The sequence below is a fragment of the Spirosoma arboris genome (assembly GCF_009754945.1).
Taxonomy (GTDB): Bacteria; Bacteroidota; Bacteroidia; order Cytophagales; family Spirosomataceae; genus Spirosoma; species Spirosoma arboris.
The window spans coordinates 227,336-285,006 of sequence record NZ_WPIN01000001.1 but is presented as its reverse complement, the minus strand read 5'-3'; the positions used below and the strand labels follow the sequence as shown (position 1 = coordinate 285,006).

50 protein-coding genes (1 of these 50 cut by a window edge) are annotated in these 57,671 nt (G+C 46.6%); 30 read left to right on the top strand and 20 right to left on the bottom strand.

The window, feature by feature from the left end; all coding sequences use genetic code 11:
• Positions 1-294, top strand: partial view of a LytR/AlgR family response regulator transcription factor gene (locus GO755_RS01200; protein ID WP_157582743.1) — the end only. Its footprint begins 483 nt before the window's first position; 294 of the gene's 777 nt are visible here — the last part of the coding sequence; its start codon lies off the left edge, out of view; its stop codon occupies positions 292-294.
• 28 nt (positions 295-322) lie between these two features.
• Here GO755_RS01200 and GO755_RS01195 read toward each other — a convergent pair whose 3' ends face one another.
• Positions 323-2,899, bottom strand: a complete 2,577-nt coding sequence (locus GO755_RS01195; RefSeq protein WP_157582742.1) for a DUF5686 and carboxypeptidase-like regulatory domain-containing protein — start codon at positions 2,897-2,899, stop codon at positions 323-325.
• 208 nt (positions 2,900-3,107) lie between these two features.
• A complete protein-coding gene (gene pyrR / locus GO755_RS01190; protein WP_157582741.1) occupies positions 3,108-3,647 on the bottom strand; it encodes a bifunctional pyr operon transcriptional regulator/uracil phosphoribosyltransferase PyrR in 540 nt (179 codons plus the stop codon).
• Between the two features lie 143 nt (positions 3,648-3,790).
• Between pyrR and GO755_RS01185 the strand changes: the two genes are divergently transcribed.
• From GO755_RS01185 to GO755_RS01165, 5 genes are all read left to right on the top strand, one after another.
• Complete coding sequence (locus tag GO755_RS01185) at positions 3,791-5,653, top strand: Ig-like domain-containing protein (RefSeq protein WP_157582740.1); 1,863 nt, start codon at positions 3,791-3,793, stop codon at positions 5,651-5,653.
• A 6-nt stretch (positions 5,654-5,659) separates the two neighbouring features.
• Positions 5,660-6,220, top strand: coding sequence for an aminoacyl-tRNA hydrolase (gene pth / locus GO755_RS01180; protein WP_157582739.1), 561 nt, complete (start codon positions 5,660-5,662; stop codon positions 6,218-6,220).
• Positions 6,221-6,460: 240 nt separating this feature from the next.
• Complete coding sequence (locus GO755_RS01175) at positions 6,461-6,901, top strand: hypothetical protein (RefSeq protein ID WP_157582738.1); 441 nt, start codon at positions 6,461-6,463, stop codon at positions 6,899-6,901.
• A gap of 154 nt (positions 6,902-7,055) precedes the next feature.
• A complete protein-coding gene (locus GO755_RS01170; protein ID WP_157582737.1) occupies positions 7,056-8,126 on the top strand; it encodes a nucleotidyltransferase domain-containing protein in 1,071 nt (356 codons plus the stop codon).
• Between the two features lie 151 nt (positions 8,127-8,277).
• On the top strand, positions 8,278-10,248 hold the full coding sequence (locus GO755_RS01165) for an SBBP repeat-containing protein (protein ID WP_157582736.1): 1,971 nt from the start codon (positions 8,278-8,280) through the stop codon (positions 10,246-10,248).
• Between the two features lie 17 nt (positions 10,249-10,265).
• Here the strand turns inward: GO755_RS01165 and GO755_RS01160 are convergent, their stop codons facing one another.
• A complete protein-coding gene (locus tag GO755_RS01160) occupies positions 10,266-11,540 on the bottom strand; it encodes a M20/M25/M40 family metallo-hydrolase (RefSeq protein WP_157582735.1) in 1,275 nt (424 codons plus the stop codon).
• A 231-nt stretch (positions 11,541-11,771) separates the two neighbouring features.
• Here GO755_RS01160 and GO755_RS01155 point away from each other — a divergent pair, with 231 nt between their 5' ends.
• The gene (locus GO755_RS01155; RefSeq protein WP_157582734.1) at positions 11,772-13,319 is read left to right on the top strand and encodes a S10 family peptidase; all 1,548 of its coding nucleotides are present in this window, start codon (positions 11,772-11,774) and stop codon (positions 13,317-13,319) included.
• Between the two features lie 84 nt (positions 13,320-13,403).
• Positions 13,404-13,751 (top strand): hypothetical protein, encoded by a 348-nt coding sequence (locus GO755_RS01150; protein WP_157582733.1) that lies wholly within the window; start codon positions 13,404-13,406, stop codon positions 13,749-13,751.
• Between the two features lie 122 nt (positions 13,752-13,873).
• On the opposite strand, the gene GO755_RS01145 is transcribed toward GO755_RS01150, so the two are convergent.
• The gene (locus tag GO755_RS01145) at positions 13,874-15,145 is read right to left on the bottom strand and encodes an asparagine synthetase B (RefSeq protein WP_157582732.1); all 1,272 of its coding nucleotides are present in this window, start codon (positions 15,143-15,145) and stop codon (positions 13,874-13,876) included.
• 84 nt (positions 15,146-15,229) lie between these two features.
• Here GO755_RS01145 and GO755_RS01140 point away from each other — a divergent pair, with 84 nt between their 5' ends.
• Positions 15,230-17,821 (top strand): M1 family metallopeptidase, encoded by a 2,592-nt coding sequence (locus GO755_RS01140; RefSeq protein ID WP_157582731.1) that lies wholly within the window; start codon positions 15,230-15,232, stop codon positions 17,819-17,821.
• A 72-nt stretch (positions 17,822-17,893) separates the two neighbouring features.
• Here the strand turns inward: GO755_RS01140 and GO755_RS01135 are convergent, their stop codons facing one another.
• Positions 17,894-18,196 carry a hypothetical protein gene (locus tag GO755_RS01135; RefSeq protein WP_157582730.1) on the bottom strand — a complete coding sequence of 101 codons (303 nt, stop codon included), beginning with the start codon at positions 18,194-18,196 and terminating at the stop codon, positions 17,894-17,896.
• Between the two features lie 145 nt (positions 18,197-18,341).
• On the opposite strand from GO755_RS01135, the gene GO755_RS01130 reads away from it, so the two are divergent.
• The gene (locus tag GO755_RS01130; RefSeq protein ID WP_157583278.1) at positions 18,342-19,073 is read left to right on the top strand and encodes a lysoplasmalogenase; all 732 of its coding nucleotides are present in this window, start codon (positions 18,342-18,344) and stop codon (positions 19,071-19,073) included.
• 144 nt (positions 19,074-19,217) lie between these two features.
• On the top strand, positions 19,218-21,512 hold the full coding sequence (katG, locus tag GO755_RS01125; RefSeq protein WP_157582729.1) for a catalase/peroxidase HPI: 2,295 nt from the start codon (positions 19,218-19,220) through the stop codon (positions 21,510-21,512).
• 97 nt (positions 21,513-21,609) lie between these two features.
• Here the strand turns inward: katG and GO755_RS01120 are convergent, their stop codons facing one another.
• Both GO755_RS01120 and GO755_RS01115 read right to left on the bottom strand, forming a co-directional pair.
• Entirely contained in the window at positions 21,610-23,337 is a 1,728-nt protein-coding gene (locus tag GO755_RS01120) for a pyruvate dehydrogenase complex dihydrolipoamide acetyltransferase (protein ID WP_157582728.1), read from the bottom strand.
• A gap of 246 nt (positions 23,338-23,583) precedes the next feature.
• Positions 23,584-24,780: a class I SAM-dependent rRNA methyltransferase gene (locus GO755_RS01115; protein ID WP_157582727.1), complete on the bottom strand. Its 1,197-nt coding sequence runs from the start codon at positions 24,778-24,780 to the stop codon at positions 23,584-23,586.
• Positions 24,781-24,907: 127 nt separating this feature from the next.
• Here GO755_RS01115 and GO755_RS01110 point away from each other — a divergent pair, with 127 nt between their 5' ends.
• A complete protein-coding gene (locus GO755_RS01110; RefSeq protein WP_157582726.1) occupies positions 24,908-25,792 on the top strand; it encodes a sugar phosphate isomerase/epimerase family protein in 885 nt (294 codons plus the stop codon).
• A 123-nt stretch (positions 25,793-25,915) separates the two neighbouring features.
• On the opposite strand, the gene GO755_RS01105 is transcribed toward GO755_RS01110, so the two are convergent.
• Entirely contained in the window at positions 25,916-26,839 is a 924-nt protein-coding gene (locus GO755_RS01105) for a zinc dependent phospholipase C family protein (protein WP_394350996.1), read from the bottom strand.
• Between the two features lie 235 nt (positions 26,840-27,074).
• Between GO755_RS01105 and GO755_RS01100 the strand changes: the two genes are divergently transcribed.
• The 3 genes from GO755_RS01100 to radC all read left to right on the top strand — a co-directional run bounded on the left by GO755_RS01100 (position 27,075) and on the right by radC (position 28,713).
• Positions 27,075-27,473: a Dabb family protein gene (locus tag GO755_RS01100; protein ID WP_157582724.1), complete on the top strand. Its 399-nt coding sequence runs from the start codon at positions 27,075-27,077 to the stop codon at positions 27,471-27,473.
• A gap of 103 nt (positions 27,474-27,576) precedes the next feature.
• On the top strand, positions 27,577-27,843 hold the full coding sequence (rpsT, locus tag GO755_RS01095; protein ID WP_157582723.1) for a 30S ribosomal protein S20: 267 nt from the start codon (positions 27,577-27,579) through the stop codon (positions 27,841-27,843).
• A gap of 174 nt (positions 27,844-28,017) precedes the next feature.
• A complete protein-coding gene (gene radC, locus GO755_RS01090) occupies positions 28,018-28,713 on the top strand; it encodes a RadC family protein (RefSeq protein WP_157582722.1) in 696 nt (231 codons plus the stop codon).
• A gap of 12 nt (positions 28,714-28,725) precedes the next feature.
• Here radC and GO755_RS01085 read toward each other — a convergent pair whose 3' ends face one another.
• From GO755_RS01085 to GO755_RS01065, 5 genes are all read right to left on the bottom strand, one after another.
• The gene (locus tag GO755_RS01085; RefSeq protein WP_157582721.1) at positions 28,726-29,325 is read right to left on the bottom strand and encodes a pseudouridine synthase; all 600 of its coding nucleotides are present in this window, start codon (positions 29,323-29,325) and stop codon (positions 28,726-28,728) included.
• Positions 29,326-29,389: 64 nt separating this feature from the next.
• Positions 29,390-30,160 carry an exodeoxyribonuclease III gene (locus tag GO755_RS01080; protein ID WP_317165773.1) on the bottom strand — a complete coding sequence of 257 codons (771 nt, stop codon included), beginning with the start codon at positions 30,158-30,160 and terminating at the stop codon, positions 29,390-29,392.
• Positions 30,161-30,661, bottom strand: coding sequence for a DUF6036 family nucleotidyltransferase (locus GO755_RS01075; RefSeq protein ID WP_157582720.1), 501 nt, complete (start codon positions 30,659-30,661; stop codon positions 30,161-30,163).
• Entirely contained in the window at positions 30,652-30,849 is a 198-nt protein-coding gene (locus GO755_RS01070) for a hypothetical protein (RefSeq protein ID WP_157582719.1), read from the bottom strand. Before GO755_RS01070 ends, GO755_RS01075 begins: the two co-directional genes overlap by 10 nt.
• A gap of 62 nt (positions 30,850-30,911) precedes the next feature.
• Complete coding sequence (locus GO755_RS01065; protein WP_157582718.1) at positions 30,912-32,132, bottom strand: nucleoside permease; 1,221 nt, start codon at positions 32,130-32,132, stop codon at positions 30,912-30,914.
• Positions 32,133-32,346: 214 nt separating this feature from the next.
• Here GO755_RS01065 and GO755_RS01060 point away from each other — a divergent pair, with 214 nt between their 5' ends.
• The 3 genes from GO755_RS01060 to GO755_RS01050 all read left to right on the top strand — a co-directional run bounded on the left by GO755_RS01060 (position 32,347) and on the right by GO755_RS01050 (position 37,015).
• Entirely contained in the window at positions 32,347-33,066 is a 720-nt protein-coding gene (locus GO755_RS01060; protein WP_157582717.1) for a LolA-like protein, read from the top strand.
• 133 nt (positions 33,067-33,199) lie between these two features.
• The gene (locus GO755_RS01055) at positions 33,200-35,407 is read left to right on the top strand and encodes a M28 family peptidase (RefSeq protein ID WP_157582716.1); all 2,208 of its coding nucleotides are present in this window, start codon (positions 33,200-33,202) and stop codon (positions 35,405-35,407) included.
• A gap of 174 nt (positions 35,408-35,581) precedes the next feature.
• Positions 35,582-37,015: a vanadium-dependent haloperoxidase gene (locus tag GO755_RS01050; RefSeq protein WP_157582715.1), complete on the top strand. Its 1,434-nt coding sequence runs from the start codon at positions 35,582-35,584 to the stop codon at positions 37,013-37,015.
• Positions 37,016-37,070: 55 nt separating this feature from the next.
• On the opposite strand, the gene GO755_RS01045 is transcribed toward GO755_RS01050, so the two are convergent.
• The 5 genes from GO755_RS01045 to mutS all read right to left on the bottom strand — a co-directional run bounded on the left by GO755_RS01045 (position 37,071) and on the right by mutS (position 42,317).
• Positions 37,071-37,502 (bottom strand): HNH endonuclease, encoded by a 432-nt coding sequence (locus GO755_RS01045; RefSeq protein ID WP_157582714.1) that lies wholly within the window; start codon positions 37,500-37,502, stop codon positions 37,071-37,073.
• The gene (locus GO755_RS01040; protein ID WP_157582713.1) at positions 37,499-37,738 is read right to left on the bottom strand and encodes a hypothetical protein; all 240 of its coding nucleotides are present in this window, start codon (positions 37,736-37,738) and stop codon (positions 37,499-37,501) included. Before GO755_RS01040 ends, GO755_RS01045 begins: the two co-directional genes overlap by 4 nt.
• 54 nt (positions 37,739-37,792) lie before the next feature.
• Complete coding sequence (locus tag GO755_RS01035; protein ID WP_157582712.1) at positions 37,793-38,296, bottom strand: Rad52/Rad22 family DNA repair protein; 504 nt, start codon at positions 38,294-38,296, stop codon at positions 37,793-37,795.
• 92 nt (positions 38,297-38,388) lie between these two features.
• Positions 38,389-39,507 carry a hypothetical protein gene (locus tag GO755_RS01030; RefSeq protein WP_157582711.1) on the bottom strand — a complete coding sequence of 373 codons (1,119 nt, stop codon included), beginning with the start codon at positions 39,505-39,507 and terminating at the stop codon, positions 38,389-38,391.
• Positions 39,508-39,671: 164 nt separating this feature from the next.
• Positions 39,672-42,317, bottom strand: a complete 2,646-nt coding sequence (mutS, locus tag GO755_RS01025) for a DNA mismatch repair protein MutS (RefSeq protein ID WP_317165789.1) — start codon at positions 42,315-42,317, stop codon at positions 39,672-39,674.
• A gap of 106 nt (positions 42,318-42,423) precedes the next feature.
• Here mutS and GO755_RS01020 point away from each other — a divergent pair, with 106 nt between their 5' ends.
• From GO755_RS01020 to GO755_RS00970, 11 genes are all read left to right on the top strand, one after another.
• The gene (locus GO755_RS01020; RefSeq protein WP_157582709.1) at positions 42,424-42,978 is read left to right on the top strand and encodes a PH domain-containing protein; all 555 of its coding nucleotides are present in this window, start codon (positions 42,424-42,426) and stop codon (positions 42,976-42,978) included.
• A gap of 286 nt (positions 42,979-43,264) precedes the next feature.
• Positions 43,265-44,434 carry a tRNA 2-thiouridine(34) synthase MnmA gene (gene mnmA / locus GO755_RS01015; RefSeq protein ID WP_157582708.1) on the top strand — a complete coding sequence of 390 codons (1,170 nt, stop codon included), beginning with the start codon at positions 43,265-43,267 and terminating at the stop codon, positions 44,432-44,434.
• 119 nt (positions 44,435-44,553) lie between these two features.
• Positions 44,554-45,258 carry a 3-keto-disaccharide hydrolase gene (locus tag GO755_RS01010; protein WP_157582707.1) on the top strand — a complete coding sequence of 235 codons (705 nt, stop codon included), beginning with the start codon at positions 44,554-44,556 and terminating at the stop codon, positions 45,256-45,258.
• Between the two features lie 36 nt (positions 45,259-45,294).
• Entirely contained in the window at positions 45,295-45,546 is a 252-nt protein-coding gene (locus GO755_RS01005) for a hypothetical protein (RefSeq protein WP_157582706.1), read from the top strand.
• 13 nt (positions 45,547-45,559) lie between these two features.
• Positions 45,560-46,246, top strand: a complete 687-nt coding sequence (locus GO755_RS01000) for an HAD family hydrolase (protein ID WP_157582705.1) — start codon at positions 45,560-45,562, stop codon at positions 46,244-46,246.
• Positions 46,247-46,423: 177 nt separating this feature from the next.
• The gene (locus tag GO755_RS00995) at positions 46,424-47,467 is read left to right on the top strand and encodes an agmatine deiminase family protein (protein WP_157582704.1); all 1,044 of its coding nucleotides are present in this window, start codon (positions 46,424-46,426) and stop codon (positions 47,465-47,467) included.
• Positions 47,468-47,582: 115 nt separating this feature from the next.
• Positions 47,583-47,921, top strand: a complete 339-nt coding sequence (locus tag GO755_RS00990) for a n-acetylglutamate synthase (RefSeq protein WP_157582703.1) — start codon at positions 47,583-47,585, stop codon at positions 47,919-47,921.
• A gap of 28 nt (positions 47,922-47,949) precedes the next feature.
• Positions 47,950-48,666 (top strand): hypothetical protein, encoded by a 717-nt coding sequence (locus GO755_RS00985; RefSeq protein WP_157582702.1) that lies wholly within the window; start codon positions 47,950-47,952, stop codon positions 48,664-48,666.
• Between the two features lie 93 nt (positions 48,667-48,759).
• Positions 48,760-51,120, top strand: coding sequence for a peptidylprolyl isomerase (locus tag GO755_RS00980; protein WP_157582701.1), 2,361 nt, complete (start codon positions 48,760-48,762; stop codon positions 51,118-51,120).
• Positions 51,121-51,279: 159 nt separating this feature from the next.
• Positions 51,280-52,659, top strand: coding sequence for a peptidylprolyl isomerase (locus GO755_RS00975; protein ID WP_157582700.1), 1,380 nt, complete (start codon positions 51,280-51,282; stop codon positions 52,657-52,659).
• A 106-nt stretch (positions 52,660-52,765) separates the two neighbouring features.
• Positions 52,766-53,728, top strand: coding sequence for an AAA family ATPase (locus GO755_RS00970; RefSeq protein ID WP_317165771.1), 963 nt, complete (start codon positions 52,766-52,768; stop codon positions 53,726-53,728).
• A gap of 134 nt (positions 53,729-53,862) precedes the next feature.
• On the opposite strand, the gene GO755_RS00965 is transcribed toward GO755_RS00970, so the two are convergent.
• Positions 53,863-54,852, bottom strand: a complete 990-nt coding sequence (locus tag GO755_RS00965) for an ABC transporter ATP-binding protein (RefSeq protein WP_157582699.1) — start codon at positions 54,850-54,852, stop codon at positions 53,863-53,865.
• Between the two features lie 41 nt (positions 54,853-54,893).
• Positions 54,894-56,519 carry an NADP-dependent glyceraldehyde-3-phosphate dehydrogenase gene (locus tag GO755_RS00960; RefSeq protein WP_157582698.1) on the bottom strand — a complete coding sequence of 542 codons (1,626 nt, stop codon included), beginning with the start codon at positions 56,517-56,519 and terminating at the stop codon, positions 54,894-54,896.
• 237 nt (positions 56,520-56,756) lie between these two features.
• On the opposite strand from GO755_RS00960, the gene GO755_RS00955 reads away from it, so the two are divergent.
• Positions 56,757-57,428, top strand: a complete 672-nt coding sequence (locus GO755_RS00955) for a hypothetical protein (protein WP_157582697.1) — start codon at positions 56,757-56,759, stop codon at positions 57,426-57,428.
• The last annotated feature ends 243 nt before the right edge of the window (positions 57,429-57,671 follow it).

Genomic DNA, 57,671 nt, shown 5'->3' with positions numbered 1-57,671 from the left:
ATCGACGTAGCCGACATTGCTTATTTTTATTCTGAAGATGGCGTGAGCCTGTTCCGAACCCGTACGAATCAGAAATTTTCAGTCGATTATACGCTTGATGAACTGGAAGCGATGCTGGAACCTACCCAGTTTTTCCGGGCCAATCGGCAATTTGTGGTCGAAATCACCGCTGTCCAGCAGGTACATTCGTATTTTAATAACAAACTAAAACTAACCCTCCGCCCTACCCCCGACGACGAAGTGTTGGTGAGCCGCGAACGGGCAATGGAGTTTAAAAAATGGATGGGCAAATAAGCTGTACGTGCTGAATTAAACGATTACATCAGAAGCTGATCGTTGCCGATGCTTTCAGCGCAAACGAGTTGAATGGGATGCCATTAGGCCCATCATCCAGATAATCCAGCCGGTGAATGGCCTGAATTCGAATCAGTTTGAAGATATTATCAATCCCGTAGCCAACTTCCACGTATGGCTTGTTTCCATCCAGTGCGCCAAAGAAAATGGGTCTGGTTCCATTGGGCAATGGTTTAGCACTCGAAACGGCCTGATTCTCTTTCGACAAACTACCCCAGAGTGCGTCTACGTTGGCAATTAATCGCCAGTTTAGTTTCCTGATACCTGGTATACGATTGAACAGTAATCCTTCAAACCGATGCTGGATATGAACAGCGACAAAGCGATCACTGACAAACTCGTAAAACTGCATGCGATTGAAGGTATTGGTCGTTAGCAACGGAGTCGGATTACCAATGTGTGGGAATAACATGGGCGCAGGCATTACATCTGGCGTAAAACCAGCCGACAGCAGATAGGTCATCCGGCCAAGTGCACCAAGTCGTAGGGATTGCTGTGCCCGTAGTGTAATCCGCTGATAATTAAAATCGCTTCCGAGTGATTTCAGACCACGCGTATAGCGAATCGTGAGTACAGGAGCGCGTTTCGTTCCGAGCGTAATACGCTCATTACCATCCATCAGGTATTTTTCCTTCCGAGCTAACCGCGCTTCGATTGACCAGTAAGCATCGTTAATATCAGATTGCAAAGGCGACAGATCACCCAGTTCAGGGTTCTGTCGAAAGTGAAACGGGAAGAGCGGGTTGAATGTCCGACTACCTACCATAGCCGTTAGCAAAATTCCTTTGACTGGCTCTGTTTTGAAGAAAGCTTCCTTCTGATAGCTTTGATAGCCCCCTCGATACCGTCCAAAGCGACTGAGAGCGTAGAAAATCCGATTGCCCCCAATTAGCTCAGGCGTCAGGCCCAATCGCTCCAGGTCATTGGCAATACGAACACCGGCCACTGTCCAGTGCTGTCGCGAGAATAGGTAATCGATTTCGCCCCCATATTTAAACTCTTTGTCCAGCGTGCCATACGCGACATAGCCACGAAGTATCCAATTACGACTAAACTGCTCGTTGGTACGGAATCCGATGCGCGTCCGTAACCCTTCGACACTATTTACGGCAAATAAATAAGGATAGGGACCAAGGTCGAAACCACCGAGTTTATAATAGCCTGTCACCGCCACCTGCCCTACAGCTTCGGCCATCTTTACTGCTGGTACAGCGCGTAATTTCTCAATGATCTGACGCGTTTTCAGATCCTCTTTTCCTAGAGAATCGGACCCGGCAGCGGTTCGATAGATGGCATGCCAGTAGGCATCATTGGGGGTCGCTACCGTATCACTCGGCTCAATAGGTTGTTCATAAAACCCTACTGGTCGAGGTCGGTTCACAGTTATGTTCGTATTACGAAGGCTCACCTGAGCCCGTAGTCCGAGCGATTGTTTACCCACCCCTGTCAGGCTGGCCGAAAGCTTAATACTTACGGGCAACCACCCAGCTGTAGCCGTCGAGCCTGCCAACGAATCGATGGTTGATTCCAGTTCCTGCTCAATGGTCAGCGCACGCACGTAGTTCAGGTTAGCTCCCTTGCCAATTCTGGCCTCAATCTGGCAGAGTGCAAACGAGGTGGTGTCGATCCAGGCTTTGCCGATAAACGCCAGGTCTTCCTGCCGTTTCGGATCGAACTGTATTTCGTAACAGATATGGTCGCCAATCTGGGTTGTATCGGCCAGGAAAAATTCGTACCAGTTTCGCCAGTTGTCGCCGATGGGCGAAGCAAAATCCTTACCCAGAATTGGAATGTAGTTGTCGTAGAAATTCTGGCTAACGAGGTTCGTACCACCCAGCAACTGTGAACTAAGTCCGGCATCATCGACCGCTACCCCCTTAATGCGCGTTTTACGAATGTCTTCGCGTTTACGTTCGGGAGCCGTTCTAAAATAATAGCGTGACACTGACTCGGAGGCTAGTAGCGGTAGCAGTCTATGCCCTTCATCGTCAACAATTGAATCCTGTTTACTCATCGCTTCGTTAATTCGCTTGATGAGCGGATTCTTCCGCATTCGCTCCGTTACATGACTCAGCGCAATGTCGGTTTTAACATAGCTGTCGTATTCATACGCAGCCAGTCTTTTGCGGTCGTTGATGGATCGGTTTTTACGGACTTGCCGAAGGACCCGCCAGGCCGGGTTTTCGCCTGCTTTTACGGTTACCTCCTGTAAGGCATTACCCGCCGGTGCAAGTTTAAAATCCAGCGCCTGCGTAGTCCGTTCTGGATCGATAGCCTGACGAAGAGCCTTATAGCCCATTGAGCTAACGGCAAGGGAATCTGATAAAATTTTGACTTTGAGTGTGTAGCGACCTTTTTCGTCTGTCAACGTACCGCTCCGACGGCCTACAAGGGCAACACTGGCAAATGGTATCGGCTCGCCTGTTTGAGCATCTGTAACCAAACCAGTAACTGTATAATCAGTCTGCGCTTTTACGGTACTGCTAATACTGACAAGTGCTAAACAGAAGAAAAAGAGCAGTAATCGGTATAGAGGTGTCTTCATAAAAATTACGGTCGGCTAAATTACGAAAAACTTACCAATTCCGAATCCTATAAAGAAGCCTAATTAGTACAAATAAGTCCTTAATTGTCAAAATATTGACACCAACCGTTTCCTACTCATTGACAGTTAAATATACTCAAGAAAAATTAAGTAGTTAATTGAGTAATTTTAGCAGCAAGCCAAGCTCTATTTGCTACTTGTTTCTCTACTAACCAACTAGCCAGATACGATCAGCATCAGCACCTTGCTCGGTCCACTCAACCAGTACCTGTTGCGACTCAAGCGTATTAACACGCTTACCCGTATAGTCGGGCTTGATGGGTAAATCACGATTATATCGTCGGTCAATCAACACCAGTAACTCAACTTTTCGGGGACGACCAAAAGCGGTCATTGCATCAAGAGCCGCCCGAACCATCCGGCCCGTAGCCAGCACATCATCGATTAAGATGACCCGTTTATTTTCAATAATAAAGGGCACATGCGTTGTGTTAGGGCGCAAGGGAGAGTCGCGTCGACGGAAATCATCGCGATAAAAAGTAGCGTCTAAATACCCTAGAGGCACGGTTTTACCCAGCGCCCGATTCAGTTCACGCGCAACCCGTTCAGCGAAATAAATGCCCCGAGGCTGCATGCCCAGAATAACTGTATCGGCAAAATCCTGGTAGGTTTCAATTAACTGTTGGGCTAATCGGCTAATCACAATTTCGAGTAGCGGACTAGACAAAATCAGGCGTTGTTGGTTCATGAGGTAAAAATAGTCAGTAAGTCGTAATAGTTGACCGTTACCTAACGACTGTGGACTATTACGACCTATAAAGCCCACATATTCCCAATTGTCACTACATTAGTAGGCTATAAATTTGGCGGTCTGGTGTGAACCCCGTTTCTATGATCCGAAGCATTACCATTGGACTCTTATTGGTGCTCGGGCTGATTTTTGCCGAAAGTAAGGCACAACCCAATATAGCAGGTTTCTGGCTTGGGGTAACGTATCCTACCAACCCAAATCAGACAATCTATAATTATGCCCTGCAAATCAATCAGTCTAATTTTACATTTAGTGGTACCGCACAAACCTCCAATCCGAAAGTACCCTTCGGCGGAGTTGCCTATATAAAAGGAAACATCGCTGGTTCAGCCATTACGTTTGATGAAGCGGATAAAAATGGCAGCACAGCCGTCAAAAATATTTGCTTCTGGCACGGTGCAGTAACCTATAACCCCGTCGATGAAAGCCTGATTGGAACCTATAAGAACATTGTAAACGGCACAACCTGTACTGACACCTCGGGCGGTAAAGTCGAACTTTACCGGGTCGTTCTGAAATCAGGTAGTCCCATCTGTAAAGGTAGTCCAGCTAATTTAGTGGTTACGGGTAAAAATATTCGCTGGTATTCATCCTCCTCAGGTACTAATTTACTGGCAACCGGTAATACTTACAGTCCCAAAATCACACAGACAACTACGTTCTATATCACGCAAACGCTATATCAGAACGAAAGTCCGCCCGTTCCGATCACGGTTGAAGTTATTGAACCAGCCTTTAAGGCCACCTCTACCAATACTGGCTGCGATAAAGCCAATGGATCTATTGAGGTAGTTGCGTCGGGGTCAACGGGCTGGCAGTATAGTTTAAACGGAGGAGCGTTCCAGTCAACGCCTATATTCAGTAGTCTTAGTCCTGGCTCCTACACGGTTGTTGCCAAAGATGCCGCTGGCTGTCAGGCTGCGCAATCCGTTAGCATCACGACCGATACTGCGCCTAGCATTAGCAGCCTGAAAAGCACACCACCCCATTGCGAAACAGCCAATGGTGAAGTCACCGTCGTGGCTACCGGTGGTAAAGCGCCCCTAACATACTCGATTGATTATGGCGTTTCGTTTCAATCCAGCCCACTTTTCACGAAGCTGGCGGGTGGCACCTATACACTTCGTGCACGCGATGCGAATGGCTGTGAAACTAATAGTGCGATTAGCCTGCCAGCCTTTAAACCAATGGTTATTCTGAGCACAGCCACTGTACCTACCTCTTGTGGACAGGCAAATGGTCAGGCAAATCTGACAACTTCGGGCGGCACCAGTCCGGTTCAGTATAGTATTAACAGCACTGTATTTCAGACCAATACTATTTTTACGGGGCTAAAAGCAGGAAATTATACCCTTGTGGCCCGCGATAATGAAGGCTGTACTGTTACTCAATCGGTTAGTGTGGCCTCCAGTTCAGGTCCACAACTGGTCGATATGAGCATAACGGGCGCAGCATGCGGCCAGCAGAATGGAGCCATTTTGATTACCTCCACGCGTGCGGTCGGACTGGATGAGTATTCGCTCGATGGGCAACTATTTCAATCGTCAACCACATTTACGAGCCTGAGTGGCGGTGCATACACCCTGACGATACGCGATGATAAAAACTGCGTGATCACCCAGCCGGTTCGGGTTTCGCTCGATTGTGCTAATCTCATTCATCTGCCAGCCGCTTTCTCTCCCAATCATGACAATTACAATGATGCGCTTACGGCTTACTTTACCTTCCCATCGTTAACAATTTTGCGGTTTACGGTTTACGATCGCTGGGGTACAGTCATGTATAATCGTGCTAATTTTGCGCTATCAACTGGTGAACCACTCTGGGATGGCCTGATTAATGGCCAATCAGCCCCGACGGGTATATATATATACCGAATGGATTGTCTGTTTCCCGATGGCACCCAAACGACCTATCGTGAATCGGTAGCACTATTGAACTAATTGGTTATGAAATTTTTGATTGTTGGTCTGGGCAATATTGGCCCCGAATACGCGCTTACCCGTCATAATGCTGGCTTTATGGTTCTAGACCGACTGGCAGCACAGCATGACTTCACGTTCTCAATGACTCGCCTGGCCTACACCGCTAAATGGCAGCATAAAGGCAAGCAACTATTTTTTGTGAAGCCTACGACCTACATGAACCTTAGTGGGCGGGCTGTATCATATTATATGAAGCAGGAGAACATTCCCGTTGAAAACATCCTGATTATCACCGACGATAAAGATTTGCCTTTTGGCAAACTACGTCTGAAGCCCAAAGGCTCGCCGGGTGGCCATAATGGATTGAAGAACATTGATGAGGTGCTGAACACGCAGGAATATGCCCGGCTTCGGGTGGGAATTGGCAATAATTTCTCGAAAGGCAGGCAGATTGATTTCGTATTAGGGCAGTTTCCGGAAGACGAATTGATTCAGTTACCAGACTATTTAGACCGGGTGGGCAATGCTTCCCTCAGTTTTTGTACTATGGGCATACAGGCCACCATGAATAATTACAACCAATGATATAACTTTTTAAAGAATTTTATAATTTTACTAAGGCATATTTTATAGATATAAAGAAACGTTAATGCAATATATCGTTTGGTTTTTAGTCAAAAAAAATCATTAATATCAAAAATTTAAATCAAAACCAGCATTAAATTCGGAACAATATTCTGCAAAGGCCCTATATAGGCTTTTGCAGTTTAGGAATTTCTATAGACATTTGTGCGTTCAGTAATCAAAACCAAATAGAACAAAACAATGAAAACGCGTGTTATCTTTGCATCACTGATTCTTGGATTAGGATTAGCAACAACTCAGGCAACCGCGGCTACCACCACCAACACTGATGATAGCCCGGCAGCCAATAAGCCGGCAAGTACTATGCTTGTCAATGGTTCGGAGAAGCTTTTTGCTTCGTATGCCGAACAAAACATTGCCAAGTTTGTAAATACTACCAACTGGCAAAACTTTATGAGCGTTGTCTCGTTGTACAACCAAAACCCGGTCGCTGTGCTGGCAATTAGCCCCGCCGACCGTGCTAAGTTCAACGAAGCTGCCACTCAACTAACTAATAAACTGGCTAAGCATAAAGATGCAAACGCCAATCGCTGGATGAACCAGGCCGATCATACAAGCCGGATGATTAACTTCATTTGGAGCACAGATCAACCAACCAGCGAAGTACCTGAAATTCAGTAATTTGGAATAAATTCCGAATTAGCCAGGTATTTGGAACAGAAAAGAGTAAAAGTTAGTTTTTCATGTAGAAAAGGTTAAGGGTTTAGGAATAGTCAGTATAGGGTTCTCTGCACGTTCAGGGAACCTTATCTTTTTTATAGGGTTTTAGATCACTATGACAATCCAGGATCTCCGCGATCGTAACCTCATTATATTCGAATGCATTAGCGGCAGCCGTGCCTATGGAACTAATCTTCCTACATCTGACACCGATATTCGGGGTGTATTTATTCTGCCCCAGACCGATCTGTACGGGCTGAACTACATTGAGCAGGTAAACGACGATAAAAACGATGTGATTTTTTACGAGCTTCGTCGGTTTGTCGAACTGCTTTCGAAAAATAACCCGAATATTCTGGAACTGCTCTGTGCCCCAGCCGACTGCATCATTCAACAACATCCATTATTCAGTCAACTAGTACCCAGCGATTTTTTGTCCAAACTTTGCCGGGATACGTTTGCTGGCTATGCCATTAGTCAGATAAAAAAGGCACGGGGTCTGAACAAGAAAATCCTGAACCCAATGCCTAAAGAGCGGAAATCGCTGCTCAACTTTTGTTACGTATTCACCGGGCAAGGCTCTGTACCCGTTCTCGATTGGCTGACTAGTCGTGGTGAGCAATCCGAAAATTGCGGCCTGGTGAGCGTTCCTCACGTTCGCGATGTGTATGCCTTGTTTTATGATAAAACAGCAAATCTAGGTTTTCAGGGCATTATTGCCGGAGCAGATTCAACGGAGGTCTCACTAAGTAGCGTACCTAAAGGTGCTAAACCCGAAACGCACTTATATGTCAATCATGACGGCTATTCGAGTTATTGCAAAGACTATCGCGAGTATTGGGATTGGGTAGACAAACGCAATGATGCCCGCTATCAGAATACACTTGAGCATGGCAAAAACTACGACGCCAAAAATATGATGCATACGTTTCGATTGTTGGACATGGCCGCTGAGATTTTGGAAACAGGTCAGGTGCTGGTTCGTCGACCTAACCGCGATGAATTACTAAAAATCCGGTCAGGAGCTTTCGACTACGACAACCTAATCGAGCAGGCCGAACAGAAAATAATGCAGATTGATACCTTAGCCGCTAGCAGCCCCTTATCCGATCGACCGGATTTAGCTAAAATCAATAAGATTCTGGTGGAACTGCGAACAGAGTTATATGATACGGTGGCGGACTAATAAGCTAAAAATGAGTCTCTACTCTTGAATCTCATTGAAGAGACCAAAGAATTTATCCCTGATCCACTCACCTTTTTCAACGTTAAGCGATGAACACTCAGAACTGATCCTATAGTCATTCGTTCTGTGTATTCATTCAGCCTAACGTTTTATGAAACCATCTATCCTCATCTCCCTGCCAGCGAAAGCATCTCAATTTCTCCGAATTCAGTCTAAATGGCCCTTTGCCAATTATGCCTTTCTATTATTGTTTGTAGGCAGTGTAGCAACAATAAGCCGTGCTCAAACTCCGGCACTTCTGTTTGTCAAAAGTCTGGGCGGTACGAATGCCGGCACTTCGATTAAAACAGATGCCCAGGGCAACATCTATGTAACAGGTTATTTTACAGGCACTGTCGATTTTGATCCGTCGGCTAGTGTAGCCAATCTGACTGCTGTAGCCAGTGATATTTTTTTGGCAAAATATGATGCTGCAGGTAACTATGTTTGGGCCAACAGCGCAAGTGGAAATGAAAACGATTCAGAGGGTCGTAGCACCTCGTTAGTGCTAGATCAAACTGGTAGGCTACTGCTAACAGGCTACTTTACAGGAATCGTTGATTTTGACCCATCGACCAGTGTGGCCAACCTCACCTCAGCAGGTACTTATGATATCTTTGTAGCCAAGTATGATACCGATGGCAACTATATCTGGGCCAAACGTGCGGGTGGACCTAATTATGATTTTAGTTATTCGGTGGCGGTCGATGCCAGTAATAATGTGTTGCTAACGGGCTATTTTGAAAGTACAGCCGATTTTGATCCTTCATCAAACGTGGCCAGTCTAACGGCTGTGGGCAATGGCGACATTTTCGTGGCCAAATACGATGCCCAGGGCAATTATATATGGGCAAAAAACATGGGAGGAAGCAGTGTTGAAAGTGGTCAATCCCTGACGGTGGATGCTACTGGAAATATAGTGTTAACCGGGGCCTTTTCAGGTACCGTCGATTTCGACCCTTCGACAAATGTGGCTAGCCTTACCGCTCTATATAGTGATATCTTTCTGGCCAAGTATGATACCGATGGCAACTATATCTGGGCCAAGCGCATGGGCGGACCTGGTGCTAACATTGGCCGCTCGCTGGCGGTTGATGGCAATGGCAATATACTACTAACGGGGGCTTTTCGAGATACCACCGATTTTGACCCTTCAGTAGCCGTTGCCAACTTAGTCTCTGCTAAGGATGAGGAAATATTCATTGCTAAATACGATGCTTCTGGTAATTATATCTGGGCCAAACGTGCTGGCGGAAGTAGTGCCGACTTTGGCTATTCGTTGGCATTGGATGGTAGTGGCAATGTGCTGGTGGCGGGCAGTTTTTCGGGCACTGCCGATTTTGATCCCTCGGAAGCAGTTGCTAATCTGACCGCCGAGGGATACGATTCTGACATCTTCGTGGCCAAATACGATGCCCAGGGCAATTATATATGGGCAAAACGTGCAGGTGGAAATTATATTGATGTTGGCACCTCGCTGGCAGTAGACGGCAATAACAATGTGTCGCTAACGGGGTACTTTTCGGGTACTGCCGATTTTGATCCTTCGGCAAGTATAACTTCCATTGGGATCACGAACGGCTTCATGGCAAAGTATAGTCAAGAAGCCAATACTCTGCCCACCAGCGACCTGACTCCTACCCTGGTTTTGCCACAGGCTAATTTCGCAGCTTCGGGCACTGTAGGTAATCTGTTGGTTACCCTCTTTGAAGTAGCGGGATTACCAACGCCCTCGGGTCAGGTCGCCATTACAATCACGGCTCCCCTGGGCTATAGTCTTTCGTTTGCTCCCGACCTTACTAGTATCGAGGTATCAGGAGGTGATCAGAATCCCGTGGTAGTAGATAATGCGAACTGGTCGGTTACCAATGTACTAGACAACCGCCAGATTTCGCTGGTTATGAAGCCGGAGCAATTTATTACTGCTAACGGTAAGGCAAACCTTGGCTTTAGTATTACCCGTACAACTGCTAACTCAGGTAGTTTGGCTAGCATAACGGTGAATATAAAGGACGACGCAACCAAATCGTACGATAGTCTCCCGACCAATAATGTCTATGCCCGTATTATTAATGGGTTATAGATGTAGGGATAACACGCTTATCTTGTTAATCGATAAATGTACAGGGCGGCACGTTGAATTAGTAGCGGAAACTCTTTAGTATTCATCGTCTCTTCAATGCTATGTGTACCTTTCCCTGATGCGCCCAGACCATCCAGACAAGGCATATATTCTGCAACAAACGATACATCACCCGCTCCACGTGCGCCCGGATCAAAGGCACTTACTGGCCCTAAACCCATATCCTTGCTGAGTTCATCTACTTGTTTGCGTAGCTCGTCATTGGCGGCAGAGGGTTCCATACCTGGAATACCATCGGTAAACGAGATGGTTGCTTTCGTCAGAGGCAGGCTTTTATCAACGATTTCGCGCATTTTAGCTCGTGCCGCTTCTTTCTGTTTTTCGGTTAAAAAACGTAGGTCGCCTTTCACCAGGGCCGTACCGGCTACGATGTTCGTTTTGCCAATCGTTTCGGCTTTGGCCGTTTTTTCGTCATAATGTACTTCCGAGCCACCCACAATCAGGCCAGGGTTGAAAGTCAGGTATTGCTCTTGCCCCAATGTCCGTCGAAACTCGTTCAGAATCCGAACCGCTTCATAAATCGCCCCATAACCTAAGTCGCTGAAAATCCGTGACGAGTGGCCTGTTCGCGCTTTTACGTTGAGCGTCCAGCCACTCGCACCCCGCCGACCAGTTGTGACGCTACTGAGCCCTTGCGCAGTTTCGAAAGCCAGCGCTATATCGCATTTTTTAGCCCGCTCAATGAAATCCCGGCGGCTTTCAGGACCACCTGAACTCTCTTCGTCGCCCGTGAAATAGATCGTAATGGATGTATCATCAAGCAATTTTTGGGCGTGTAAGGCTTTAAGAGCCGCAATGACCACCACGTCTCCCCCTTTCATATCGGCAACGCCCTGCCCCGAGGCTGTCGAATCATTGATGCGAGTGAAGGGCTCCATTGGTAAGCTCTTTTCAAAGACCGTGTCCAAGTGGCCAATCAGAAAGAGCTTTTTGCCTTTTTTACCCTGCCTGGTGGCGACTAAATGCCCCGCCCGGTTAAGCGAATCAGGTAAAGTAACCCACTCGGTTTTGAAGCCCAGTTTGTCAAACTCGTCGGACATCAATTTTCCAACTTGCCGCACCCCTTCTTTATTAAGGGTACCGCTGTTGATATTAACGACTTTCTCCAGAAACGCTTCGGTTTCCGGCATTTGCTTTTTTACGGTGGCAATAACAGCCGTTTCGGGTTTCGAAAGTGACTGAGCCGATACACCATAGCTGGCGATCAACAAAAGGAGGAAAACTTGTTTCATGCGTGTGTTTGATTGGGCTAATGAGCTAAAATACGGAAAGTTAAAGGTCAATAAACGAACGGTTTGATTAAGTACAACTTTTACTTCGTTCTGACCTACTGAAACTAAAAATGAAGGGATGCCACCAATCCATCCAAATATTATTCTGCTATTCTCCTTATCTTCGATCAAAAAACAGGTCTCTCGTTGATACTTAATTCTCGGCTACACTCATCACTCACCTTCATATTCATGAAACAAGTTTTCCTCCTTTTGCTGATCTATTGTTGCGTTTTTACCGGAACGTTTGCCCAAAAGCCCGTTACTCCAGAAAAACAGCCAATTAAAGACGAAAAACCGTCCTCACTCTCCCGTACACTAAACATTGATTCACAGGCTATTACCAATGGCCAGGTGACGATTAAAGGGCAGCGGGTGCCGTATAAAGCAACTGCCGGCACCATTCCGGTCTGGGATGAAGAAGGCAAACCCCTTGCCGGTGTCTTTTTCACGTACTTTGAACGTTCCGACGTTGCCGACCGGGCGGCCCGGCCACTGGTTATTTCGTTTAACGGTGGGCCTGGCACGGCTTCTGTCTGGATGATGATTGGCTACACCGGCCCGCGTATTCTTAAAGTTGATGAAGAAGGTTATCCCATTCAGCCATATGGTATAAAAGACAATCCAAACTCGATTCTGGATGTCGCTGATATTGTGTACGTTGACCCGGTTAATACCGGTTTCTCACGACCTGTCAATAAAGATGTACCAGTAGCCAAGTTGTTCTTTGGCGTCAATGCCGACATCAAATATCTGGCCGACTGGATCAATACATTCGTGAGTCGCTACAATCGATGGGCATCCCCTAAGTACCTGATTGGTGAGAGTTATGGCACCGCTCGGGTGTCGGGGCTGGCGCTGGAGTTACAAAACGCCCACTGGATGTACCTGAATGGCGTCATTTTAGTGTCGCCAACGGGCTTGGGTATCGAGCGGGATGGTCCAGCGCAGGGCGTCTTGAAACTGCCTTATTTTGCCGCTACCGCCTGGTATCATAAAGCTTTACCTGCTGATTTACAGAAGAAAGATCTGACGGATATGCTTCCCGAAGTCGAAGCCTTTGCCATTCAGGAATACCTGCCCGCACTGGCGTTAGGCGGTTCATTGAGCGATCAGAAGCGGAAGGAAATCGCGGCCAAAGTGGCTCGCTATTCGGGCTTATCGGAAACGGCGGTGATGCAGCAAAATCTGGACATACCAACCAACTTCTTCTGGAAAGAATTGCTTCGTAGCAAAAGCCAGACAGTTGGGCGATTGGATTCGCGCTACCTGGGCATAGACAGTAAAGACGCGGGTGTTGCTCCCGATTATAACTCAGAGCTAACCTCCTGGCTCCATTCATTTACGCCCGCCATCAATATGTTTATGCGCGAAGAGCTCAATTACAAAACCGACCTGAAATACTATATGTTTGGCCCCACCTTTCCGTGGGATAACACGAACAACCATACCGGCGAAAACCTGCGTCAGGCTATGGCACAGAATCCATACCTGCATTTGCTCGTACAATCGGGTTATTATGATGGTGCCTGCGATTATTTCAATGCCAAATACAATATGTGGCAAATGGATGCCAGCGGCAAACTGAAAGATCGAATGGAGTGGGAAGGCTACCGGAGCGGCCACATGATGTACCTTCGTAAAGAAGATCTGGCCACTAGTAACGAACGGCTCCGGAAATTCATTCAGAAAAGCACGCCCAAAAACAGCGAACCAGCAAAATATTCGGGAAGTCGATAAACAGGTATCAGAATCGTCCGAACCTTATGATAGGAACAAAATGTGTTAGACAATTCAACGAACAACCTATGCGTTCATGTAGTCATGAAAGCACTCTTCGTTCTCTGTCTTAGCCTGTTCTTAGTTAATGCGAGTTTCGGGCAGGTTTATGTAGATGGTGTTGCAATTGACCCCGTCAACACACCCTTTTGTCAATTAATTTGCACCAATGCCAATGGCTTGTCCAGAGCACGCGTGCAGATTGATTATGGTCAGCATTTTGTGGACATTGGCCTTTCCCGTCAGAAAATAGCTGGTGCTGATAAACAGGTTATTACATTTAATTCCAGTATCGATGCACTGAACTTTATGGTACGGCAAGGCTGGGAACTCGTTACGTTTGCCCTGAAAGGAGATAGCTTTATTTATCTCTTACGACGGAAGACGATTTAACTCAGACCTTTCGCAAAAGTGGGTAAAAAGCCGTGCCACGGTTATTTTCATTTATCTCTTACGACGGAAGACGATTTAACTCAGACCTTTCACAAAAGTGGGTAAAAGGCCTATTCTATCTCCTACGTTTTTCGTTTCTTCTTCCGGGCCGATGGAAACAGTACGTTATTCAAAATGAGCCGGTAGCCGGGTGAGTGTGGGTGCAGGTTCAAATCGGTTGGGTTTCGAAAGCCTCCCCCACCGCGTAGACCCTCTGGATCGTGACCACCGTAAAATGTCCACTGTCCTTTGCCAACTTCCCCGTAGAGGTAGCGATCAGAGGATTTGCTTTCCCCCATCACTAAGCTGCTCGGCTTGACAGCTCCTTTGCGAAAGGCCGTTGTCTGACCGAAAAACTCTTTAATAATCGGCTCGTGATTCTGCGTCAGCATGGCCGGGATGACATCCCATTTGGCCGAAAAATTAAATAATTCAAAGAAACCCGTCGGCTGATCGAAACCGCGTCCTCCGGCAGAGTTAATGTCGGAAAATGTCGAGAAGCCCCGGTAACCGTTATCTGATTCGAGGGTAAAATTTCCAAATGCTAATGTTTTGGTGAAGTCGAGTTTCTCCTGTGCGTCGGGGTCCATACCATCACCATCGTAGCTACTGCCGACAATATCGACGCCATCGGCGGCTAACGCAATATCGAGCGTTTCGGCAGCAGAACACATGGCAAACAAATAGCCTCCTCCGGCGCAAAACGCTTTGATCGCTTTAGCAACGGCCAATTTCATCTGCGATACTTTTGCGTAGCCGTATTTTCGGGCAATGTCTTCCTGTGCTTTGATGTCGGCCAGCGATTGGCGGTGCATATTTCGGCCATATTGCCCCGTAAAATCCTCATGGTGCAAGTGTAGCCAGTCGAACTTTGCCAGATCGCCTTTGAGAATTTCCTCATCATATACAACCTCAAATGGAATTTCGGCGTAGGTGAGTACCAGCAGCACAGCATCGGTATTTTCAAACTCAGCTGGGCTGACCTTAATAGGTGAATACACAATGATTTTGGCCGCTTTCTGGAGCGTCACCACATTCATATTCACATCGGGGTCCGACAATTGCTGGCGGATGGATGCCGCCTGCGCATCTGAAATAGCATCGAATGAAACGCCCCGAACCCGACACTCGGTTTCAACGGCGGCCGTATGTTTCATCATAAAACTGCCACCCCGGTAGTTCAATAGCCAATCGACATCCTGATCGTCTTTGAGAACTTTGTAGGCAATTCCATACGCTTTCAGGTGATTTGTCTGTCGATCGTCCATCGGAATCAGGACGTAATTAGCCAGAATTGGCGTGGCCTGGCCCATAATTGCCAGCAATAGCAGCAGAAAAGATAGGCGCTGTTTCATAGAGTACCTTATTTTTGACCCAACGTTGCGAATATTTTCGGCTTATGGTATACGGTATACACAAGCCATTACTCCTACACTTCAATGATCTGGAATCTGTCAAAAATTACTCGTTACGGTAGTTCGCTACTTGTTGCGCTGTCAATTACCATGTCTGGGAACAGTCAGTCTACACCAACCAAACCACCAGCCGTCGAGACGGGTGTATCACAAACGCTGGCGAAGGCGCGCAGGCAACAAATAAGCCAACTGGCGTATGCACTAAAGTTCGACATTCCAGCGCAGAAAAACCAACTAATTCCAGCACATGAAACAATAACGTTCAACTGGGCTAAAACGGGTACACTACTCCAACTAGATTTTAAGGAAGAACGTACTCATATCCAGAAAGTTTCAGTGAATGGAAAGGATATTTCAACCGTATTTGAGAGCGAGCATTTGCTGATTTCTACTGCTTTTTTGAAGCCCGGAAAGAACACGATTTCAATTCAGTTTACGGCAGGAAATCTGTCACTGAATCGGAACGATGATTACCTCTATACACTCCTGGTTCCAGACCGCGCCCGAACCGTATTTCCCTGCTTCGACCAGCCCGATTTAAAGGCAACATTTCAGCTCTCACTTACGATTCCGAGCCTTTGGCAGGCCATGACCAATGCCGCCGTTCAGGATTCGTTTATAACGGGAGATCGTAAAACGGTTAACTTCCAGACCTCCAACATCATTCCGACGTATTTGTTCTCGTTCGTAGCGGGTAAGTTCACGCCCGTAACCCGCACGCTGGATGGTCGCCCAATGACGCTCCTGCATCGGGAGACCGACACGACCAAAATCCGATTGAGCATGGAGTCACTCTTTCAACTTCATGCCGATGCGCTTCGGTTTCTGGAAGACTACACGCAAATCCCCTACCCGTTCCAGAAATTCGATTTTGCCGCTATCCCCGATTTTCAATACGGAGGCATGGAACATGTAGGCGCCATTGACTATCGGGCATCGGCTTTGTTTCTGGATAATGGTGCCACCCGCGATCAACGACTGGCTCGCGCTAGTGTGATTTCGCACGAAACGGCGCACATGTGGTTTGGCGATATGGTTACTATGCGGTGGTTCAATGACGTCTGGTTGAAGGAGGTTTTTGCCAATTTCATGGCCGATAAAATTACGGAAGTCTCATCCGCCGACGCCAATTATGACCTCCAGTTTGTGGTTGACCATTTCCCGGCCGCTTATGCCGTTGATCGTACTGAAGGTGCCAACCCTATTGGGCAGCCATTAGCTAATTTGCAGGAAGCTGGGTCACTTTATGGAGGAATTATTTACCATAAAGCTCCGATTATGATGCGGCAATTAGAGCGGCTCATGGGTAAAACTGCCCTACGCGATGGTCTACGTGAGTACCTCAAAAAATACGCCTTTAGTAACGCTACCTGGGCCGAACTCATTGCCATTCTGGACGCCCGTACTCCCGCCGATCTAGCTGCCTGGAACCACGTATGGGTAAACGAAACGGGCCGACCAAAATTCAACTATCAACTGGATAAGCAGGCGGGCAAAATAAGTCGCTTGGTGATTTCGCAACTGGGCGAAGATGGCTCCAAGCGGTTATGGCCGCAGGGTTTTGAAATTGCTCTTGTCTATCCAGACCATGTAGAGGAATTGACGGTACAAATGAATCAGGCAAACGTAACCCTCACCGAAGTGGCCGGAAAATCGGTACCCTCTTATGTCATCTTCAATTCATCAGGGCAAGGTTACGGCATTTTCCCGGTGGATACAGCTATGATTTCACAATTGGGCAGCCTGAAAAACCCAGTGACGCGAGCCGCAGCTTACATCAATCTGTACGAGAATATGATTTCCGGGCAAATCATCAGTCCGACGAAGTTGGGAGCCATCTATCAAAATCTGTTAGGAAAAGAGACAGAGGAACTCAATCTGCGATTACTGGCGAGCCAGCTTGCGGACATTGTCTGGAATTTTACCAAACCTGAAAACCGTCTGGCGCTTGCAACACAAGTCGAACAGGTTGCCTGGCGAGCGATGGAAACCGAAACCGCCCCCGGAAAAAAGAAACTACTCTTTCGATTATATCAGAATATTGCGCTTAGTTCTGAGGCAAAAGATCGGCTATACACAATCTGGAATGAACAAAAAGCACCCACAGGTGTAACCCTAACCGAAGACGATTACACCTCGCTGGCGCTGGCCCTAGCTGTTCGCGATTATCCTGCTGATGGCATCCTGACAAAACAGTTGGCACGTATCAAAAATCCCGACCGTAAAAAACGCCTGCAATTCATGATGCCTGCTTTATCGGGTAACGTTGCCGAACGCGATCAGTTTTTTGCTTCCTTAGCCAATGAAGCTAATCGGGAACGTGAAGCCTGGGTTGTTGATGCTCTGGGGTATTTGCACCATCCATTACGGACAGGGACCTCGGCAAAGTACTTGCCTAAAAGTCTAGATCTACTGGAAGAAATTCAGAAAACGGGAGATATTTTCTTTCCCGAGCGCTGGGTAGGTTCCACGTTAGCGAGTTATCAAACGCCCGAAACAGCCAAACTGGTACGTACATTTCTGGCCAATCGGCCAACGTATAATCCGCGCCTACGAGCCAAACTCCTCCAGGCTGCCGACAGACCGTTCAGGGTAAGTCGGTTGTTATATCGTTGAGACGCCGAGACTTACTCATAAAAAACGCCGAACTAACTGTTCGGCGTTTTTTATGTATAGAAATCTAGTTCATTAACTCGCGGCTTCAATGGCAGCAGCCGCTTCAGCTGCGGCAAGGGCTGCACTGTTTTTCTGAGCGTAGTCATCACGCTTGCTCTCGAAGTGCGAAAATATCTCAATAATCGTGTCGAGGTTTTCGGCGATTTTACCATGCATCGTACCCAGATTTTTCTCTAGATATGAGTCATTTAGCCCATTCATATTATCAACTTCAATCTTACCTATTTTCTCGATTAAAGCTGTTTGGCTATTCTGAAGGTCTTCCAGTTCACGAACAATTTTGTTCATCAACTCAAACTTCTGTAATTTATCCATGATACTTATCTTTTGTTGAGTATTACTTTATAAACACGTTCGCTACCAAATGGTTTGATTTGGCCCACTAAGGGTCAGGTAGCAGTAGATATAGCATTGCTGTTTATTCTGTATGCAAACAGGCTTTAATTGCGCCTTAGCCACCATGTATACAAAACCCACCCGACTCTTCACGCTTACTTTTGTGGCTATCTCGTTGCTCGAAATGATCGGGGATACGCAATCTATTCAGTGGATCCACTATGGCTGCAAACCGCTGATTATGTTGCTACTTCTAGGCTATAGCTGGCAACAAAACCGAACAACAGGTTTTTCCGCAACTGTACGCTGGCTGATGATCGGCATGGTATTCGCCTTATTGGGTGACATCTTTCTAATGATTCGCGAAGTCGATTTATTTGCACCGGGGTTGGGCGCTTTTCTACTAATGCAGCTTTGTTACTGTCGCTCATTCTGGCTATCGATTCATGTCAGCGGTCAATCCATTTACCCACGGTCTTTTTTGCTGACTGCCATTCCGTTTATACTCTACGACAGCATTTTTCTATTTCTGCTCAAGCCTAAATTCTTTCAAAATCCGGCATTAACTCCTTTATGGTGGCCTGTTGTTGGCTATATTTTCTGTTTGAGCACTATGGGCATCCTAGCTTTCCAACGACGCGGTTTAGCCAGGTATAGCTGGGTAGCTATTGGTGCCATTCTGTTTATTCTATCCGATTCGGCCATTGCCATAGATAAGTTTTTACAACCCATCATGGGTGCAACCTGGTTCATCATGAGTACATACGCAGTTGCTCAGTATATGATTGTAACAGGCACTCTTGACCATGAACAATCAATAATCCGACTGCATAAACCTGACGGACAGCACATATAGTATTTTTCGATATGACAATAAATTAAATCAATTTGATTTATAAAACTACACTTGGTAACCTTGTACCTGTAAATCGCTTCATCCCCTTTTCGTTATTAGTTTTAAAACACATTTTCAGATAAGTCCTTAACAACAATTTGTAGAATGGAAAACTATTCAGGAGACATTAGTCAATGTCCGTTTCACAACGGGGCCTCAAAAAACGAGCCTGCTAAAAAAACTAGCACCGCTGGTGATGGAACACAAAACCGCGACTGGTGGCCAAATCAGTTAAAAGTGAACATGCTTCGGCAGCATTCTTCGCTGTCTGACCCGATGGGACAGGGTTTTAACTACGCCAAAGAGTTCAAGAGCCTTGACCTGGAAGCCCTGAAGAAGGACCTTCATGTGTTAATGACCGACTCACAGGATTGGTGGCCAGCCGACTTCGGTCACTATGGCCCTTTGTTTATCCGCATGGCATGGCATAGTGCGGGTACCTATCGCATAGGCGATGGTCGTGGTGGAGCAGGTGCTGGTCAACAGCGATTTGCCCCCCTCAACAGCTGGCCCGATAACGTCAGTCTCGACAAGGCTCGCCGGTTACTTTGGCCGATCAAACAGAAATATGGCCGAAAAATCTCCTGGGCCGACCTTATGATTCTTACAGGCAACGTAGCACTGGAATCGATGGGTTTCAAGACGTTCGGTTTTGCTGGTGGACGTGCCGATGTTTGGGAGCCAGATCTGGATATTTATTGGGGTTCTGAAAAAAAGTGGCTGGGTAGCGACTTACGTTATGCAGGTGGTTCTGAGGGCGTAGCTGATGATCATGGCGTATTGGTATCTGACGAAGATCCCGATGGCAAAATCCATTCCCGTAACCTGGAAAAACCATTGGCAGCGGCCAATATGGGGCTGATCTATGTAAATCCAGAAGGGCCAGATGGTAACCCTGATCCACTTGCGTCGGCTAAAGATATCCGCGATACGTTTGGGCGTATGGCTATGAACGACGAAGAAACAGTTGCTCTGATTGCTGGTGGCCACACGTTTGGTAAAACACACGGCGCTTCTACTTCAGAACACGTTGGCCCAGAGCCCGAAGCTGGAGACATTGAGCTACAGGGTTTTGGTTGGGCAAATAGCTATGGCTCAGGCAAAGGTGGCGATACGATCACCAGCGGTCTGGAAGTAACCTGGACGAGTACGCCAACAAAGTGGGGCAATGGCTTTTTTGAGAACCTATTCAACTACGACTGGGAATTGACCAAGAGTCCGGGCGGTGCGCACCAATGGGTAGCCAAGAATGCAGAGAACACCATTCCTGATGCCCACGATCCGTCGAAGAAGCACGTACCGACCATGCTTACCACCGACCTAACGCTGAAGCTTGATCCTGGTTTCGAAAAGATTTCAAGACGCTTCTACGAAAACCCCGACGAGTTTGCCGATGCCTTTGCCCGCGCCTGGTTTAAGTTGACACACCGCGATATGGGTCCTCGTGCTCTTTACTTAGGCCCTGATGTTCCGGCAGAAGTACTGATTTGGCAGGACCCAATCCCGGCGGTTGACCATACCTTAATTGATGAAAGCGATGTAGCTGCGTTGAAAGCAAACATACTTGCTTCTGGTTTGACCGTATCTCAGCTGGTATCTACGGCCTGGGCTTCGGCTTCTACGTTCCGTGGTTCCGATAAACGGGGTGGAGCTAATGGGGCACGCATTCGTCTGGCTCCCCAAAAAGACTGGGCTGTAAACAATCCGGCTCAGTTATCGACGGTGTTGGGAACTCTCGAAAGTATCCAGGAAGAATTCAACAGCACGCAATCCAATGGCAAAAAGGTTTCGTTGGCTGACCTAATTGTGTTGGCAGGTTGTGCAGGTGTTGAGAAAGCGGCAAAAGACGCAGGTCATGACGTAACAGTACCGTTTACGCCTGGACGCATGGATGCTTCGCCCGAACAAACCGATGTCGAATCATTTGCTGTATTAGAACCAGTTGCCGATGGTTTCCGCAACTACCTGAAAGCCAAATTCACCGTATCGACAGAAGAATTGTTGATCGATAAAGCACAATTGCTAACCTTGACGGCTCCTGAACTGACGGTTCTGATAGGCGGTATGCGTGCCTTAAATGCCAATTATGATGGCTCTAAACTTGGCATTTTCACGGAACGTCCGGGTGTGCTTACCAACGATTTCTTCGTAAACCTGCTTGACATGAGCACAGCCTGGAAGGCCGTTGCTGATCATAAAGAAGTATTTGCAGGACGAGATCGTAAAACCGGCGACGTGAAATGGACTGGAACGCGTGCTGATCTTGTTTTTGGCTCAAATTCCGAGCTTAGAGCAATTGCCGAAGTGTATGGCAGTTCGGATGCACAGGAAAAATTTGTAACGGACTTCGTAGCGGCCTGGGCCAAAGTAATGAATCTTGACCGCTTTGATCTGGCTTGATTTTTAAGGAAATCACCTATATAAAGCAATAGAAGCGCTCCGACTCCGGAGCGCTTCTATTGCTTTATATAGAAAACGGTCTGCTTTTCTCTTCCAATTACACCAACATCCGCATTGGATCTTCGAGCAATTGCTTCACCGTTTGCAGGAAGGCCGAACCTGTAGCACCATCCACTACGCGGTGGTCGCAGGATAAGGTCACTTTCATGACATTAGTAGGCAACGCCACATCTCCTTCAAACTTCACGGTTTGCTTGATAGCGCCAACGGCCAGAATACAGGAATCGGGCGGGTTGATAATAGCGGTGAATTCGTCGATACCAAACATACCCAAATTGGAGATGGAGAACGTACTTCCCTCCCAATCTTTCGGTTGTAGTTTTTTGTCTTTCGCTTTACCGGCCAGATCTTTCACTTCGCCCGAAATGGTCGACAGCGTCTTCTGATCAGCATTCCGAACGACCGGCACCAGCAAACCTTCATCGACAGCGACAGCCACACCAATATTTACATATTTGTACTTACGAATTTTATCGCCGAGCCAGGATGAGTTAACGTTCGGGTGTTGTTTCAACGCCAGTGCAGCCGCCTTAATCACGAAATCGTTAAACGAAACCTTCACGGGACTAATACCATTGACCGTACCGCGCAACGCCATCGCTTTGTCCATGTTAATTTCCATGGTCAGGTAGAAGTGAGGAGCGGTGAATAGGCTCTCGCTCAACCGGCGGGCAATTGTTTTCCGCATCTGACTAACTGGAACATCTTCGTACTCGCCAGCCGGTGTAGGTACTGGAGCCGGAGCAGATGGCTGAGCCGCTGGTGTCGAGGCTGCAATTGGTTGAGCAACAGGCGCAGCAGGTTGAGCCGCCGGTGCTACTTTACCAGGAACAAACGACTCAACATCGCTTTTCACGATACGACCTTCTGGACCGCTACCATGAACCTGAGCCAGGTTAATCCCTTTATCTTCGGCAATACGCTTTGCTAATGGTGAGGCTTTAACCCGACCATTCGACTCAGTCACATCACCAGCACCACCGGCTTGCGACAGGTCAGTATCAGCATTAGCAGGGACACCAGTCTGTGGATTTTGCTGAACAGTTGCACTACCGCCTTCGCCAGTAGCTGCCTGTTGACCAGAAGTTGGCGCACCACCATCTAATAGAACTTTAAAGTTGGCACCCTTTTCACCGACAACGGCAATGATATCGTCAACAGCTACGGATGCACCTTCTTTTACACCAATATAAAGCAGTGTACCTTCTTCGTACGCTTCGAGGTCCATCGTGGCTTTGTCGGTTTCGACTTCGGCCAGTACATCACCCGATTTTACGGTATCACCTTCTTTTTTATGCCAGGCGACAATCGTACCCTCGGTCATAGTATCGCTCATCTTCGGCATCCGAATAACCGATGCGTTGACCTTCTCAGCAGGAGCTGCCGAAACAGCTTTTGGCTCAGGCAACTTTGTAGCTACCTCATTGCTTGCGCTAGCTGCGGGCGCTGGTGCAGGTTCCGGCTTAGGTGCTGGAGCTTCCTGGCTACCACCACTTGACCCATTCAACAACGCCTTGTAGTCTTCACCGTCGGCCCCAATAATAGCCAGAACGCCATCAACCGGTACCGAAGCGCCTTTTTCAACACCGATATAAAGTAGCGTACCTTCTTCGTAGGACTCCAGGTCCATCGTTGCTTTATCGGTTTCAACTTCGGCCAGTACGTCGCCGGATTTTACTTTATCGCCCACCTTTTTGTGCCACTCCGCAATGACGCCTTCGGTCATTGTGTCGCTCATCTTGGGCATTCGGATTAATTCAGCCATAATTAGCTATGTATGTAATCGGGTTATACAAAAAGATCGGTCGGGCCCACAACGGTGAACAGTATCGGAACACCAGACCGACATTCCGCTGGTCGGCACTCCGCTGGGCCGGCATTCCGGTTGGGAGTCAAAATTAGTGTAAAGCAGTAAAGTTTGTATCGTCGGTCTCTGTTTTATCTATCAACAATTCGCACAACCATTCTGTTGCTGTCAATGCTGTTACTGAGAAGGCCAAAATTCGCCTTTCTATTCCACCCAGAGTACCAGTCCTTTCAGATAGCCTCCTTCGGGATGGAATAAACTAACAGGATGGTCGGCAGGTTGACTTAGGTGATGGAGCACACGCACCTGCCGTCCAGCTTCGATAGCCGCGGCCACAATCGTATTATAAAACAGCTCCCGATCTACTACCTGAGAACACGAAAAGGTAAACAAAAGTCCCCCCTTCGCTACCCGACGAAAACCTTCCGCATTCAGGCGCTTATACCCTTGTACAGCCCGGTGTCGGGCAGATAGGCTCTTGGCAAAGGCAGGCGGGTCCAGCACAACCACATCATATTTATGATCATGCGCTTTGAGGTAGTGCATCACGTCTTCGGCATAAGCCTCATGCCGAGTATCAGCCTCACCAAAATTAGCCTGGATGTTCTGATTAGTCAGACCAATCGCTTTCTGCGAAACATCGACCGAGTGAACCTGATTAGCACCGGCTTTTAGTGCATACACCGAAAACCCACCCGAATAGCAGAACGCATTCAGGACATCTTTCCCCTGTGCATACTGTGCTAGTAAAGCCCGGTTATCTCGTTGATCTAGAAAAAAGCCTGTCTTCTGACCTGTAATCCAGTCAACCAGAAACGTATTACCATTTTCCTGAACCGGATGCGGCACGGGTGTCCGGCCAAAGAGATAGCCGTTTGTAACGGTTGCTCCATATTCGTCGGGCAGCGTGTCGGCACTTTTATCATATACAGCCGTCAGTTCATCGCCAAAAACGGCTTTGAGTGCTTCTGCAATGATGTCCCGTTCACGGTGCATACCAATCGAGTGTGCCTGTACAACAGCCACGCCATTATACATATCTATAATTAGCCCCGTACAACCATCGCCTTCGCCGTGCACAAGCCGATAACAGTTTGTCTCACCCGTGACAATCACCTGTCGAATGCTACGGATATGAGCCAATTTCTGGGTCCAGTAAGGCAGATCAGGTATAACAGGCCCACCTGCTGTTGCTCCGAACGAGAAAATACGTACGGCAATACTCCCATCATGATAGTGCCCCGTGGCGAGATAACGGTTTTTATTATCAAAGACCTCTACTACGTCACCATCATTAAGGTTACCTTCATACCGGCTGATGGCCCGCGAAAACACCCAGGGATGGAAGCGACGAACGGCCTCGTCACGTCCTGCCTGTAGATATAATTTGGAAAATGTCATTCGTATTCAATAAAGTCCGCAAAAGTAGTGAAGAATGAAGAGGGAAGAATGAAGAATATTTTCCTTCTAGTATTCATCACTCATCACGCTTCATTCTTCACTACTTTTACAAAAACTTTTTTCTCCTATGCAACGACGTAGTTTTCTTAAACAGTCCGGTCTGCTTACAGCCGGAGCCTTTGCCTTTAGCCAGTCAGTTTCGACGGCCGCAGACTTACTAACGAATGCTTTTGCCAAGCCCATCAACCCATTTGGCGCTCAGCTTTATAGTGTTCGGGATGCAATGCCCAAAGATCCTAAGGGTGTCATGACACAGTTAGCCCAGATGGGGTATAAGCAATTTGAGAGTTATAGTGGCCCACAGGGATTTTTGTGGGGTATGGAGCCTAAAGAAATCAAATCGTTTCTCGACGGGCTGGGTGTAAAAATGGTAAGCACGCACTTTAACTATCGGGGTGAGGTCGATAAGCCAGACCAACTCAAGAAAAGCATCGAAATGGCACATGATGCCGGATTAACTTATCTGCTCTGCCCTTTCTATGGTCCACAAAAAACCTGGGACGATTGGAAGAAAGTTGCCGACCAGTTCAACACCGTTGGCGAAGAGGTTAAGAAAGCAGGGTTGAAATTCGGTTATCACAACCACGATTACTCATTCCGACCCCTCGACGGAAAACTACCGCAAGAATTCCTGCTGGACAACACCGACCCTAAAAACGTAATGTTTGAGCTGGATCTGTGCTGGATTGATGTAGCGGGTGTCAATACAGAGGAACATCTCAAAAAATACGGTAAACGGTATGAGCTTTGCCACGTAAAAGATTATACCGTTAAAGACGGCAAACCCGTTCAGAACGATCTTGGCAAAGGTAATGTGGACTTCAAAAAGACGTTACGTATAGCTAAGGACAGTGGTATCAAGTACTTTCTGGTAGAGCAGGAGCAATATCCTGAATCGTCGCTAATCAGTATGAAAAACGACGCCGAGTATATGAAAACGTTATCGGTGTAATGTTTCTGAACCGGGATTTAGCTGATTTATGGATTAAACTGATTTTGTTTTAATGGATTCGCTTCAAAGAAGCGTAACGCAAAATCAACTTTAATCCATAAATCAGCTAAATCCCGGTTCAGATTACTCTTCCCGCGCCGAGAACAGTCTCTTCAACCAGCTCTTCTTTTCTTCGGCCTCTTCTTTTTGCTCCCCTTCAGTAAGCTGATAGTTTGCTAGTGCCCGTAAATCAGGTTGACCAGCATCTACCCAGCATGTGTACCAGAAATCACCGACCATTTTGACTGATGCGCGCATCTGGCGCTCGACTTGTCCCTTCAATCGATCATGATACTGTCGCGAGAAATCTGCCGAATAAACTTTGGCGGTGATACCGTTTCGCTCTTCAAAACCGAATTTCCGCGTTTCGCCTACTTCTTCTGTTAGTTTTTGCTCAAATCGCAATACCGAATCCAGGGCAGCATTTGCATTGAATACAGCCCGCCAGGCTGCTTTCTGGGGCGAATAAATGTATTCAGCCTGTCCCGTTAGAAAATCATAGTCAGTGCTGAATAACTCAGGCAAGCGCGACTCCCAAAAACCGTGAATTCCCTGCTGTTTAGTTAACTGACCATTGTAATTGTGTGTAGTATGCAATGGCACATTGGCATCGGCAATATAATGGCCTAAATCAGCGGCTACACGCAGGATTCGGCGGACATCCCGCTGTTTAAACGCTTCGGTCAACTGATATTTTGTCAGCTGAATTTGCCAGGGAACCAGCCCGTGTAATGCCAATGAATCGGCTCCATATCGATCAGTAGCTTCTTTATAATAGCGCGGAAGTGTAGCTGTCGACGTGTCGGAATACGCATCGAGGTCTATGAAATGACGAGGAGCTTCACCCACAACGGCATACCGACGCTTGTCAGGATTAACAGCATTGTCGGCTAAAAAACTAATGTGTTTTTTGAAAAACGGCATCATCTCGACCGGTAATGTAAATACGGCCAATCGATTAATCTGCTGATGCGCATAGAAGCCCCATATAGGGCGACTACTGGCCACTTGAAACTCGATTGAGTAGTTCCAATTCGGGCACTTTTCAGCTAGTTCTTCGGCCTTTATTGGGCTGCCGTTTACTAAACTTCCCAAAAAAATATTGGTCAAGGCAGACAACCAAACAAAACAATTGTACATTTGGCAAAACATGGTACTTTATATGGAAAATAATTAACTATTCAATTAAACTACCATGTAATTCAGAATAATATTTCGAAAAACAAAATAAAATCGAATAATCATGAATGCAAAGTCAAGAGGATATACCCTCGTTATTGTGTTAATCTGTGCTTTTGCTTTAACAATCTACGGTGCTTATTCACCTGCTAGAAAAGCTCAAAAACAGCAAGTTGTGTGTGTTAAATTCAAAAAAGGGGTCGAAAGTGCAGCAGTTGAGCAGCATATGAACGGTTTTGCAGCTCTAAAGCATGAAATTCCACAGGTCGTTAATTACACGTCAGGCAAGACAATTTTGCCAAATCAGGCTGTTTCTGACTATGACGTAGTACATTACCTTACGTTTCAAAGTGAGGCCGATATAAAAGCATTTGAGAACAGCCCTGCTTACAAACAATTCGTGGCACAGAACCAGGGAATCTGGGAAAAAACACTGATTGTCAACGCTGATATTCGCCCTTAAGCTTGGCTAGCAGAAAGAATTTCGGTTGGAACTATTGGTTGTTCCAACCGAAATTCGTATTTTTGCGCCCTCATATCGCGACAACGATCTCATTTATATACCAATGGCAAACCATAAGTCATCAAAAAAAGCAATCCGGTCGAGTGCCAAGAAGCGGCTGTTGAACCGTTACCAGCATGTTACGACTCGAAACATGGTGAAGAAACTACGTACTACTACCGATCACGCAATGGCAGTTGAACTGTTCAAGTCGGTTTCGTCGGCGTTGGACAAACTCGCTAAGCGTAATATCATTCACAAGAATAAAGCCTCTAACAACAAGTCGAAACTGGCTCGTTTGGTGAATGGCTTGAAAGCTGCTACAGCTTAAGTACTAGTTATTTGTTATTGGTTTATAAGTTATTGATGGTCATGCCGCGAATAGTAACTTAGTAGTCAATAACCGACTTTCGCTGATAGTTTATCATAGAACCTTACCTTTTTGTGGGTAAGGTTTTTTTGTGCATTTTGTCGCCGAAAATCACCCCGTAACGTACTTAAACACATGTCCTATCAGACATCTGGCACTATTCAGAGTTGGGCCGAAGAAGACCGTCCGCGCGAAAAACTCATGCTCAAAGGCAAGGCAGCCCTCTCAGAAGCCGAATTGATTGCCATTCTGATTAACTCAGGCACGGTTGATCTGACCGCTGTTGATGTAGCCAAAATTATTCTCAAGAGTGTCAACAACAATCTCAACGAATTAGCGAAACTAAGTATTAAAGACCTCTCGAAATTTCGGGGTATTGGTGAAGCCAAAGCAATTAGTGTTATAGCCGCTCTTGAACTGGGCCGCAGGCGGAAAGAGCAGGATCGCCCTCAACGCGCCAAAGTAACGTGCTCACGCGATGCCTATAACGAGATGATTCCGCATCTGATCGACAAACCGCACGAAGAGTTTTGGATTTTATTAATGAACCGTGCCAATGAAATTTTACGGCCGGTTCAAATCAGTACAGGGGGCGTTTCAGGTACCGTCGCCGACCCAAAACTGATTTTCAAGCAAGCCATAGAACATTTGGCCTCTTCGATGATTTTGTTCCATAATCACCCGTCGGGAAACCTTATGCCGTCGCAGGCAGATAAAGACTTGACCAAAAAACTTAGAGATGCTGGACGGTTACTGGATATTCCGGTACTCGATCACCTGATTTTTACGGACAAATCCTATTTCAGCTTTGCCGACGAAGGGATTTTGTAGGAAAGTAAGCAGTCAGGAGTAGATTTTCAGCCCCTGAAGTACCTCTGCCCGACTCAGTTCACGCACTTGACCGGGTGTCATACCTTCGGCAGTCAGGTTTTCGATAGACCAGCGTACTAAACGGAGAGTGGGAAAACCGACGGCGGCTGTCATTTTACGCACCTGCCGATTTTTACCTTCGTGTAGCGAAATCGACAACCAAGACGTTGGGATATTGGCTCGATAGCGAATAGGTGGATTTCGCTCTGGTAAGCCAGGTTCAGTAATAATTCGAGCATCGGCAGGCAATGTATGGTACGACTTTCCATCTACTGAAATCGTAACACCCTGTTCTAGCTGCTGGCAAGCAGCTTCTGTCAATGCCCCATCAACCTGCACATAATACGTTCGATTATGCCGAAACTTCGGATTCAGCAAGCGGTGATTGAGTTGTTTGTCACTGGTTAGCAACAACAATCCTTCACTATCGGCATCAAGTCGTCCAACGGGATACACATCCGTTGGAAAAGCAAAATCCAAATCAGCCAGCGTTTGTTTGTCGCCCTCTCGTGAAAACTGCGAGAGCATGAGGTAGGGCTTGTAAATGAGGAAATAGTCTGAACCGGGATTCATGCGATTTTATTGATTTCACTGATTTTCTGTTATGGGGCAATTCTCTGAAATCAAGAAAACCTGTTTAATCACCTAAATCCAGGTTCAGACTTACCGGGCAATGATCGGCATGAACTGCATCGGGCAGCATTTGGCAGTCAATGATTTGGTCACGAAGATTGTCAGTAACAGAAGCATAATCAATACGCCAGCCTTTGTTATTGGCCCGCGCACCAGCCCGATAGCTCCACCAGCTATAGGCAACCTCGTCAGGGTGTTTGTACCGAAACGAATCGGTCATGCCGGAACCAAACCATTGGTCCATCCACGTCCGCTCTTCGGGTAAAAAACCAGTTGTGTTTTTGTTACGCACGGGGTCATGAATGTCGATAGCATTGTGGGCTATATTATAATCTCCCACAACAATCAGTTTTGGTCGAGTTTTTTTCAAGTTGTCTATGTAGACATAAAAATCTCTCAGAAACTCCATCTTCACGCCCTGTCGCAATTCACCAGATGTACCGGATGGGAAGTAGCAATTTAATAACGTCAGGTCGTCGAAGTCAGTACGAAGAATGCGACCTTCGCAGTCATAAACGGGCAAACCACAACCGAGCACAACGTTAGTGGGCGCGATTTTGGAAAATGTCGCGACTCCTGAGTAGCCTTTCTTTTCGGCCGCATGCCAGTGGTATTGGTAACCTAGCTGCTCAAACAAAGTTAGGTCCACGACATCGGCGGTGGCTTTGACTTCCTGAAAGCAAATAATATCGAAGTTATTCTGGGCAAGCCAGTCAATCAGACCATTACGGATGGCTGCCCGAATACCGTTAATGTTGTAGGAGATGAGTTGCACTTAGGGATTGTTTACTTCTGAGTCACCACTTTTCTCGACTTCGTCAATGATTTCGTCAATCATAACAATGTCATTTAAATCTTTAGTACGACGAGCCAGTACCTTAGTTTCGCGCAAGTCGTTAATGTGAAGAAAATAGATAATTTGTCCTTCTTTGGCAGTGAATGCTCTGGCCCGTTTACGGCAAGCAAAATAGTCCAGACGCTGATGAACACTCGTTAAGGCATCCATTGGAATGTCATGAATACGAATCATTTGTGGCTGGGTAAAGTCAGTCTCACGCATATGCTGAACCTGATCTTCCTCATAACCAAATGTCAAAAGCGATTCAATAAAACGATCTCTATTTTCATTAGTTGGTTCAAGCCAAAGATCAGCATCCTGCGTGAAACGTACCGCTCCATTAAGGATCATAGCCAAACCACCGATGAGAATATATTGTAATTTGTTCGTATCAGCAGCTATTACAAACTCTAGAAATTCCGAATTTTCTACATCCATGATGGCCGCGTAATTGTAATATTTTTGGGCAGTTTTGGTGGATCGCCTACTAAGCCATAATACATCCGACGCAGTTTGATAAACACTCGCCATCGCTCCTCAGGAGTCATAGCAATTTGCTCCCTTACTTGATCTTCATGGGGACCATTTAAGTCATCATAGAATGTAATTCGTCGTTTCCTTTCCATATCATATGTTATTAATGGGCAATGCAGTAGTAATCGGTAGGCATTGCCCATTATAAAGTTTTCTATAACTGTCCCGGCACCAATTCCTCTTTAGCAGATGAAGTCCGTTTGTTATCCGTAAAGAGCAGCACGAATACAACCAGTACCACAGCCGCAATACCTGCTGGAACAAGCCAGAAATTAGTCCAGTTAACGGTGTCTCCCACCTTAAACATAGCTTTCACCACACCAGAAAGATAAGAACCTATTCCCATGCCTATACCGTACGTTGCTAGTGAAATTAGTCCCTGCGCCGATGATTTGATCTTTTCACCTGCCTTGTTGTCTGTATAAATCTGGCCCGTTACAAAGAAGAAATCGTAACAAACGCCGTGCAGAACAATGGCAAGATATAACATCCACTCTCCTGACCCTCCATCACCATAACCAAAGCAAATAAACCGAACAATCCAGGCAATCAGACCCACGATTAGCATTTTCTTAACACCCAGGCGAGTGTATGCCAGTGGTATCAACAACATGAAAATTACTTCTGATGCCTGCCCCAGAGACATTTTATTCTCAACATTCTGCATCCCTCCATCCGTAAGAGAAGAGTTGGCCATCGCGTAATAGAACGAAAGGGGAATGCAGATCAGCACCGACGACAGAAAGAAAATAGCGAACGAGCGATCTTTAAACAATTTAAAGGCGTCAAGTCCCAAAACCTGCGAGAATGATGTAGATGTTGTCGCCTTGGGAGGTGTACTAGGCAGAAAAAAAGAGAAAACACCAAGCGCGATGGCCGAGTACATAGACAATTGAAAAATAGTCACTTTATCACCAAACCCATAGTAACCAACTATATTATTAACGACAATCCATGAGACGGTACCCAACACGCGAATACCTGGAAATTCTTTTTCAGGGCTCGTCATCTGCTGCATCGCAATAGACGACGAGAGTGCCAGCGTCGGAGCAAACGTTAGGCAGTAAACCAAGAGTATCCAGAAGAACTGATCTGCATCATTAATCTGGATGAGAAAATAGAGAATTACTGCTCCTAGCAAATTCAGTATGCCTAAAACTTTCTGAGCAGCAAAATAACGGTCTGCAATCATCCCTACGAAGAAAGGAGCGACAAGCATTGCAATCGAAAAAGTTGAAAAAGCAGCTCCCTGCTGGATAGGGGTGGCATGAAGTTCCGTTTCAAGATACTTTGTCACTTGTCCGTACCATGCTCCCCAAACAAAAAATTGGAGGAACATCATGACAGAAAGTTTAACGCGGGTTGTTGACAGCATTGTAGGTTTGCGATTTAAAGTTTAAGCCGATGAAGGTAGAAAACACTCGTCAGGCTTGCAAGCCGATTGACCGCGAAAGTTGCCGATTGTGCAGTAACCCATTTAAATCTGTTCCTGTATTCGGATTATTGCCGGACCGATCAGACGGTGACCCGGTGTAGTAAACACCTACCCAATTCCTTATCTTTGACACTGTTTCTTACTAAACTAGTACATGAAAAAACAACTGATTACCCTCGTTGCCCTTGTGGCGATTCCGGCTATCTCCTTTGCGCAAACAGCCGACGAAATCATTAATAAGAACATTGCCGCACTAGGCGGAGCCGATAAAATAGCTGCCGTTAAGACGGTTCAGTACGACCAGAGCATGAGTATTATGGGTATGGATATGACTGCAAAATCAACAATTGTTGTTGGTCAGGCTTTACGTAACGATATGTCGGTTATGGGTCAACAGATTACGCAGGTTATCGATGGTGATAAGGGCTGGGCTATAAACCCAATGCAAGGGGGTTCGGCTCCACAGGCTATGCCTGACGATCAGGTAAAACTGCAAAAAGGAAATACCTATTTAGTTGGCACTGACTTAGCTACCGCCAAAGCTCAAAAGTATCCTACTGAGCTGGTTGGTAAGGAAAGTTTGAATGGAAAAGATGTTTACAATCTCAAAGTAACGCGACCAGAAGGCGTAGCCAACTATTATGTAGATGCAACCACCTATCAAGTAACTGGCATGAAAGCAACGGTTAATGTGCAGGGCCAATCGGGTGAGGTTAAAATGCAGTACGGCGGCTACAAAACAGTTGAAGGTTTAACCATTCCTTCAACGATAGAACTCAATAGTCCAGCAATGCCAGGCGCTATAACGATGACGATCTCGAACATGGTATTTAATCCTAAAGTAGATCCGTCAATCTTTGCCATGCCTAAATAGCATTTTTGAATTTTCGTATTGACAGGAGACGCCATTAAAGCGTCTCCTTTTTTATTGACCGAATATTCATTTGCAAATCTTCGCCTTTACCACAGTAAATACCGATATTTGAGAATCATACAACCTATGCTCCATGAAATTTCCCTCTTTACTCAGAATCACTGCTCTGCCTGTTGCACTCACTCTAAGCGCAATAGTTACTCAGGCTCAGTCGACTACAAGCCCGGCGCTCAGTGGCTTTGTTCCAGCCCGACAGGCTGCACAGGTCAAAATCGAAACCGAGTTTAAGACCAAACAGTCATCAGCCGCGTTTAAAAATCACCTCGAAAAACTGAGCAGTGTACCACACATTACCGGCACAAAAGAAAATGAGCAGGTAAGGGATTACATCGCCGAAACCATGCGGAAGGCAGGCTGGCAGGTGGACATCTATCCGCACGATGTACTCTTACCTAAAGGCCCCGGCGAGATTGCTGTTGAACTCGTCGAGCCTATTCGACAACCCCTGAATACCAGAGAGTTTCTGTTTAAGGAGGATAAATACAGCAGTGACCCACGACTAACTCCTGGCTACAACGCCTGGTCGGGCTCGGGCGATGTAACGGCCGAAGTCGTGTATGCCAATTATGGTCGCAAAGAAGACTTTGAGCAGTTGAAGGCCATGGGCATATCCGTAAAAGGCAAAATCGTACTGGCCAGATACGGTGGTAACTTCCGGGGCTATAAAGCCCAGTTTGCACAGGCTGACGGCGCCATTGGTGTTATCATTTTTACGGACCCTGCCGACTCTGGCTACATGCGCGGCCTTACCTTTCCCGAAGGTCCGTATTACAGTGAAAGTGTGATCCAACGGGGTTCTCTACTAACAACGCCTTATACCGGTGACCCGCTCACGCCCGGTGAAGCAGCCCTTCCAATGGATGCTAAAAACACGCCCAAACGACTTGATCAGAATGCCGTTGGGCTGCACAAAATTCCGGTAACACCTCTCCCCTACGGTTCCGCTACCGAGATTTTGAAACGCATGACGGGTGCTAAAGCCGTTCCGGCAGGCTGGCAGGGTGGTTTACCCTATACCTATCGGCTGGAAGGTGGCAAAGAATTAAAAGTACGGTTGATGGTGAAGCAGGAAAAAACCATTCAGCGGATTTATCAGGTAGTTGGCACGCTGACCGGAGCCGAGTTTCCCGATGAATGGATCATTGCTGGTTGCCACTACGATGCCTGGTCATACGGCGCTACCGACCCTAATTCAGGTACGGCTATGCTGCTGAGCATGACCGAGTCAATGGGTAAATTAGCAAAAGCCGGACAACGCCCTCGGCGTACGATTAAAGTGTGTCACTGGGACGCCGAAGAACCGGGCGTAATTGGCTCAGCAGAATGGAGCGAGCAGTTTCGCGACGAATTGACTCAAAAGGCCGTCGCCTACATGAATTACGATGCCGCTGTATCGGGCCGAACTTTCGGAGCCAGCGCGTCGCCATCCATGAAAAAGCTGATTATTGAGGCCACTCAGTCGGTTCAATATCCAGATTCGAACAAGACTGTTTTTCAACACTGGATGGGCCATAAAGCCGCAGGTAATCCTACCCGTGTTACTGGTTCATCGGCTCCAGCGATGGCAGTTGGCGAGCCAACGATTGGTAACCTCGGTGGTGGCTCCGACCACATTGCGCCTTATATGCACATCGGCATTCCATCGTTGAGCGCGGGTATGGAAGGGCCAACGCTCTATCACTCCCAATACGACGATCTCTATTTCTACGACAAATTCGCTGACCCGACGTACAAAATGGGGCCAATGATGGAACAGGTGGTTGGCACTATGACACTCCGGCTAGCGAATGCGGATCTCGTACCATATGATATAGCCCGTTATCCCGCCGATCTGGAAGTTCATTTGAAAGCCGCCGAAAAAGCAATTCAGGCGTATGCACCTACCTATTCGATTTCGCCCCTGCTCAGCGCCGTTGCCGATATGAAAAAAAATGCAGACGCGTGCGAAATGGCTCGGCAGAATTATTTAAAAACAGGCCGCACCGATAAACTAGTAGAGTTGAATAAAGAGCTGCGTTTGCTGGAGCGGTCATTTATCGATCCAAAAGGAAATGCATTTGGTGGTTGGTACAAATCGCTCTACGCATCTTCAGACCCGAACAGTGGTTATGCGTCCTGGATGTTGCCGGGATTATTGTACGAAGCTTCACTGAAATCGACAGCAAACTTACCTGACCTGGAAGTTCGCTACAAAAAAGCGATTCAGACATTGAGCGATAAACTACTAGTGCTCTCCCAAGGCATGGGTACACCAGCCTCGGTAGGTAGCGGGAATAAATAATGTATAATATAGGATGCATAATGTATGTTATTCTAATTTCACCTACATTATACATCCTATATTATAAATAACACATTATCTTTTACTTTTAAGTCTACGAAACCAGGCATTGACTTCGTAAATGGCAGGCTTTTTGTTAAGCGATCTTCATATAAATGACTACTGTGCGACAAGATGAATCCTTTAATCAGGTTGCGTATACTTCAAATTTGTTTATTCTGGAGTTATAGCTATTTTCTACAAGCCCAATCTATAACGACTACTAATCAGAAGGCCGTATCCTCTGTTGAGCCTATTGCCACTTCCTGGGCCGACATGACTGTACGGATAATGACGAAAGCCCCGAAAAACACGCCAACCTATGGGTCGCGGGCTATAGGCTATTTAGGCCTCACGATGTATGAAACCGTTGTGTACGCATCGAAAAAACATCGGTCTGTGATACGAATGTTGTCGGACACGCTTTCATTGCCTAAACCCGATCCTAACAAAATCTATTGTTGGGAATTGGCACTTAATGCCGGGCAAGCTTATATGCTTAAAGCATTATACGCATACACTGAAAAAACACAGCATATCGACTCATTGGCTAATGCTATCCATCAACGCTATACTGCCCAGGTTAGCCCGGAGGTTGCCGAACGTTCTGAACAATATGGGAAAGCCATAGCTACGAAAATTTATGAATGGTCGAAGAGCGATGGTGGGCATGAAGGCTATCTTCGTAATTTCCCCAAAGACTATAAACGACCTGAAGGTATGGGACTGTGGGTGCCGCCAGTAATTGGGCAATCAAATACGAAAATACCGATGCATCCAACCTGGGGTCAAAATCGCACATTTTCTCTGCGCAATAGTCAATTGCCATTGCCGAAACCCCTGGCGTATTCTACTGATACAACCAGCCAATATTATATTCACTACAAAGAAGTATTTGATCGAAAAAAATCTTTGACGGAAGCAGACCGAGCCATTGTAATGTGGTGGGGCGACGACCCAACCGAGACCTGTTCTCCTCCGGGCCATTCCTATAATCTGGCGACCATTGCGATCCGAAACAGTCATGCAGATTTGGTAAAATCTGCTGAAACGTATGCTCGTGTGGGTATGGCTGTAGCCGATGCTTTTATCTGCTGCTGGAAAACCAAATTCACTTACATGGTTGAGCGTCCCTCCTCTTTTATCGAAAAAAAAATCGCGGCAAAATGGCATGGCTGGCTTCCTTTCTTTCTGGAACCGCCCTTTCCTTCTTTTTATTCAGGCCATGCGGTCCAATCGGCGGCTACAGCTACGGTCCTTACCGAATTATATGGCCCCAGTTTTTCATTCACCGATAATACGCACGCGAATCGCCCCAATATGATTTATTATGTTCAGGGCGAATTACCTAATAAGCCCAACCCTACCAATTATGCCGACTATTACCCAAGCACTACGAAACATGAGCTAAAATATGAAGTCCGGCACTATAAATCGTTTTGGGCTGCTGCCCAAGAGTGTGCTGACTCGCGACTGATGGGAGGGATTCATACCCGTCACGACAATGAAGTAGGACTGGTCGAAGGCACTAAGATAGGACGTAACATTAACTCACTTCGGTGGCATTGAAAAGATAGAGACTGGCAACTTTTCCTACAACTTATAATGATCTCGTTTGTGAAATTTAATTGCTATCCTGTTCGATCATAAGCAAACCAAGTCGGATTAATTCACGTCGTTCAATTATAGAATCGGGATGGTTAAGATTTAATATTTTGATTGTTGCTCGGCCAATATCAGTTTTGGCAATTAGTAATCCTGTTAGTTCAGCCCTAAAATGCTCACGCCATAAATCACGTCGTGGGTTATAAAAGCGCACTGACTGATCATTGTCATCTAAAAAAGTCGCGACATCAGATCCTTTATTTAGGTTGCAAATTGAACAGGCAAACGCCAGATTATCTGCCGCCGTTTCTCCTCCATGTTTCATACTAACGACATGGTCGATATGAAACGCAAAGAATGAACGGTCGGCAGGAAGGCAACAATACTCACAACAAAATTTAGCACGCTGAGCCACCAAATCACGCAATACTTCAGGAATGTATCGACTCATGATACTACTCTACCAGATTGCGCACGAATTTTGGCTAAACGCATAAGTCGCTCCAAAACAATATAATGATCTAGTTCATCCTTTTCGGCTTTGGTCAACTTGTCATCTGCTGATTTCTCTGCCAGTTCTTCGAAACGTATCTGCATATCAGCCGATGCCTTCATGGACAGAACTTTAGCTGGATCTAAAGTAGCCAGGAGATCAGCTACTTGATCATATACCGAGTAAATCGTCATTGTGTACGTGTGTGTGTATATTTACGAATATACAATTTCTATGGCGTTTTAGCCCTACACAGCCTTAGCCGTTGGCTTGGCATGTTCAGGTTTCAGCACAACAACATCACGCACGGCACCACCGGCGTTGAGCTTCTCTACCATTTTATCTAACAAAGGTGTAGCCCAGTCGGGAATGTATTTATCGGTGGTTTGAATCAACACTTTCGGGAAGTCATACAAAGCGCGCCCCAAGCCGAACTGTACGGCGCAGCGTTTCATAGCATCACTGATACCACCTTTCACTGGCTCCACGCTGGTACGGCTGGCTCCGTCGGTTTTCCGAATCATTTCGCCACCGGGCAAAATAGCGGTGATGGTGCAAAGAAAACCACCATCAATTTCCTTGATTTCATTCTGCCAGCCTGCCCAGCCAAACTGGTCGTCGAACCGCTGCATAACGCAACGATTGGTGATGTACGGCACCACGATGATCTTCTGACCATCTTTGGTCTGACTTTGCACCCGCCACTCAATTTCCTGCACAGTGAGCGGGGCGGTTAATACGTTTAGGTCCATTTTCGTTGTTGTTTACTTGTTTACAATGATGCGCCAGTAGATCTGTATAGTTCATTTTAGGCGAAATAGCCACAGTGAACTATACCGAATTATTACTGCTCATAATTTTTTAGATAAAATGCTTCCAGGGTCTCATACCATTTATTAATCTGTACTTTAACCTGAATATTCCTTTTTTTATTGTTGCTTATCCAAACACCAGCACTAACAAAAATCGCGGATAGGTGACTTGCAAGCTGGGCGTCGATAGTATCCCAATCCAACTCCTCGTACAGAAATTTGCCTAGACCGTCTTTCTCCGTTTTATCTTTCAGTTTTGTGACACTATTGGCCAAGTCTGTCCAGCCGTTTTTTTGTACGTAATCTTGAATGGCTGTCAACTCCTCGAATGTTATTTTTTTATCGTTTGGATTGTTCCCTTCAAACACTCTGTGGATAGATAGTGAGCGAGTCGAATCAAGCCTCCAACAAAATTCCTTAGCTTTCCCACCCAAAGTGAAATCTTCATACCAACCGCTGTGCTGATTGTCGGTTTTTTGCAAAGAAATTGGATTCATTGTTTCAATAGGTTTACCAATGAGTTTTCTTTTACTTTGATTTTTCTTCAACTTGATCGACTTTCCGAAAGCCCACAAAGCCCTGTCTAACTCCCAGTAATTTGCACCTGTTATAGTCAGCTTTTCTATAAAAAAATCTCTATACTTACTATATTCGGACCATTTATTAGGGGCTATTCTTGGCACTTTTTCCCCATCAGTCATTATAGAGCAATAAGCTCGATAAACGTGCTGGTCGTAGAGTGGGTATACTTTAGGGTAAAAACAATGCATCACAAACATAGTCCAGATAAATTCAAAACCAGATTTGTTGCATAGCTCTTCAACTATAGTAGGGTTCTCGTTAGTAAATTGGTCCGGTACTTGAGCGCGAATAAATTCTTGATTATTCGTAATGTATTGCCAAGTATCGTACCCCACTGGCGCATCTAACTTCCAGCGATTTGTAAATTCATAATGATTACCTGATTGATCAATATAGGCATTACCGTAAACCGACACTCGTAGTGAACCAGTTTTCCAGGCACCCATGATTGAGAACTTTTCATTGAAGTCCTTACCCTCGATAACCAACTCCTGATAGACTGAAACGGGATAAATAAGATCCTCAAAATTATCCAACCAAACCGCTATGTTTTTATCGTCCCATTTCATCGATTTGAAGTTTACTCAGATAACTGTCGCATATATCTCAATTCTTCAACACCAAAGTTCATTTTCAGCTGTATTATATCGAAACGCGCTTTCCACACTCATCAATAATATATTGAGGATAAAGGGCTTTGTTGATAGCAACAAATCAGCATAGTTCAGCAGATTCACTCCATCATTTTCAGCAACTCGTTCAATTTCAACAAAGCCTCGATAGGTGTCAGACGGTTCACGTCGATGGCTCGTAATTTTTCCTTGATCGCTTCTGTTTTTGGGTCACCGGATTCAATGATGCGTAAAGCTAGTTCCCGTTCCTGTGGCACAGCCTGCCGAATATTTTCCTTGTTCGTTTCCCGATTGTGCGACGACTCCAGTTGCTTTAAAATCTCATTGGCACGGCTCACGATCTGAGCAGGCATACCAGCCATTTGTGCTACGTGAATCCCGAAACTGTGTTCAGAGCCACCTTCTTTCAGCTTCCGCAGAAAAATCACTTTGTTGCCCAGTTCTTTTACGGCTACGTTGTAGTTTTTGATACGCGGATTATCAGTAGCTAAATCGTTCAGTTCGTGATAATGAGTGGCAAATAAGGTTTTAGGCCGACAGTCGGTTTTGGTATGTAGGTATTCAGCAATAGACCAGGCAATCGAAACGCCATCGTAAGTGCTCGTACCCCGTCCGATTTCGTCCATCAAGATAAGGCTTCGTTCGCTGAGGTTGTTCAGGATACTGGCCGTTTCGGTCATTTCGACCATGAACGTACTTTCTCCTCGCGAGAGGTTGTCGCTGGCTCCAACACGCGTAAAGATCTTGTCGACAAGGCCAATTTCCGCCGAGGATGCTGGCACAAAACTCCCCGATTGGGCCATGAGTACAATCAAGGCTGTTTGCCGCAATAAAGCTGATTTCCCGGCCATATTCGGTCCAGTAATGATAATGATCTGCTGCGTTTCGTCGTCCAGATAAATATCGTTCGGAATGTAGTGTTCGCCAGGTGGCAATTGCTGTTCGATCACTGCATGCCGACCATCTTTAATATTCAGAACTTTGCTTTCATTGATCTGTGGCCGAACGTATTTATTCTTCACTGCGATACGTGCAAACGACGACAATACATCGAGTACCGACAACACGCGCGCATTTTGTTGAATAGCACCAACATACTCACCAGCGGCCAAAACCAGCTCGTTAAACATCCGGGCTTCGATCTGAAAAATCTGCTCTTCTGCGTTCAGAATTTTGTCTTCATATTCTTTCAGCTCGGGCGTGATATAGCGTTCGGCATTCACCAGTGTCTGCTTCCGAATCCAATCCTCAGGCACACGGTTTTTATGGGCGTGCGTTACTTCCAGATAATAACCGAACACCTTGTTGTAGGCCACTTTGAGCGAGCTAATACCGGTCCGTTGCACTTCGCGTTCCTGCAATTGCAACAAATAATCTTTGCCTGCGTAAGCAATCGTTGTTAGTTCGTCTAGCTCTGCATTAATGCCAGATTTAATCATCCCGCCCTGGTTCGAGAGGGCTGGCGGATCTTCGCGCAATTCGGTTTCGATACGATCGAGCAGAAAAGAGACCGAATTAAGCTGGTCGGCATATTTCTTCAATGACGGCGATTCAGTCTGGCTCAGAGCCGTTATAAGCAGTTCCTTTATGGGTAGTACATGTTGCAGCGACCGTTTGAGTTGTAGCAGCTCACGAGGGCTAATTCTACGAACGGCCACTTTCGAAACCAGCCGTTCAAGATCGCCAATTTGCCGCAGGTGGCCAACCATCGCATCGGCCAGATCAATATCTGAAACGAGCAAATCAACCATATTAAGTCGCTCATCGATCAGGGCTTTTTCTTTTAGGGGAAGATTCAGCCATTTTCGTAACAAGCGAGCGCCCATAGGCGTAACCGTCTGGTCAAGAATCTGAATCAGCGGAACGCCCCCCTCCTGCTGCGCAGCTGTCAGTTCGAGGTTGCGAATCGTGAAGCGATCAAGCCAGACATAACGGTCTTCTTCAAGCCTGGTGACACGCGTAATATGCTGAAGATCTTTGTGTTCAGTTTCGTTCAGGTAATGTAGAATTACCCCGGCAGCAATGATACCATCGGGCAGACCTTCAATACCAAACCCTTTCAGCGAGGTTGTCTGAAAGTGTTGTTTCAAGAAATTATAGCCGAAATCATACGTAAATGCCCAGTCTTCGAGGGTGTAGGTATGAAACTTGTCGCCAAACAATACGCCAAACTCTTGCCGGTTACGTTTGCAATAGAGTACTTCCGACGGATTGAAACTTTGCAGCAGTTTATCGACATAGGCAGAATTCCCCTGCGATGCCAAAAACTCGCCTGTCGAAATATCTAGAAACGACACGCCAAACTGATCCTCTCCCTTGCCAAAATGAACAGCTGCGAGGTAGTTGTTGCGCCGGGTGTCGAGTACGTTATCGTTAAATGAAACGCCGGGGGTAACCAATTCTGTAACCCCCCGCCGAACAATCCCTTTAGCCAGCGCAGGGTCTTCTAACTGATCGCAGATAGCTACACGTTCACCTGCCCGAACCAGTTTTGGTAAATGTGTATCGAGTGAGTGATGCGGAAAACCAGCCAATTCTTCGTTCGACCCACCGTTGTTCCGTTTGGTAAGTGTAATACCTAAAATCTTGCTAGCCCGAACGGCGTCTTCCCCAAAGGTTTCGTAAAAATCTCCGACGCGGAAGAGCAACAACGCACCCGGATATTTGGCTTTAATCTGGTTATATTGGCGGTTGAGAGGAGTTTCGTTTTTTTTCGTTTGTGGCTTTGCTGCGGTGGCTGTCTTCACTGATTTCTGTTGGATTGTCGTAAACAAAAATAGTGTTTTTTGGCGAAAATCTGGCTATTTTCCACCCGTAATTACAGGTACTTGCTGCTAAATCAACTCTCTTTTTATGGTTCCCCAATCTGAACTTACCCTCCCATTGAAGGTTAGCTTTAACCCAATCATTCGGACCTACTTGTTGCTGTACATATCCTTCTTTCTGTTCATTTCAGTCATCGGCATTTTACTCCTCCCAATCTGGTTTTTGGGTGTGGGGCAGTGGTGGAGTCGCCACTATTTTCATAATCTCGAATGCGAATTATCGGAGCGTTCCCTTCGCTTCAAAAAAGGCATTCTGATACAGGTAGAGAAAACGATTCCGCTCGAAAACATTCAGGACGTTACCTTTGTGGCCGGTCCGCTGCTTCGGTATTTTGATCTTTGCATCTTAAAATTTGAAACCGCCGGACAAAGTCCCAATCAGGCGCACGATATGGAACTTATTGGTATTATCGATGCTCAGAACTTCCGCACGCACATTATTGAACAACGTCAAAAATTGATCGCTACCCGAAGCAGCCAACAACCAGTGGATACAGATCACGCTATTCTCACTGAAATTCGTGACACCCTCCGCGACATTCGGCAATTATTACAGGATAATTTGAAACGGCCCAATGTGTAAAATCCTAACTAGATCAAAACACCAGCCTAATTAGCTTTTCTCCGGAAAACGACTTTGGGTGAAGAGGCTCTAGAATTATCACTATAGACCGAATGGTTTTCTTTTAAAAATTGTTAGACTGTATCTTTTGGCACTTGTCAGCTCATACCCAAGGGTAGAACAAAAGGTGGTTTTGCCTGTTTCTATTCGGCTGAACAATCCTCCAAATAGACTGATAATCAGCACACGCCAAGACAAATAATAGCCTATTAAACCATAAATCGCGGGGCTTTGAACCCCGGCAGAGATGAGCAAACACGGACGAATTCTGGTCGCCATGAGTGGCGGCATTGACTCTTCATTGGCAGCAGTTTTGCTTCACGAAGAGGGCTACGAGGTCATTGGAATGACCATGAAAACCTGGGATTATGCATCCTCAGGTGGTACCAAAAAAGAAACCGGCTGTTGCAGCCTCGACAGCATTAACGACGCCCGCAACATTGCCGTCAGCCTCGGCTTCCCCCATTATATTCTGGACATTCGGGAAGAATTCGGAGATGCTGTTATCGACCATTTCACGGGCGAATACCTCGAAGGCCGGACGCCTAACCCCTGTGTTATGTGCAATACTCATATCAAATGGGATGCCTTACTCCGTCGGGCTGACCGACTTGATTGTGAATCCATTGCCACGGGACATTATGCGCATATACGCACAGAGAACGGTGGTACGGCATCCCGGAGACATATTCTTTCCAAAGGCATTGATTCGCTGAAAGATCAATCTTATGTATTGTGGGGTGTATCGCAGGAGAGTTTGAGCCGAACAAAACTGCCGCTGGGTCATTTGCGCAAATCCGAAATTCGTGAGATGGCTAAAGAAAGGGGCTTTATGGAACTGGTTACTAAATCAGAATCATACGAGATCTGTTTTGTGCCCGATAATGATTATCGTGGATTTCTGAAGCGACGCATGCCGGGTCTGGAAGCCGAAGTAGCCGGTGGAAATTTCGTTATGGAAGGTTCCGGGAAAGTCCTCGGCAAACACCAAGGCTATCCGTTCTATACCATCGGCCAACGAAAAGGGCTGGGGATGGCTTTCGGTCAACCAATGTTCGTCACTGAAATCCGGAAAGACACCAATGAAGTCGTCTTGGGTGTAGATAAAGATCTGTTCCGCGACGGCATGATTGTGAGTAAATTAAACCTACAGAAGTACGACCATATTGATGGACCACTCGAAACCGTAACGAAAGTGCGGTACAAAGATCCCGGAACACCAGCAATCATTTCACAAACCGGAGACAAAATCGAAGTGTTGTTTAATGAAGGCGTATCGGCCATTGCCCCAGGGCAAGCTGCCGTTTTCTACGAAGGAGACGACGTAATTGGCGGGGGCTGGATCATGAAAAGCTTCCGTCAAAGCGATCGTTCTTTCGATTCGACTCTTCAGATCAGTTCAGAAGTTCTCCAATAAAAATTCGTTTAGACACAGAGACACAAAGTACACCGAGAAAAGCATAAAACTTTGTGTACTTTGCGTCTTTGTGTCTAAATAAAACCCTTTGCGAATCGACTATCTCCCTAAGACTTTTCATGAAAAAAAACCTTTTGCTTATTGGCTTTGCTGTAGCGATAACCAGTCAGCTTTTTGCCCAATCATCCCCTTCCGTTGCCGTTCCCAAAGGTCATCCGAACCCGAGCGGTCCTGGCTGGAAACCGCTCTTCGCCAGTGATCTTTCCGATGCTGGTTTCCCAAAAGGTGTCTGGACAATAGAAGATGGGGTTTTAACAGCCTCGGCAGACAAAACCATCTGGACGGCTGTGCCCTATGATGATTTCGTACTGGATTTATTTTTCAAAACAGCGGATGGTACCAATAGTGGCGTGGTTGTCCATGCCAGCGATACCACCAATTGGATTCCGAATTCGGTAGAGATTCAGATTGCCGACGACCACGCAAAAAAATGGGCCGATTCGCCTACCAACTGGCAATGTGGTGCTTTTTTTGGCCATCAGGCTGCAACTAAACAACAAGTTGTTAAGAAGCCCGAAGAGTGGAATCGCTATACCATCACCTGTCAGGGAAAGATGATTTATGTGGTGCTTAACAACCAGTTAGTCAATACGATTGATCTGACAAAGTTCACCTCGGCCAAAACCAACCCAGATGGTTCACCTGTACCCGAATGGCTCAGCAAACCACCCGCCGATTTACCACTTCATGGCTATATTGGCTTACAGGGCAAGCACGCTGGAGCTCCTATTTATTTCAGAAATCTGAAAATTAAACCATTGTAAGTAGCGTGTACATCCTGTCCATGTTACGTAACTATTATGCAAACCGAACTCCTCACTCGTCACAGTCGCTCCCTACCCGAGTTACGTTTTTCGCTCAATCTGTTGTATGTGGGTCGATTTCTGTTAGGCATGAATGCGTCTTCTGCTACCAACGATGAGGGCCTTGATGCATTCGATGAACGAATTGAAGAGGTAACGGACGAACTAGTTTCTACAGAACTACTCCATGAAGCGGCTGTACTTGCCGGGGATATTTTACCGACAGTAAATCCAGACGGCGAAATTTAAACTCTATTTTCTAATGCCTGATGCATCTTCCGCCCTTTCGTGGGCGGCGCTTTTCGATATGGATGGTGTGTTAATCGACAACACTGACTTTCATGTTAATGCCTGGTTGCAATTTGCTCAACATCATAATCGTCCACTGACGAAGGATCAATACGTTGAAAACATCAATGGGCGAGTATCCGCCGATTCAATGGCGTATGTATTTCAACGCCCTATTTCACCTGGTGAGCTGATTGTCCTGACAGAGGAAAAAGAAGCGATTTACCGTGAATTGTACCGTCCACATCTACAGCCTGCGCCGGGTCTGTTGGATTTCCTGGGTGCCTTAAAAGCTCAGGGTGTTAAGCTGGCAGTGGGTACATCAGCTCCAGAGAGCAATGTTCGATTTACATTGGATGGGCTTCCACTGAGACCTTATTTCGATGCGATTGTCGATTCCAGCATGATTCATAAGGGCAAACCTGATCCCGAAATTTATCTGACGGCTGCCGCACGAGTCGGTGTAGAAGCAGCTCGATGTGTTGTGTTCGAGGATGCCTTTGCCGGTATTGAAGCGGGTATTCGGGCAGGCATGAAGGTTATTGCTTTAGCAACGACGCATACCCGAAACGAATTAGTGGATACGGGCGCGTCCTTGATCGTTGACGATTTCACGCAGCTGACAGTGGAGGCTGTATCGGCGTTGATTCAGCCAGTTTAGCCACAAAGTTTTGTTGACTTGCCGTACCTTTGCATTGAATGATGGACAAGCTTGTCTTTTTTCGACTGGATTTTACAAGATAGTTTACTGACTAAAATCCTGTAGAAAAATCGTAGTTATCCTGCGGCAAAAGACCTTGTCCTTCTTACTTCGTAAATCGTAATCCGTACATAGTACATGTCTTTAATACCAGCCCGAGAGGGCTTTTTCTTTCCTCCCGAGTGGCATCCACACGTAGCTACCTGGCTCAGTTGGCCCCATACAGAAGCATCCTGGACCTACGAGCGGCAGGAGTTAATGTTTCCGGCTTATATCGATTTTATCAAAGCCATTGCCGAAAGTGAGCAGGTATGTATCAATGCGCATAATGAGCTAGTAATCCAGGCAGCCAAGTTACGATTACTAGCTGCGGGTGCCGATATGAGTCGCATTACGCTCCTGCCCCACCCTACCAACGATTCGTGGTGTCGCGATCATGGGCCAGCGTTTCTGATTAATCCAGAGAAAAAAGAGCGTATGATTGTGAATTGGGGATACAACGCTTGGGGAGGAAAATATCCACCTTATGATCGCGACGACCTGATTCCAGTAGAAATTGCCCATTATCGAGGCCTGGACTATGTTACGCCAGGAATTATCATGGAAGGTGGTTCGGTGGAGTTCAATGGAGCAGGCACCGTGTTGACCAGCCGGGCCTGTTTGCTCAATCAGAACCGCAATGCTCACTTAACGCAGGCGCAAATCGAGCAATATCTGTGTGATTATTACGGTGTTCAGCAGGTGCTTTGGGTGGAAGAGGGCATTGTTGGTGACGATACTGACGGCCATATTGACGATACCGTTCGGTTTGTCAACGAAGACACGGTCATTGCCGCTTACGAATCGAACCCGAACGACGCCAATTACCCATTCCTGCAGGAAATTCATCAGGAATTGAGAGAAATGCGGCTCTTGAACGGCAAACAACTCAACATCGTCGAGCTACCTATGCCCGACCCTGTTGAAAGCGATGGCTTACGATTGCCTGCTTCCTATGCTAATTTTCTGATTACGAATGGATCGGTCATTGTCCCCACATTCCGATGCGATAAAGATCAGCAAGCGTTAGACATCATCGGCACCTGCTTTCCCGACCGTAAAATTGTTGGTATTGATTCCACCGATATTGTCTGGGGTCTGGGCAGTTTTCATTGCCTGAGTCAGCAGGAACCAAGTATCTGAACCAGGATTTATTTGATTTAACTGATTTTCTTGATTTTGTCAAATCAGGTTAATTGGTTGAATTTCTAGTAAAATCATGTGGTTCAGTTAAATCAAATAAATCCCGGTTCAAACAATGTACAATAATAAAACCTTCCGTTCGATTACGAATACCAGCAATGGCGAAGTGAGTGGCGATACGCTTTTTCAGTATCATCAGGATGGCCAGATTGTGTGGGCTGAGTATAGCGGAGGCAGTATCGCGAAAGGTTTTCTGATTGCTAAGTTGTTGGATAGCAATTGTCTGGATATGCGTTATCAGCACGTCAATACACAGGGCGAACTAATGACCGGGCGTTGCCATTCCACACCAGAACAGCTACCTGATGGACGCATCCGCCTTCACGAACGCTGGCAATGGACAAGTGGCGACAATTCATCGGGCGAATCAATTGTTGAAGAAGTCGCCGGATGAATTGACAAAATCACGCGAATCATAGATCATGCGAATCATTTTAATCCTGATAATCCTGGTTGAGATAATCGGCTGTGCTCCCCAACCAACACTCACCGCCGAATTAGTACCTCGGTCGCTACGAGCGGTGAATCTGGAAGAAACCATCAGTCGGCGGGATGAATTGATGATGGCATATTCGTTAACCAGCTACGATGCCAAAAATAAGCCGGTGGCCGTTGTTAATGGCGGCTGGGGCGTTGAGACATTTAAGAAAGATGAACAACTTGACTTGCAAACGGGCCAGACGAATGAAGGTAGCCCAGTAGAACACGGCCCTGCTAAACCGATTAGTTTGCCACTCCCCCGAAATGGGCGGATTGTAGCATCGGTGGTATTGATTGAGGTCGATGATTATATCCAGGCCAGACAAACGATTGCGAAGATCCAGAAAATCCATAATATAGTCGCCCTTCCAATCGGGTTGTTATTGACTGCTACCGAAGTACTGACCCCACTGAAATACGTGTCTGCCGGGTTGGTTGCTTCGGGGATTGGACTACAACTCGTAGACAAACTGGACGATGATGATTTGCTGGGGCAAAGCTCGGTTGACCTTCGTGAAGCCGATTTACGTCAGAAGAAACAAAAGCTTGTCCATGTCCCGGCAGTGTTTACCGGGCAAAATATGAAAGACGCCTTCGACTATCGGCTGGAGTATGACATTCTATTGAAAACCGTTAAAATTCAACCAGTTCGCCAATAAGCGATTCTGCCCATTCGTTCCCAATACAGAGCGAATGTTTTTTCTATTGTATCTGTTTTACCAATACGTCCAAAATTACCTTTACTAGACGCTATGCGCCATTTAACAGGCGGTTTTTTGCTGGCCATTCTTGTAACAGCCTGTAAAACAGCCACACCGGTTGTTCAGCAAACGCCCCCGAAACCAGTTATTCTGACCCTGGGTAACAAAGCCTTTACGACCGATGATTTCTTTCAGTCGTTCACCAAAAATCAGTTATCCTCTGATTCGGCTCAACGAACCGATGTCAAAGGATACTTTGACCTTTATACAAATCTCAAACTGAAAGTACTGGCTGCCGAAACCGAAGGCCGCGATACAACGGAGGCTTTTCGGGAGGAAATGAACACCTACCGGAAACAACTGGCGCAGTCGTATCTGATCGACAAAGTACTGGTTGAATCGCTCACAGCCGAGGCCTATCAGCGCATGCAGGAAGATGTCAATGCGTCGCACATCCTGCTATCAGTCTCTGAAGATGCCCTGCCCGCCGATACGCTTAAAGCCTACGAAACGGCGCTTGCCCTACGGAAGCAAGCGCTGGCTGGAGAGGATTTTGCCAAATTGGCCACGAATCATTCACAAGATGTCGCGACAGCACAAAACGGTGGAAACCTAGGCTATATCACAGCGTTTGGCGTTGTTTATCCACTCGAAACAGCGGCTTACACAACGCCAGTTGGTGGCATTTCGCAACCTGTCCGGACACGTTTTGGCTATCACCTCGTAAAAGTTAACAATCGCCGGCCAAGTCGGGGGCGCATTCGTGTGGCACATATTCTGGTCCGAATGAGTCCGAGTGCCGATGAAGCAGGTCAAAAAATGGCGCAGGAACGCATTGACGCGGCTTATGCCCGTTTACAAAAAGGAGAATCGTTCGAACTGGTTTGTCGCGAAATCTCTGATGATGCAACCTCGAAAACAAACGGGGGCGTTTTACCATTGTCTACACCCGACCGCCCCTGGGTTCCGGCTTTTGAAGATGCCGCTTTTACTTTGACCAAACCCGGTGACTACTCAAAACCCGTTCGAACTAACTACGGCTGGCACATTATCAAGCTTATTGAACGCAAAGGGCTGGAGCCTTACGCAACGATGGCGGCTTCTCTCCACCAGCGTGTTACAACCGATAGCCGGGCTGAAGTATTGCGGCAAGCTACCATCCATAAGCTTCGAAAAGAATATACTGTTCAGGAAGATAAATCCATCCTGGAGAATGCATTAGCGAAAGCCGACAGTAGTTTGCTTCGAGGACAATGGCGGTACACAGAACCGCTCGAACCGACCTTGCAAAACAAGCCTATTGTTACAATTTCGGGGCAATCATCTACAGTCAACGATTTCTTCGCCTATGTCCGCCAACGGCAACAGCCCCCACGAAATCCAGCACTAGCTACAACACCCAGTGTACCACCAGCAACACCCGTACAGGGTTCGCCAGTTGTTGCCATGCATCGCTTATTTGACCGATTTGTGGGTGATCGCCTGATTGCCACCGAAGAAGCGAACCTGGACAAAAAATCAAGTGAATTTCGGTCGTTAATGATCGAAATTCGTGATGGTGTGTTGCTGTCGCAGGCAATGGAGCAGAATGTCTGGGAACGGTCGATGGTCGATTCGATTGGCCAGCGCCAGTATTTTGAGCAACATAAAGACAGTTATCGCCTACCTGAACGCGCCGTTGCTACGCTTGTTCTCGCTCAAAACGATAGCCTTCTAAAACAGGCAACTAGTGCACTCAGTGGCAAGCCGCCCTATCAACTTCGACGGTCGGCGGCTTCCGTTTCGTTTGATAAAAACCAGACCGCGCTAACGCAAAATCTGCGCGAAACGCTATTCGATATACTGGTCGTGATGGGCCATAACCCCGACTATGTTATTGAGGTAACTGGTTCACATGACCCTACTGAACGCGATTCGGTTTCGGCCAATCGAATTCGAAATGTGGTGGGTTATTTACAAAAAAATGGCATCTCTCTGAGCCGAATCATGGAAAAAGATTATCAGGGCGCACGACCGGGTGTATCCAAAGATGCCCAGCGAAACGTGACCTTTCAATATTTTAGCAATGCAAAGGACGATGTACTCAAAACGATCAACAGCAAATATCCGGTAACCGCTGGCATGCCGCCTGCGCTATCAATTACCGAAGGCACTTTTGCGCAGGGAACTAACCCATACCTTGATTCAATTGACCAATGGAAAGTGGGCACAACGACCCTGCATCGCGACAACAAAGCGATTGCTATAATCATCAGCCGAATCGAACCACCTCGTGCCAAAACATTTGCCGAAGCGCGTGGTACAGTGATCAACGAATATCAGGCCATGCTTGAAAAACAGTGGCTTGCCCAGCTTCGGCAAACGTATCCGGTAAAAGTGAACGAGGCTGAAATTCAGAAGTTAGTAAAGTAGGAATTGGTGGAGTTAGTGAAGTGGTGAAGTAGAAATTGGTGGGGTTAGGTTGACCACAACACTCATTTCACTAACTCCACCTACTGAACCAATCCCCAATTCCATTTAAAATTTCTTAAAACACAAACCGCTTGTCGTTCTGTGTGTATCTTTGACAATATGAAAAAAGTAATCAGCAGTGTGCTCTTTATTTTGGTTGGTTGCCTTCTGACGGCACCTACCTTTGGTCAGGGCCAGGGCATTAGCCTGAACAAGATCATCGCGAAAGTGGACAATTATTATGTGCTGCGTTCGGATCTTGATGAAGCTACCCAATCTTACGTTGGCCAAAATCAGACACCTCCGCAAAAATGTCAGTTGCTGGAAAGTCTCGTTATCAACAAAATGATGCTGGCCAAAGCCGAAATTGACTCGGTTGTAGTTGACGACAAAATCGTAGACAGCGAACTTGACTCCCGAATGCAGTACATGGTGCAGCAGTTCGGCTCCGAAAAAAGTATCGTTGAAGCCTATGGCAAAAGCCTGGAAATGCTCAAAAGCGAGCTGCGGACACAGGTAAAAGAGCAGAAGATTGTTCAGAAAATGCAGCAGAAAATTACGACCGACGTGAAAGTGACTCCCCGCGATGTTCGTAAATTCTTCGATGCAATTCCCAAAGACAGCCTTCCGTATATGCCTGCCGATGTAGAAGTAGGTCAGATTGTTCGATTTGCTAAACCTACGAAAGAACAAAAAGATGCTCTTCGTCAACGGTTACTGGACATCAAACACCGGATTGAGAAAGGCGAAGATTTTGCAAAACTGGCGAAAGAATACTCCGAAGACGTTGGTTCGGGGGAAAAAGGGGGTGATTTAGGCTTTGCCAAACGAGGTGTCATGGTCGCTCCTTTTGAAGGCGCAGCTCTGAAACTGAAACCAAATGAGATGTCGGATGTAGTAGAATCTGATTTCGGTTTGCACTTAATTCAATTGCTGGAAACGCGCGGAGCTGAATACCACGCCCGGCACATTCTGCTCCGTCCCGACTACAACCGCCTGGATCTGAGTGGACCAACGCACTACTTAGACAGTCTTAAGAATCTTATTCAAATCGATTCGCTGAAATTCGACAAAGCGGCTCACGACTATTCGGAAGACAAAAACACCGCCGATGCTGGTGGTTTATTGCGTGATCCTCAGTCGGGTAGTAGCCGAATGGCAATGGACGGTTCGATGGAATACGCCATGTTCCAAATGCTCGATACAATGCAGGTAGGTAAGATTTCGTCTCCTCTACCGTATCGTACTGAAGACGGCAAAAGCGCGGTACGATTATTGTATTTTAAGACGAAGGTTCCGCCACATACGGCCGACTTTACGAAAGATTTCGAAAAATTGCAGACAATTGTGCTTCAGAACAAAAAGAACCGCGCCATTGATGACTGGTTTAAAAAGTCAGTTGCCGATGTATACATCACGGTTGACCCTGAATTCCACAGTTGCCGAATATTTGGGACAACTCAAAATAGTGCAGCCAATCTCAGCGGAGGAGGCAATTAAAATTAATGAAGAGTGAAGAATGAAAAGTGAAGAATAATGCTTTGTTTTATTCTTCACTTTTCATTCTTCACTCTTCATTCTTTTCATCATTCTTAATTAAAAAACTGTGCCTTACTCATCAGACGTCGCGGCTGCAGAAGCCCTCACCAACTCTTACCAAAAACTCAAAAACGAAATCTCTAAAGTTGTAATTGGTCAGGACGAAACCGTTCGCCTATTGCTAACGGCGATCTTCTGTCAGGGACACTGTTTGTTAGTTGGTGTACCTGGTTTGGCCAAAACGCTGCTGATTCAGACGATTGCCGGAGCGCTGGATTTAGATTTCAACCGGATTCAGTTCACACCTGACCTGATGCCATCGGATATTCTGGGTTCAGAAACACTTGATCAGGAACGCAACTTCAAGTTCATCAAAGGACCCATTTTTGCCAATATTATCCTGGCCGATGAAATCAACCGGACACCCCCTAAAACACAGGCGGCTCTGCTGGAAGCCATGCAGGAATATTCGGTCACGATTGCTGGTCAGAAATACGGTTTGGGACGACCTTTTTTCGTACTGGCTACCCAGAACCCTATTGAGCAGGAAGGTACCTATCCACTGCCTGAAGCGCAATTAGACCGCTTCATGTTCAATATTTATCTGGATTACCCATCCTACCAATCCGAAGTCGACATTGTAAAAAGTACCACGTCTGATCTGAAATATGAAGTTCAGCGGGTGATTACAGGCGAAGAAATCCGTGAGTTTCAGCACTTGGTACGCCGGGTTCCAGTGGTAGACAATGTCGTAGAATATGCCGTTAAGCTCGTTCATAAAACTCGTCCCAATACCGAAATGGCCGCTTCTGACGCCAATCAATATTTGGAATGGGGCGCTGGCCCACGGGCATCGCAGGCGCTTATTCTGGCTGCAAAGTGTAACGCATTGCTGACGGGTAAATATTCACCCGATATTGAAGATGTTCGGGCTGTAGCCTTGCCAATTCTGCGTCACCGTGTTGTCCGGAATTTTAAGGCAGAAGCCGAAGGAATTTCGGTTGAACAGTTGATCAAGAGACTGCTCTAATACGAACACTCTTTATTGAATTCATAGCAAAAATGCCCGGTACAGCTAAGTATCGGGCATTTTTAGTATAGATGACTATTATGGCACTGAGATCTAGGCTCCAGGTTCGGCGTAGTATTCATTACAGTCAACGATTACCCTTTCAAACGCCACAGTTCATTATCCCGCAACCTAATATGAACAACCTGATCTACTTGTATATCAGTACGAGAGGTTAACAGACGCAGCGATACATAGCGAGAAACGGCTACGTCAAGTTCATAATGGCTCCCTTTGAAATACACAGCCCGAACTGTGACTGGCATACCCGTATCGTCTAGTTTAAGCTGTTCCGGGCGCAGGCAAATCAAAGATTCTGGATTATCGGATTCAGGCAAATCAAGCAGGGATAAATATTTTGCTTTGAGAATATTGACCAGCCCTGTCATCCGGGCAGCATAGGCTGTAACAGGCTGATGATAAACAGCTACGGGTGTACCCAACTGAATAAGTTTTCCATCGCGCAGAATGCCCAGTGTATCAGCAATAGAGAGCGCGTCTGTCGCATCGTGTGTCACAAACAAACAGGACGTCTGCTCATGCCGAACCAGATCGAACAGTAAGTCACGAACGATGAGTCGGTTGGGCAAATCGAGGTGACTGAACGGTTCATCGAGTAATAACACGGCTGGTTTGTCGGCAATGGCACGAGCGATGGCTGTCCGCTGCTTTTCTCCACCCGATACCTGACGCGGGATACGATCCTGCACATCCGTCAGGCGACACAGTTTCAATAGTTCATTGACTCGAAAGTCGCGGTAACTTTTCTCGAAAAAGCGTAGTGCGTAGGCGATGTTTTCCCGCACCGATACATTCGGCATCAGCTGGTATTCCTGATGAACCAGGCGAATGTCTTTATGACCTGGCACTAACACCTCAGAAGGGCCCAGCACTCGTTCGTCGTTGAGTCGAACCTCGCCCGTATCGGCATCCGTTAAACCTGCCAGCAAATTCAGTAGTGTACTTTTACCCGATCCACTAGCCCCTACAAGGGCCATAATCTGACCCGGTTCGAGCGTGATGGATACGTTCCGAACGGCCGGAACAGTGTTGTACACTTTAACGAGTTTTTTGGCAGTAAGCATGAGTAGAGCCGCCCGTCCCGATCGGGGCGGGCGGCTTTATATTAAAATATAAAATTTGTACTTAAAAATGTCGACTGATGATGTCCTACAATCTCGTTTAGAATTTCCTTATTGCTAGCTGTGTCTTTCGTAGCCACCGCCGATCGGATTGAGAATGAGCGCAATGCATCTTCGACGGACAGCGTCCCCTCTGCCGAATCCTTACGGCCCGTAAAGGGAAACGTATCTGGCCCTCGCTGGCATTGAGCGTTGATATTCACTCGGCTAACGAGGTTCACCAATGGGTCAATGAGTTGGGAAATTTTGGTGGTATCGGTACCAAAAATACTCGCCTGCATTCCGTGATCATCCGTAATCAGGTAGTCGATAAACTCTTCAACGTCGTCATACACAACCACCGGAATAACGGGTCCAAATTGCTCTTCCCGATACAGCTTCATGCCTTCTTTAACCGGATAAACAACCGCCGGTTTGAACAGGGAAGCCATGGTTTCTCCACCACCTTCATTCACGATCGATGCGCCACCGGCTGCTGCATCGGCAATAATGTCGGCCAGGTATTCAGGCTTAGTTGGTTCGGGTAGAGGAGTAATCTGGACTTTAGCGTCCCATGGCATGCCGGGTTTAAGCTTACTGACTTCGGGGCCAAACTGCTCCAGAAACTTATCGACAATGGAACGGTGTGCCCAAATAATTTTTATGGCAGTACAACGCTGTCCGTTAAATGACAAGGTTCCCAGCAGACACTCCTGTACGGCAATGTTGAGATCGGCATCGGGTAAGATGATAGCTGCATTCTTGGCATCAAGACTCATAATCGACCGAAGCCGGTTGAGTTTCGGGTGCTGACGTTGTAGTTCGTCGGCGACACGGCTAGAGCCTATGAGTGTCAGAACATTGACTTTCCCAGACTGCATAACCGGAGGAATCACATTGGCTCCCCGTCCATACAGCGAATTGACAACACCTTTTGGAAAACTGGTACGAAATGCTTCCAGCAGTGGATAATGAAGCAATGATCCATGTTTGGGTGTTTTGAACAGGATCGTGTTCCCCATCAGAATAGCCGGAATCAGCGTTGTGTACGTCTCATTGAGTGGGTAGTTAAATGGGCCCATAGCCAGCACAACTCCCAACGGCGACCGCCGGATTTGCCCAATGATTCCTTCTTCAATCCGAAACCGCGACGAGTTGCGGTCCATATTTTTAAGTGTATCGATCGTATCGTAAATATATTTCACCGTACGGTCGAACTCCTTGGTTGCATCGGCGAGATTCTTACCGATCTCCCACATAATCAGATTAATGACCAGCGTCCGCTGCTCCAGCATTTTCCCAATGAAGGTTTCCATACAGCCAATACGGCCAGCTACCGACATCTGGGGCCACTCGCCCCGACCATTATCGTAGGCAGCTACAGCAGCATTGAGGGCCTCCACGGCTTCAGTAGGGCCTGTTACAGGAAAACTACCAACAAGTTGACGCTGCAAGGTACCATCGGGTCCAGGCAAGCAAACGGGTGAATACACCTCCGAGACAGGACCATTCCAGGCACGCATTTCACCGTCAAGCAAATATTCACGCTGGTGAATGGGTTCGATGTGGTATTCGGCAGGAATCTGGTCCGCGCTAGTTGGGAAGAGTTCACTAAGTTTCGAATCGTTCATGGAAGGAAATGATTATTGAAAAGAAACGGTGGCAAACGTCGCCATTTGCCGGGCAAAATCCAATCCGGTTAAAAACAAATACGGTTTTATGTAGTACGAGCCACGATAAGGATTATGGGCCTAAACTAAGCCCAAACGCAACCAAGCGGAAAATTTCTGCGTACCGTAAAAAAAGGACAAGCACCTGAGTGCTCACTTTTCACGAACTCATTCTTAGTCAAAACTTCTCTTTTCCTCATGGCAAAACTTCTCGTTCTCCTCCTTTGTGTTGGTCTACATGTTCATGCTCAGGACAGCTCCTATGTCGTACAACCCTTTGCGACTGCCCCAGCAACTACGATTGATAATCAGCGATTAACTGCTTCGATCGATTCGTTGTCTGCACAGTCGCTTTTACCCCATAAAATGCTCTTTACTCAGCGGATTTTCTGGGGTCCCAATGGGCTGCTTCGGGTCATAAACGTAGCCCCGCTTACGCTGGAAGGACGAAAGAAAGAGGTTAAGATTCGCCAGTTCATGCTGATAAGCCACAAGGTTACAGGCTATGCTACGCTGGCGGGTTTTGTGGCGCAGGGTATTCTGGAGCTTAAGCTAAACAAAGCTACTGGTAGTGAGTACAATCAGTTACTCAATGCCCAGCAAACTGCTTTGACGATTACCAACATCGCGTACGGCACCACTGCGCTGCTTTCACTAACCGCTCCACCTAAATTGGCGGCCGATCAAAAAACACGAAGCGGGGTCAAGCTGCACAAGTATCTATCCATCATTCACCTGACAGGCTTTATCGCGACGAACATTCTGGCCAGTCAGGTAGCTCAGCATTCAGAACTGAGACCCTATCGTCAGGTCGCGGGTTTCACGACTTTAGCAGCCTTCGCTCCTGCACTTATTGCGCTTAAATTCTGATTTACAATAGAACACTGATTATGATGATCAATATGATTTCACCCTTAATCATCAGCGTTCTATTACAAATTACCGCAAATATCCTAGGCCAGTAAGCGGTGTGTACATCTATATCGAGTAGTAGACGACCAAAAGTATCGGCTGTGGTTAGGCCACTACACATTTATTTAGTGACATAAAGCCAGATAATTTGCACTGTATTTATGCAAATTATCTGGCTTTATGATTATTTAAAAAGCATCA

Excerpts from the sequence above, each read along its gene's own strand:
- GO755_RS01195 (WP_157582742.1), bottom strand. The coding sequence starts at position 2,899 with ATGAAGACACCTCTATACCGATTACTGCTCTTTTTCTTCTGTTTAGCA.
- pyrR (WP_157582741.1), bottom strand. The coding sequence starts at position 3,647 with ATGAACCAACAACGCCTGATTTTGTCTAGTCCGCTACTCGAAATTGTG.
- GO755_RS01185 (WP_157582740.1), top strand. The coding sequence starts at position 3,791 with ATGATCCGAAGCATTACCATTGGACTCTTATTGGTGCTCGGGCTGATT.
- pth (WP_157582739.1), top strand. The coding sequence starts at position 5,660 with ATGAAATTTTTGATTGTTGGTCTGGGCAATATTGGCCCCGAATACGCG.
- GO755_RS01175 (WP_157582738.1), top strand. The coding sequence starts at position 6,461 with ATGAAAACGCGTGTTATCTTTGCATCACTGATTCTTGGATTAGGATTA.
- GO755_RS01170 (WP_157582737.1), top strand. The coding sequence starts at position 7,056 with ATGACAATCCAGGATCTCCGCGATCGTAACCTCATTATATTCGAATGC.
- GO755_RS01165 (WP_157582736.1), top strand. The coding sequence starts at position 8,278 with ATGAAACCATCTATCCTCATCTCCCTGCCAGCGAAAGCATCTCAATTT.
- GO755_RS01160 (WP_157582735.1), bottom strand. The coding sequence starts at position 11,540 with ATGAAACAAGTTTTCCTCCTTTTGTTGATCGCCAGCTATGGTGTATCG.
- GO755_RS01155 (WP_157582734.1), top strand. The coding sequence starts at position 11,772 with ATGAAACAAGTTTTCCTCCTTTTGCTGATCTATTGTTGCGTTTTTACC.
- GO755_RS01150 (WP_157582733.1), top strand. The coding sequence starts at position 13,404 with ATGAAAGCACTCTTCGTTCTCTGTCTTAGCCTGTTCTTAGTTAATGCG.
- GO755_RS01145 (WP_157582732.1), bottom strand. The coding sequence starts at position 15,145 with ATGAAACAGCGCCTATCTTTTCTGCTGCTATTGCTGGCAATTATGGGC.
- GO755_RS01140 (WP_157582731.1), top strand. The coding sequence starts at position 15,230 with ATGATCTGGAATCTGTCAAAAATTACTCGTTACGGTAGTTCGCTACTT.
- GO755_RS01135 (WP_157582730.1), bottom strand. The coding sequence starts at position 18,196 with ATGGATAAATTACAGAAGTTTGAGTTGATGAACAAAATTGTTCGTGAA.
- GO755_RS01130 (WP_157583278.1), top strand. The coding sequence starts at position 18,342 with ATGTATACAAAACCCACCCGACTCTTCACGCTTACTTTTGTGGCTATC.
- katG (WP_157582729.1), top strand. The coding sequence starts at position 19,218 with ATGGAAAACTATTCAGGAGACATTAGTCAATGTCCGTTTCACAACGGG.
- GO755_RS01120 (WP_157582728.1), bottom strand. The coding sequence starts at position 23,337 with ATGGCTGAATTAATCCGAATGCCCAAGATGAGCGACACAATGACCGAA.
- GO755_RS01115 (WP_157582727.1), bottom strand. The coding sequence starts at position 24,780 with ATGACATTTTCCAAATTATATCTACAGGCAGGACGTGACGAGGCCGTT.
- GO755_RS01110 (WP_157582726.1), top strand. The coding sequence starts at position 24,908 with ATGCAACGACGTAGTTTTCTTAAACAGTCCGGTCTGCTTACAGCCGGA.
- GO755_RS01100 (WP_157582724.1), top strand. The coding sequence starts at position 27,075 with ATGAATGCAAAGTCAAGAGGATATACCCTCGTTATTGTGTTAATCTGT.
- rpsT (WP_157582723.1), top strand. The coding sequence starts at position 27,577 with ATGGCAAACCATAAGTCATCAAAAAAAGCAATCCGGTCGAGTGCCAAG.
- radC (WP_157582722.1), top strand. The coding sequence starts at position 28,018 with ATGTCCTATCAGACATCTGGCACTATTCAGAGTTGGGCCGAAGAAGAC.
- GO755_RS01085 (WP_157582721.1), bottom strand. The coding sequence starts at position 29,325 with ATGAATCCCGGTTCAGACTATTTCCTCATTTACAAGCCCTACCTCATG.
- GO755_RS01075 (WP_157582720.1), bottom strand. The coding sequence starts at position 30,661 with ATGGATGTAGAAAATTCGGAATTTCTAGAGTTTGTAATAGCTGCTGAT.
- GO755_RS01070 (WP_157582719.1), bottom strand. The coding sequence starts at position 30,849 with ATGGAAAGGAAACGACGAATTACATTCTATGATGACTTAAATGGTCCC.
- GO755_RS01065 (WP_157582718.1), bottom strand. The coding sequence starts at position 32,132 with ATGCTGTCAACAACCCGCGTTAAACTTTCTGTCATGATGTTCCTCCAA.
- GO755_RS01060 (WP_157582717.1), top strand. The coding sequence starts at position 32,347 with ATGAAAAAACAACTGATTACCCTCGTTGCCCTTGTGGCGATTCCGGCT.
- GO755_RS01055 (WP_157582716.1), top strand. The coding sequence starts at position 33,200 with ATGAAATTTCCCTCTTTACTCAGAATCACTGCTCTGCCTGTTGCACTC.
- GO755_RS01050 (WP_157582715.1), top strand. The coding sequence starts at position 35,582 with ATGAATCCTTTAATCAGGTTGCGTATACTTCAAATTTGTTTATTCTGG.
- GO755_RS01045 (WP_157582714.1), bottom strand. The coding sequence starts at position 37,502 with ATGAGTCGATACATTCCTGAAGTATTGCGTGATTTGGTGGCTCAGCGT.
- GO755_RS01040 (WP_157582713.1), bottom strand. The coding sequence starts at position 37,738 with ATGACGATTTACTCGGTATATGATCAAGTAGCTGATCTCCTGGCTACT.
- GO755_RS01035 (WP_157582712.1), bottom strand. The coding sequence starts at position 38,296 with ATGGACCTAAACGTATTAACCGCCCCGCTCACTGTGCAGGAAATTGAG.
- GO755_RS01030 (WP_157582711.1), bottom strand. The coding sequence starts at position 39,507 with ATGAAATGGGACGATAAAAACATAGCGGTTTGGTTGGATAATTTTGAG.
- GO755_RS01020 (WP_157582709.1), top strand. The coding sequence starts at position 42,424 with ATGGTTCCCCAATCTGAACTTACCCTCCCATTGAAGGTTAGCTTTAAC.
- mnmA (WP_157582708.1), top strand. The coding sequence starts at position 43,265 with ATGAGCAAACACGGACGAATTCTGGTCGCCATGAGTGGCGGCATTGAC.
- GO755_RS01010 (WP_157582707.1), top strand. The coding sequence starts at position 44,554 with ATGAAAAAAAACCTTTTGCTTATTGGCTTTGCTGTAGCGATAACCAGT.
- GO755_RS01005 (WP_157582706.1), top strand. The coding sequence starts at position 45,295 with ATGCAAACCGAACTCCTCACTCGTCACAGTCGCTCCCTACCCGAGTTA.
- GO755_RS01000 (WP_157582705.1), top strand. The coding sequence starts at position 45,560 with ATGCCTGATGCATCTTCCGCCCTTTCGTGGGCGGCGCTTTTCGATATG.
- GO755_RS00995 (WP_157582704.1), top strand. The coding sequence starts at position 46,424 with ATGTCTTTAATACCAGCCCGAGAGGGCTTTTTCTTTCCTCCCGAGTGG.
- GO755_RS00990 (WP_157582703.1), top strand. The coding sequence starts at position 47,583 with ATGTACAATAATAAAACCTTCCGTTCGATTACGAATACCAGCAATGGC.
- GO755_RS00985 (WP_157582702.1), top strand. The coding sequence starts at position 47,950 with ATGCGAATCATTTTAATCCTGATAATCCTGGTTGAGATAATCGGCTGT.
- GO755_RS00980 (WP_157582701.1), top strand. The coding sequence starts at position 48,760 with ATGCGCCATTTAACAGGCGGTTTTTTGCTGGCCATTCTTGTAACAGCC.
- GO755_RS00975 (WP_157582700.1), top strand. The coding sequence starts at position 51,280 with ATGAAAAAAGTAATCAGCAGTGTGCTCTTTATTTTGGTTGGTTGCCTT.
- GO755_RS00965 (WP_157582699.1), bottom strand. The coding sequence starts at position 54,852 with ATGCTTACTGCCAAAAAACTCGTTAAAGTGTACAACACTGTTCCGGCC.
- GO755_RS00960 (WP_157582698.1), bottom strand. The coding sequence starts at position 56,519 with ATGAACGATTCGAAACTTAGTGAACTCTTCCCAACTAGCGCGGACCAG.
- GO755_RS00955 (WP_157582697.1), top strand. The coding sequence starts at position 56,757 with ATGGCAAAACTTCTCGTTCTCCTCCTTTGTGTTGGTCTACATGTTCAT.